Raw genomic sequence first — 53,613 nt, 5'->3', positions numbered from 1 at the left:
GTCGTCGGAGAACGGCACCTCGAACTCGTGGTTCTTGGGGCAGGAGTAGCGCACGGTACGGCGCGGAGCGAGATCGTGATTGCGGTCGGTCTCGTAGCTGACCGCTCCCAGCCGGCTTCCACGGAGAACACGGTCGGCCATAGTGGGATTCCTTTCAGTCAGCTCCGGGTGGAGCCAGGGTGATGCTCACCCTATGCAACGAACACAGTGCCCGAGAGATTCCCGGCACGCCATGTCACTGCTCACGATGAGCTGCGTCACCCGTGGTCTTCAGCTTCCTCCAGAGGGAGTCGTTTCGCCCTCTGACGTGACGCGGATACCGCCTTCTTAGTGCGGATATCCCCCAGTCGGGCTAGTTAGGTTAGCGTTAGGACAACCGTAACTGACCGTGCTGGGCGGCGGCGGGTCCCAGATCCCCCGAGCGGAAGTGGAGGCGGCACAGTACCTGATAACGGACCGTGACCGTTTCGGCATCAGACCGTGCTGAAGCTGAAGATTCAACTACAGAGTGTTCGGTATCAGCCACCACCACGGTGTCCCCCTCGCGGAGAATCACGTCGTCGCGGACCCGCGCGTTGAACCGGCCGGGCAGCCCGCACCAGCAGAGCACCTCGACCTGGACCGGCTGGAGATCGTCGGCGATTTCGAACAGCCGGGCCGCTCCGGGGAACAGCCGGCTGCGGAAGTCGGTCGCGATGCCGAAGCAGTACACGTCGATGCCGGCCTCGTCGGCGAGTTCGGCGAGCTGGTCGACCTGGTCGGGGGAGAGGAACTGCGCCTCGTCCACGATCACGTAGTCCACGTGCTGCCCGCGCGCCCACTGCTCGCGCACCAGATCCCGCAGGTCGGTGCCGGTCGCGACCTCGGTCGCCCGCCGCGCGATGCCGATCCGGCTGGTGATCTGCGGCGCGCCGGACCGGTCGTGGCGGACCAGCACCAGGCCGCGCCGCCCCTGGCGCGCGTGGTTGTGGTCGATCTGCAGCGCCAGCGTCGACTTCCCGCAGTCCATCGGGCCGTAGCAGAACTTCAGCCGTCCCCGCGCGGGACCGTTGCGCCGGGCCCCGGCGGGCGGGGCCGCGGAAAGCGCGTCGGTGGGGTCGTCGAGCACAACGTCGTCTGCAGCGGTCACGACGACCGACCCTATCGGGGCCTCACAGCACCTCCGGCGGACGGTTGCCGGCGGCCGCGATCGCGCGCCGCACCGGCACCAGCGCGACGAACACGAACCCGAGCACGAAGAACACCACGAGCGCGACGATCGCCAGCCGGAACGACCCGGTCGCCTGCCCGACGCCGGCGAACACCAGCGGCCCGAGCCACGACGTGCCCTTCTCGCCGACGACGTAGAGCGAGTAGTACTGCGCGTCCTTCCCCGCCGGGATCATCTGGCTGAACAGCGACCTGGCCAGCGCGTTCGTCCCGCCCAGCACCAGCCCGATGCCGATCGCCACGGCGAAGAACTGCAGCGGCTGCTTCGGCTGCACGAAGTACGCCCCGCCGAGGACCACGACCCAGAGCACGAGACTGACCAGGATCGTCCGTTTCGCGCCCAGGCGTCGCGCGAGCAGGCCGTGCAGGACGCCGCCCGCGTAGGCGAGGAACTGGATCACCAGCACCGTGATGATCAACACCTCGTCGGAGAACCGCAGCTCGTCCTTCCCGTACTGCGCCGAGACCGTGACGACGGTGTTGATCCCGTCCGCGAAAAGCAGGTAGCTGCCGAGGAAGGCGAGCGTGAGCGGATACGCCTTCGCCTCGCCGAGCGTCTGGCGCAGCTCGCCGAAACCGGCCCGCAGCACCGAGACACCGCGCGCGGTCGCGGTCGGCACGTGGACGCGGGGGAGCCGGCGCAGGGTCGGGACAGTGAACACGGCCCACCAGATGCCCGAGGTGAGAAAGCAGATCCGGACCGCGAGACCGGTGTCGATGCCGAGGGATTCGCGGCTGAGATAGAAGGCGAGCTGCAGCGCGAGCGCGAGCCCGCCCCCGAGGTAGCCGAATGCCCAGCCCGTGGCCGAAACGTCGTCGCGCTCGTCCGGCGTCGCGATGTCCACCAGGAACGAGTAGTAGACGACCAGCGAACCGCCGTACCCGATGTTCGCGAGGACGAACAGCGCCGCGCCCAGCTGCCAGTCCGAACCGGCCATGAAGAACATCAGCGCCGACGCCGCCGCGCCGAGCACGGCGAACCAGCCGAGGATCGTGCGCTTGTTGCGGCTGCGGTCGGCCACCGCGCCCGCGATCGGCAGCACCAGAACCTGCACCACGGTCGCCACCGACAGCAGGTAGCCCCACAGCGATCCGGCGGGGAAGTGGAGGCCGAACAGCGACACGTCGCAGTGGTTGAGCTTGTCGTCGGCTCCGGCCGCGTTGAGGCAAGCCCTGTCCCCGTTAAGGGTGATGTTCTGCTTCGCGTCCGCGGCCGCTACGGAGCTCATGTAGAGCGCCCCGAACACCGTCGTGACCGACGAGTAGAACGGCGAATTGGCCCAGTCGTAGAAGTACCAGCCCCACCGTTCCCGCTTGCTGTCCCTGGTCTCGGCCAGCGTCATCCACGGCTCCTCGTTCGGTGCGAATCTCCAGGTCGCGCCGGACATTACTGGCGCGGGCCCGGTCGGTACCGCCGAAGGGGGCAAACCGTGTCCGGTTCGTCGCTTCCGGTTCCGCCACGCCGCGCGGCGGACCGCGCGACACGCCGGGCCGGGCGTGTCGCTGCCGCGATATCCGGGCGTGTCATGTGAGACTGCTGTGCGTGGTGTGACTCTTGTGGTCCATGAGTCACGTGCTTAGTGTGCGTGGCATGACCACTCGCGTTCGCACTGCCAGACGGGCCGCAGCCAGAGCCTTGCTGCTCGTGGTCGCTGTCCTCGGCATGGAACTCGTCGTCACCGGCGCCGCCTCCGCGGACCCCGCCTCGGGCATCTGGGCCAAGCTCCGCATGTGCGAATCGAGCGGCCGCTACTCGATCAATACCGGCAACGGCTACTACGGCGCCTACCAGTTCGACATCCCCACCTGGCGCAGCGTCGGCGGCCAGGGCCGCCCCGACCAGGCCAGCCCCCGCGAGCAGGACTACCGCGCGCTCTACCTGTACCGGATGCGCGGCTGGCAGCCCTGGGAATGCGGCGGCATGCTCGGGCTGTCCAACGACGGCGACGCCCGCAGCAAGCGCGTCCCCGCCTGGGAAGAGGCCGCCTACATCGGCGGCGGCGGGCTTCCGACCCCGCCCGCGCCCCGGCCCCAGCCCACTCCGCCGCCGGGACCGCCCGGCGCGACTCCCGCCTGGCCCGGCCTCGTCTACGCCTACGGCGACTGCGCCCCCGCGCTGCGCACCTTCCAGCTGCGGATGAACGCCTTCGGCTACGGCTTCAACGGCACCGGCTGCTACTACGACAAGACCCGCACCGCGGTCCTCGACCTGCAGCGCGCCAACGGCATCAACGATTCGGGCCGGCTGGGCCCGAAGACGTGGAAGGCCGCGTGGGAAGGCAAGGCTCCTCGCTGACCCGCGCCGCCTCGGCGTAGCGCGCGGCGAGCTGCCGGAACGCCGTGTTCAGTTCGGCCGGGCCGACGACTTCGATGTCGGCGTCGACCCGGCCGAACGACGCGGCCAGCCCGCGCCACGACCAAGCCCCGAGACTCACCCGGCACCGCTCCGGCCCGAGCGCCTCGATGACGCCGTCGCTCAGGTAGCTCGCCGCTTCCGTCGCCGGCAGATGCAAGATCACCTCGCCGCGGCAGGGCCATTCGCCCGACAGATCCGTCCCGCGGAACCGGGCGGCGACGAACGCGGCGACGTCGGCCAGCCCGCGGTCCGCGAACTTCGGCCCGGTGGGCGTACGCGACGTGATCCGGTCCGCGCGGAAGATGCGCCAGTCCTCGCGATCGAGATCCCAAGCGACCAGATACCAGCGCTGGCCCCACGTGACGAGATGGTGCGGCTCCACGCGCCGAGGCGGCGTATCCGTTGGGGCGTAATCGAACCGGAGCACCTCTCGGGCACGCACTGCGGTGCTCAACGCGACGAGAGTCCGCGGATCCACGCTGGGTGCCGGGCGTTCGACGGCGGTGAAGCTCAAGGCGTCGACGCGATGCCGCAGCCGCGCGGGCATCACCTGCCGCACAGTCTGCAACGCCCGCTCGGCCGCCTCCTCGATCCCCGCCCCGGTCGCGGCCGGCAACGCGATCGCCAGCGCGACCGCCTGGTCGTCGTCGAACAACAGCGGCGGAAGCTGCGCCCCGGCGTCGAGCCGATAACCGCCGTCCGGCCCCTTAGTCGTGACGATCGGATAGCCGAGCTCCCGCAACCGGTCGACGTCCCGGCGCACCGTGCGCGGACTGACCTCCAGCCGCTCGGCCAGCAGCGCGCCCGGCCAATCCCGCCGCGACTGGAGCAACGAAAGCAGCGACAACAACCGCGCGGAGGTCTTCGGCACGCCGCCGATCCTGCCTCGAATAGCGGTCAGGTCCGGTCCGCTACTTCCACGCACCCCGCTCCCGCAGCACCTCGCGCAGCAGATCCGGCCGGTCGGTGACGATCCCGTGCACGCCGAGGTCCAGCAGCGTCCGCATCTGGTCCGCGTCGTCGATCGTCCACGTGTGCACCTCGAACCCGCGCCGCACCGCCGACTTGACGAACGCCTGGTTGACCACCGTCAACGGCCCCTGCCGCACCGGTACCTGCGCGAGCCAGCCCGCCGCGAAGCGGCTCGTCTGCAGCAGCGGAGCCCGGCCGCTCGCCCACAACAGGAACGCCGACCGCGGCCCCATCGCGGTCAGCAGCTTCGGCCCGGCCAGCCGCCGCAGCCGGGCGAGCCTGCCGTCCGAAAAGGACGCCGCGGCGACCCGCTCGATCGCCCCGGTCCGCTCCAGCGTCCGCACGAACGGAACCACCGCGCTGTCGGCCTTGACGTCGATGTTGAAAAACGCGTCCGGCAGCTCCTCGAGCAGATCCTCCAGCCGCGACAACGGCGCCCGGCCGTCGATCTTCACGTCCTTGAGCTGCGCCCAGATCTGAGTCGCGATCGCGCCTCGCCCGTCGGTGGTGCGATCGAGCGTCGCGTCGTGATGGACGACGACCACGCCGTCCGACGTGGCGTGCACATCGGTCTCCAGATAGCGGTACCCCTCGGCCACCGCGCGCTGGAACGCCGGCAACGAGTTCTCCAGCCCCTCCAGATCGCCGATGTGCCAGCCGCGGTGGGCGAAGGCGCGGGGGAGCGAGTCGGCGAGGTACGGAAACGGTGGACGCATGCTTCCAGTCTGCGCCATCGGTGTGGCCCCGTCGTGAGAACGTGATGGACAGCTAGAGTCCGGCGGGTGAGGGAACTGGCCGAACACGCTCTGACCGGCGACGAACGCGTCGTGCCCCGCCGCACGAACGCCCCGAAACACTGCGGCTGGTGCGGACGCCGCCTGCCCGAAGCGGGCAACGTCGGACGCCGCCGGCGCTACTGCGGACAGTCCTGCCGTCAGCGCGCCTACGAACGCCGGACCGCCCTGCAGCGCAGCGGCCTGCCCGAAGACGCGGTCGTGCTGTCGGACACCGAGATCGCCGCGCTCCAGGACCGGCTCTTCCAGCTGCGCTGCGCGGCGGAGGACATCGTGACCGCCGCCCAGGACGGCGCGTCGGCAGGGGAGCTGCGTCAGCTCGCGGAGGAGATCGCGGCGGCGGCGAAGGATCTCGAACAGCTTCGCTGAGGTCCCCGCGCGACCAGAGATTCGAGTTGACCTTCCACCAGGGTGACAGGTGCAGGGTGAGCCCATGGGCCAGGAGACCGACCGCTACCCGATAGGCGAGCTCGCGCGCCGCACGGGGTTGTCCGCGCGCACTATCCGGTTCTGGTCCGACAGCGGAGTAATACGGCCTTTCAACCGGGCGGTCCTGCGCAACGCCCTCGGCCGAAACAACCAGGCCGAAGGACCGGCCCTGATGTACGAGCTCGCCCGACTGCCCGCCCGCGAGCGGCAACGGCTCATCGACATCGCCGAGTTCATGCGAGAGATGCCGCCGCAGTTGCCCGACGATCCGACCTCAGAGCAAGTGGACGCGTAGGGAGAACTGGCCGAACTCGTCTCCGACGACGACTTCCGCCGCGCGATGCGGCAGATGGTGCTCCGTGGCGAAATCGACAACCGCATCGAATTTGGCCTCAACATCCGGCCATCGGTCCTCGAGCACGCCCGCCCCGCGGTCGAGCAGGGAATGGCACCGGGATCGGACGCCGGGCACGTGGTCCTCGACCGCATCGTGCCCGCTGATCTCAGCGACGCCGAAGCACTGCTCGACTGGCTCGACCTGGTCGCCGAACGGTACCGGGAGCTGGTGAGCCTGCTCAACAATCGCCCGCGGGAACCCCGCAGCGTGCCTGCTTTCGCATGGCTGGCCGCCGCCTTGCGCGCACACCGATAGCCCAGCGGGCAACAAACCCACGACAGCGTTGCTCCGCCGTCGACAGGATCATCGCGAAGTCAGCCTTTGCCCGCCGCATCGGCGCGCGGCACGCCACCGCGGACATCTGAGAACCGGGAAGGACAATGCCGAACCGCCCGGCGCAGGGGAGAGGCTGAACTGGTCCCTCCCCTTCCCAGGACGCGGCAACTCCACGGCGTCGGAGATAAGCCCGGGGGAGCATCTGCGCGATTCATTGTCGACGGGTCGCGGCGTCCAAGCCCAGCCCACCCGTGGTGCGAGCCAGCGCTCAGACGGCCCGCGCCCGGGCTACGACTGCGGACGCTCCGCCGCCTTGGCCAGATTCTCCAGCGACGACTCCAGCATCTCGACCGTCGTCGACCGGGCGCGGGAGTTCCGCCCCGTGTCGTCGGGATCCAGGTCGGACCAGTCGTAGGTGTGTGTCACCTCGGTCCGCGTCGCGCTGAGCGGCTTCAGTTCCCAGCGCCACAGATGCCCCGGCTCCTCCCGGCCCGGTTCCGACGGCCGCCAGGCCACCCGGCGACCCTCCTCGAACTCCACGATGCGGTTCCGCCGCACACCGCTGTACGTCAGCGTCATGGTGAACACATCGCCGACCGCATGGACCCGCTGGCCCGGCTCGGCCTCGGCCAAGTTGTCGTTGCCGTCCCAGCTCGGCTGCTGCGCCGGGTCGGCGATCAGCTCGAAAATCCGCTCCGCGGGGGCCTCGATCTCTCGGCTGGCGCGCACGATGCGCGAGGGTTCGTCAGTCACGCGCTCATGCAATCACATCGGCCTCCCGCGCGGTGTCTTCTTTCCGAGACAACCCGTTGAGCGCGCGATAGGTCCGATTGCTCGCCGCGGCCGCTCGCTGTTCCCGGCCGGTCGCCTCGATGTAGTTCTGACTCGTCGCCAAGCTCGCGTGCCCCAGCAAGGACATGATCTCCGACGCGGTAGCCCCGTCTTCGGCCAGCCGTGTGGCGAAGGTGTGCCGCAAGGCGTGAAGATTCGCGCCCGTCGGCACGCGGTCGTGCAGACCTGCCCATCGGTAGCACGACTTCACCAGGTACTCCAGCGCGCCGCGGCCGATCGGGTTGCCCGCCCGATCTCGCAGCAGCGGTTCGCTCGCCGGGAAACGCTGCCGGGGAAAGCGACGGCGGCACGAAGCCTGATAGTCCTCGATCAGCTTCGCCATTGCCGGCTGTACCGGGATCGAGCGGTCCCGGCTGCCCTTGCCGTGGACGTGCAGCCGCAGTTCACCGTCACGCCCGACCACCGACCGGGGCGTGAGCGCGCGCATTTCCGCTGCCCGCAGGCCCGCGACCAGCCCGAGCGCCAGAACCAGCACATCCCGCTCCGGCCAAGGATCCCGCGCGCGCCGGGCCCCGTCGGCCGCCGCGGTCAGCAGTTGCTCGGGAGTTTCCTCGCCCCGCAAGGGTTTCGGCGTGAGCGGGGGAGTCTTGGGCCGCGCGACTGCTCCCATCGGATTGCCCGGGAGCAGTCCGTCCGACACGCAGAAGGTGAGGAACTGGTTCCACGTCGACCACGCCCGCAACACCGAACTTTTCGCGTGGTTGTCGGCGAACGCGCCGAAGGCGGCCCGCAGCACCGGCGCGGTCAGCTCTTCGACGTCCACCTCGTCGCGACCCAGCTCCGCCTGCAGGAGAGCGGTGATCCCGGCGAGGTCCCGCCGGTAGGCGGCAGTGGTGTGCGGCGAGTCCTTGCGCGGCCGCCGTGCCGCGAAGAACGCTTGCTGTGCCTCGGAAACGAGCATAGTGATCTTGTACCGCACAGCACCGACAATTTCGACGCTAGCCGTCGTCTGATATATGATGCATAATAGCGATTATGCATGAAACATGGCTGCAGAAGGGGTTCGACCAGGCCTGAGAAGGGGTTGAATCCCCTTGGGGGACAGCACTTTCCGATCTGCTCGTTTGGCTCCGGAAGTTCCCCGTGCGGTGCACAATGTCCGTGTTCAGGACGGTGCAGGCACCGCGTCACAGATCCGGTGCTGGGCCGGATCTGTGACGCGGTGATCTGGTCGAGTGGATGTTCGGACTGCCTGAGCGCGTGTCGGCACGTCCGGCAAAGTTGTTGTGCTCCAACCTCAACGTCCAGCCAGTCGTGCTTAATTCGTCACGGTGACGAATTAAGCACGACTGGGACGGCAGTTCTCGTCGGGGACTCCTGGGTTGCACTCCGGCAGGACGACTCAGGACTCGACCAGAGGCCGCAGGAGCGCACGTGCCGCGAAGCGACGTCAGCTGACGCTGACTGACTCAGCCACCGGCAGCCCACGTCGAAGCGTGCGGAGACAAGTCTTGCGACGGCGTCAGAACCCTCAGGAAACCTCTCCTCAACTCGCTGATCAGCAGGTCAGCAAAACGCCGATAATGTACATTATGTCAAGTAAGCGGCTGGGCGGGATCCCAGACCCGCTCGCCCGCTGAACTGCCTCACCACGCGAGCGGGCCGTCGATGTCCGTGTACGTGCCGGTCGGTCCGTCGGTTCCGATCTGCGCCATCCGGACGATGATCTCCGCGCCCTGTTCGACCGGCTGTCCGCCGCGGCGTCCGTTGATGTCCGTCCGCGTGTAGCCCGGCTCGACGGCGTTGATCCGGATCCCCGGGAACGCCTTCGCGTACTGCACGGTCACCATGTTCACCGCAGCCTTCGACGCCGGGTACGCCACGCCGCGGTACGCGTACTGGTGCGTCGCCGGGTCCGTCACGCGGCCAAGCGATCCCAGCGCACTGCTCACGTTCACCACCACCGGCGCGGACGAGCGTTGCAGAAGCGGCAGGAACGCGTGCAGCACTCGCACGACGCCGAAGACGTTGGTCTCGAACGTTTCCCGCATCAGGTCGGCGGTGGTTTCCACTGCGCCGACCGATTCCCCATCGCTCTTCAGTTCGACAGCGATGCCTGCGTTGTTGACGAGCACGTCCAGTCCCCCGTCCGCCTCAACGGTTTTCGCCGCCGCGAGGACCGACGCCTCGTCGGTGACGTCGAGCTGGACGGTGCGTGCGCCGAGTTCCTCCGCGGCTCGCTGGCCGCGGGCGGCGTCGCGGGCGCCGAGGTAGACAGTGTGTCCGGCGGCGACCAGGCGGCGGGCGGTTTCGTAGCCGAGTCCTTTGGTGGCACCAGTGATGAGTGTTGTGGTCATGGCCGCGAAGGTAGGTGCTGGAGCGCGCGCCAGGTCAAGCGTCGGTGGCAGGATGGACGGATGCCGTTGCCTGAGCCGACGACGCACGACTGGTCTCGTGAGCACGATCCGGAGCATCTGCGGCTGATCCGCGAGAATCCGGCGCGGTACGCGCCGACCGGGACGCGTCACCTGATTCTCGAGGTGCTCGCCTACGCCGCCGACGAGGCTGAGGACCGGGGCGCGGGTCGTGCGGTCGTCGAATTTCACCCGGACGGTTCGGTTTCCGTTTCGGACGACGGGCGCGGGACGCAGATGGCGGTCGGCGACGACGGGCGGCCGGTGCGGAAGCCGGTGATGGCGACGAAAGACTTCCGGTACTTCGATTCTCCGCCCGCCACTCCCCTCCCTGACGGGCATCCGCGGTACGGGATGTCGGTGGTCGCGGCGTTGAGCGAGTGGTTGGTGCACACGAACCGCCGGGCCGAGGGCGCGTGGACGCAGCGGTATCGCCACGGCGTTCCGGCGGGCGAACTGGTCGCGGTGCCGTCGGACGGGACGACAGGGACGACGGTCCGTTTCCTTCCTGCTGCCGGGTTGGGCGGCGAGGTGTCCGCCGAGTCGGTGCGGCCGTTGGCGGAGCGGTTGAGCCGGGTGCTGGCGGTCGAGGTCTAGTCCGCTCCCCTGGGCGGGCCTTGGCTGATGCGGCGCAGGGTGGGTTCGAGGCGGTCGAGGTCGCTGGTGGTGATCAGCTGCCGTTCGTCCCACCAGGTCGCGCCGGCTTCGGCCAGCGGGGCGATCAGGTCGCGGGCCCGGGCCGGGTCGCCCGGTGTGCTGCCGCCGACCACGATCTCGAACTTCTCCCCCGCGCCGTGTTTCCGGGCGTAGGAAACGACGTCCCGGACGTCGTCGGCTCCCGGGACGACGCCGTGCGTGGCGTTCTTGAACAGCGGGGCGATTCCGTCCCAGCGCGCGGCGCGGCGGACCGGCCTGCGGTTGGGCCAGACGGCGGCCAGCCAGACCGGCGGGCGCGGCTGTTGGACGGTGGCGGGCAGGAGGGTGACGTCGCGGACCTGGTAGTGCTTGCCGTCGTGGTCGACCGGGTTGCCGGACCAGTATCGGTCGAGGAGGCCGAGGCTTTCGTCGAGGTGCTCGGCCAGGACGACCGGGTCGGTGGGTTCGCCGAAACTGCCGAACTCGTCCTTGATCGGCCCGCCGAGGCCGGTGCCGAAGATGACCCGTCCGCCGCTGAGGGCGTCGAGAGTGGCGACCTGGCGGGCGAGGTGCTCCGGACGGCGGCGAGGCACCGCGGTGACCAGCGTGCCAATCTTGAGCTTGGTGGTCGCCAGCGCGGCCGCGGTCAGCAGCATCCAGGGATCGCCGAACGGCGCGCCGCGGCGTTTTTCCTTGTCGTGGACCACGTGGTCCCAGAGGAACAGCGCGTCCCAGCCTTCTTGTTCGGCCGCTGCCGCCACTCTCGCCACGGTCCGGGCGTCGGCGAAGTCGCCGAAGTTCGGGATGTTGACCGAGAAGCGCATACGGGACATGGTCCTGGCGGAAGAGCTGGCGCGGCAAGCGAATAAGCGGCTGCACGTAGCCCGGCACCGCGCGTCCGGTAACCGGCAGGGGTGGGCAGCCGTTGACGCAAGTTGTGAATCGATGGTTCACTTCTTCCCGTGGCCTACCGCAGAACGCCCAAAGTCCAGGAGCGCCTCGACGCGCTCCGGGACAGCATCCTGGACGCCACCGTGCGGCAGTTGGCCGAGCACGGGTACTCCGGCTGTTCGGTAGCCGCCGTCGCGGAGCGGGCGGGCGTGGCGGTGGGCACGGTGTACCGGCACTTCCCTACCAAGGCCGACCTGGTCGTGCGGGTGTTCCGGCAGGTCGTGTCCCGCGAGGTCGAGGCCGTGCGGTCGGCCGCGGGCGGACCGGCCGATCCGGTGGCGCGGGTCGTGGCGGTGTTCGAGACGTTCGCGGTGCGGGCGTTGAAGGCGCCGCGGCTGGCGTATGCGCTGCTGGCCGAGCCGGTGGACGCGGTGATCGACGCGGAGCGGCTCGAGTTCCGGCGGGTGTTCCGGGACGTCGTGGCCGAGCATGTCGCCGAAGGAGTGCGGACCGGGGTGTTGCCCGCGCAGGACGCGGCGGTCAGTGCGGCGGCGTTGGTCGGTGCCGCCGCGGAGGTGTTGATCGGCCCGCTGACCAGCGGCGGGTCGGCGGAGGTCAGCGAGTTGAGCACGTTCGTCGTGCGGTCACTGGGAGGTTCGGATGCCCGCAACGCATGAGGTCGTCAATCAGGTTCCGCCGCTGGAGCACGACGTCGCGGCCGATCCGGCGCTGGCGGAGGCGGTCGGGCGCACCGACGCGTCGTGGGTCGTCGACGAGCTGCACGAGCTGGGGCGGCTGGCCGGCAGCGAGCAGGTGCAGGAGTGGAGCCGGCTGGTCAACGAGAACGAGCCGGTGCTGCGCACGCACGACCGCTACGGGCACCGGATCGACGAGGTCGAGTTCCATCCGCATTGGCACGAGCTGATGAACGTCGCGGTGTCGCACGGGCTGCAGGCCGCGCCGTGGCGGGACGAGCGGCCGGGCGCGCACGCGGCGCGGGCGGCGAAGTTCTATGTCTGGAGCCAGTCCGAGGCGGGGCACACCTGCCCGATTTCCATGACCTACGCGGCGGTTCCGGCGTTGCGCGCCAATCCCGAGCTGGCCGAGAAGTACGAGCCGCTGCTGGCCTCGACCGAGTACGACTTCGGGCTCCGCGAGCCGAGCACGAAACGCGGCCTGATCGCGGGCATGTCCATGACCGAGAAGCAGGGCGGTTCGGACGTCCGCGCGAACACCACCACAGCGCGGCCCGTGGGCGACGGCAGCTACCGGCTGGTCGGGCACAAGTGGTTCACCAGCGCGCCGATGTCGGACATGTTCCTCACGCTGGCGCAGGCTCCGGGCGGGCTGTCCTGCTTCCTGCTCCCCCGCGTGCTCCCGGACGGCAGCCTGAACCCGATCCGGTTGCAGCGTTTGAAGGACAAGCTCGGGAACCGGTCGAACGCGTCGTCGGAGATCGAGTACGACGACGCGGTGGGCTGGCTCGTCGGCGAGGAGGGCCGCGGGGTCCGCACGATCATCGAGATGGTCAACAACACGCGGCTCGACTGCGCGCTCGGCAGTGCGTCGGGCATGCGGCTGGGCGCGGTCCGCGCGGTGCACCACGCGACGCACCGGCACGCGTTCGGCAAGGCGCTGGTGGACCAGCCGCTGATGGCGAACGTGCTGGCGGACCTGGTGATCGAGGCGGAAGCGGCGGTGGCGGCGTCGATGCGGCTGGCGGCCGCGGGCGACCGGCGCGACGACGAGCAGGAGCAGGCGTTCCGCCGTCTCGGGCTCGCCGTGACGAAGTACTGGGTGTGCAAGCGGGCCCCGATGCACGCGGCCGAGGCGCTGGAATGCTTTGGCGGCAACGGGTATGTCGAGGAATCGGGCATGCCGCGGCTGTACCGGGAGGCGCCGCTGATGTCGATCTGGGAGGGTTCGGGCAACGTCGCGGCGCTCGACGCGCTGCGCGCGATGGGACGGCAGCCGGAGTCCGTGGCGGCGTTTTTCGCCGAGGTCGAACTGGCCGCGGGCGGGGACGCGCGCCTCGACGACGCGGTCGACCGGCTCAAGAAGGATCTGTCCGATGTGGACGATCTGGAGTTCAGGGCGCGGCGGGTCGTCGAGTCGATGGCGTTGGTGCTGCAGGGTTCGCTGCTGGTGCGGCACGCGCCTCGGGTGGTGGCGGACGCGTTCTGCGGCACGCGGTTCGGCGGCGACTGGGGCCTGGCTTTCGGTACTTTGCCCGCTGGAACCGACACTTCCGCGATCATCGCCCGCGCTCGCGTCTAGTCCGCGCGTTTCGCCGGACAGGGCGCGGCGGCGCGGGCTACTGTCCCTGCCCGTGACCGAACCTGTTTACGTAACCGAGACGCGGACCGCGTACGACACTGTCGCTGAGAATTACGCCGAGCTGCTGAAGGACTTCCTTCAGGACGCCACCTGGGACCGCGCGGTGCTCACCGCCTTCGCCGAACTCGTCGGCGAAGGGCCGGTCGGCGACCTGGGCTGCGGCCCCGGTCGGCTGACCGGGTATCTCAAGACGCTGGGACTGGACGTCTTCGGCGTCGACCTGTCCCCCGCGATGATCGAGGTCGCCCGCCGGACGCATCCGCACCTGCGGTTTGAGGTGGGCTCCCTCGCCGCGCTCGACCTCGAAGACGGCTCCCTCGCCGGGGCGCTCGCGTGGTACTCGCTGATCCACACGCCGCCCGAGGAGCTTCCGGTGGTGGCCAAGGAACTCGTGCGGGTGCTGCGTCCGGGCGGCTGGCTGCTGACCGCGTTCCAGGTGGGCGACAACGAGCACCGCCGCATCGAGAACGCCTACGGCCACGACATCGCGGCGGATGCCTACCGGCTTGACCCGGATTTCGTCGCGCAGCTGCTGACCGACGCCGGTTTCGTGGTGGACGCGCGGCTGGTGCGCGAGCCTGGCCCGAGCTTCGAAGCGACGCGGCAGGCGTACTTGACAGCCCGCAAGGAGGGCTGAGGAAAGTCCACTGGGGACAGAAGTGGGCGGGGAGTTCTCCCTGCCCACTTCAACATATAGCGCACCCCGGGGCTTGCGGCAAGGCCCGGGTGGTGCTCCACAATCGTCCGCCGGAGCCACTGCCTGCGGAAATACCGCGGGCGGGATCGGCTCCGGTACAGGGGACGAGAAGTTGATGGCGGACGTGATCGTGGTGGGGGCCGGGCCGGCGGGCGTGATGCTGGCCGCGGAGCTGCGGCTGCACGGGGTGCGCGTGGTCGTGCTGGAGAAGGAGGCGGAGCCGCCGAAGTTCGTGCGCGCGCTGGGGATGCACTCGCGCAGCATGGAGGTCTTGGACCAGCGGGGAATGCTGGAGCCGTTCCTCGCCGAGGGCACGACGCACCCGGTCGGGGGTTTCTTCGCGGGGATCCCGCGTCCCGCTCCGGAACGGCTGGACACCTCGCATCCGTACGTGCTGGGGCTTCCGCAGCCGATCACCGACCGGCTGCTGGCCGAGCACGCGGTCAAGGCGGGTGCGGAGATCCGGCGCGGATGCGAGGTCGTCGGGCTGAGCCAGGACGGCGACGGGGTGAGCGTCTCGCTGGCCGACGGCGGCGAACTGCGGGCGCGTTATCTCGTCGGCTGCGACGGCGGGCGGAGCACGGTGCGCAAGGCGCTCGGCGTGGCGTTCCCGGGCGAGCCCGCGCGCCGCGAGGTGTTGCTGGGCGAGATGGAGGCGACGGCGGATCCGGCCGAAATCGCCGCGGTAGTCGGGGAAATCCGCAAAACGCAGCTGTGGTTCGGGGTCGGTCCGCTCCGCGACGGGCTGTTCCGCGTGGTCGTGCCCGCGGCCGGAGTGATCGAAGACCGGGAGGCGCGGACGCCGACGCTGGAGGAGGTCAAACATCAGCTGCGCGAGTACGCCGGGACGGATTTCGGCGTCCACTCCCCTCGCTGGCTCTCGCGATTCGGGGACGCGACCCGGCAGGCCGAGCACTACCGCGTCGGCCGGGCACTGCTGGCCGGCGACGCGGCGCACGTCCATCCGCCGCTGGGCGGGCAGGGCCTCAACCTCGGCATCCAAGACGCGTTCAACCTCGGCTGGAAACTCGCCGCCGAGGTCAACGGCTGGGCTCCGGCGGGGTTGCTGGACACCTACGAGGCCGAGCGGCACCCTGTGGCGGACGCCGTGCTGGACAACGTCCGGGCGCAGGCCGTGGTGATGTCACCCGATCCGGACGGGCGCGCGATGCGGCGGCTGATGACGGAGCTGATGGCCTTCGAGGAGGTCAACCGGCTGCTGCTGGAGAAGGTGCTCGCGCTCGACATCCGCTACGACTTCGGCGACGGGCATCCGCTGCTCGGCCGGCGGATGCCGGATCTGCCGCTCAAGCGAGGGCGGCTGTACGAGCTGATGCACCAGGGCCGCGGGCTGTTGCTGGACCAGAGCGGGCAGCTGTCGGCGGAGGGCTGGGCGGACCGGGTCGACCACGTCGTCGACGTGAGCGAGGACCTCGACGTGCCGGCTGTCCTGCTGCGGCCGGACGGGCACGTGGTCTGGACCGGACAGGATCAGGACGAGCTGAACACGCGGTTGTTGCAATGGTTCGGCGCGAAGCGATGAGGACGTAGCGGGGTCGAGCGGGTTCCCGGCTTCCCTGGGGGTGCCGGGAACCCGCTCGGCCGCGGTCAGGGGTGCACCGGACCGCCCCAGCAGTCCTGTTTGCCCAGCCGTACGGACGTGTTGGTGTACACGCCGTCGGCGATGGTGTCCTGCATGATCGACCGCTGGTCCGTCGGGCGCGGCCACTGGTAGCACCAGTGCTGGGCGAAGTAGCCGCCCGCCGCCTGGATCGGGTCGAAATCGCAGATGCCGTCGGTCTGGATGCAGTAGCGGATGGACCGGACGCCGGCGAAGTCCGGGCGGCCCGCGCCGAACGACACGTAGCCGCCGAACGGCGAGGGCAGGCCGGTCCCCGGCGGCAGCGTCGCGCTGATCCCGGTCCCGGCCGGGCCGGGCGGCTGCATCGGGTCGGCGAACAGTTTGGCGCTGAACTTGGCCTTGTCCACGCCCAGCTGTCCGTCGGCGATGTCGTTGAGCACCATGTTCGCCACGATCGCGCCCTGGGAGTAGCCGACGACGGTGAACTCGGCGTCCGGGTTCTCGCGGTAGGCGTCCTGGACGACCTGGCGGCCCCGGTCGTGTCCGATCGCGACGCTCCGGTCCATCGGGGTCTGGTCGCAGTTGGGCGCGCCGGCGGCTCCGGCGGGGTAGTCCACGACCCGCGCGATGCCGCCCCGCAGCCACTCCGGACGGTAGACCGACGCCTTCCCGTCGCAGGTGCCGCCGATCAGGATGTAGTAGTGCGCGTCGTCGGCGTGCGCCGGCGCGGCGCTGGCGAATCCCGCGCCGAGCGTGGCGACGACCGCGCCGATCAGCGCGATCCTCCTGGCTTTCTTTGCCATCGGGTCCCCTCCGCATCGAATGGTCAAGGTGTTGCTGAACGCATTCGGAAAGCTAGGGAAAACCCATGAAATCCTGCTGAAAGCATGATCGCCGCCGGACCGTGGCGTCGGCCGATGCCGCTGGTCAGGCCGCACCGGCACCCGATCCGAGTCCACTGGATCGGGTGATCCGCGGCGGACGCCGCCTCCCGGTCAACCCGGACTGCTCCCCCGGCGTGCGCCGCGAGCAGGAGGAACGTCGCGCAGGGGCGGGCCGGCGACCACGGTGTTGTGGACGGTGCCGATCCCTTGCACGGTCATGCGGACGGAGTCGCCGACGCGCAAGGGCGGCGGTTGCCGGTCGCCGTGCCATCCCCACAGTTCGGCGAGGCAGCCGCTCCCGCAGGTTCCGGAGCCGAGCACGTCGCCGGGCCGGACCCAGGTGCCGCGGCTGGCGTAGGCGATCAGTTCGGCGAAGGCCCAGGCCATGTTCGCGAGCGTGTCGCCGCCGATGCGGGTGTCGTTGACGAAAACCTCCATGGCCAGGTCGTACCGGCCGCCGCTTTCGCAGTCGGCCAGTTCGTCCGGGGTGACGAGCACGGGGCCGAGGGTGGTGGCGGTGTCCTTGCCCTTGGCCGGTCCGAGTCCGACGCGCATTTCCCGGCTCTGCAGGTCGCGGGCGGACCAGTCGTTGAGGATGGTGAACCCGGCGATGTGGTCCGCGGCCTCGGCGACGGACAGGTTGAAGCCCGCTTTGCCGATGACCACCGCGACTTCGAGTTCGAAGTCCAGCACTTCGCATCCGGGCGGCATCGGGACCGGTGCGCCGGAACCGATCGCGGCGTGCGGGTTGGTGAAGTAGAAGGCGGGCGCTTCGTACCAGGCGTCCGGGATCTCGCTGCTCCCGGTGATCGCGCGGAGCGAGCCGGCCGTGTGCTGTTCGAAGGTGATGAAGTCGCGGATGCTGGCGACCGGCACCGGGACAGCGATCGATGCGGTTTCGTCCCAGTCCTCCCCCTGGCCGACCGTCGCGGGGTCGCCGGCGGCGAGCACCTCGAAGACGTCCGCGGTCGCGGGGAGCAGGTCGATGCGATCGCCGTCGACGACGCCGTAGCGCTGCACACCGTCGACAAGTACGGAACCGATTCTCATGCAGTCTCCTCGTCGAAGATCGCCACCGCGCGGGTCCAACCGGCCGACGCCGCGTGGATCTTGACCGGGAAGCAGGCGATCTGGAATCCGGTGGCCGGGAGGCTTTCCAGGTTGTGCAGCTTCTCGATGTGGCAGTAGCCGATCTCGCGACCGGCTCGGTGGCCCTCCCAGATGACGGAGGGGTCGTGGTCGCGGGCGTAGCGTTCGGCGGTGTACCGGAACGGGGCGTCCCAGCTCCAGGCGTCGGTTCCGGTCACCCGCACCCCTTGCTCGAGCAGGTGCAGGGTGGCGGCGCGGCCGATTCCGCAGCCGGAGTCGACGTAGTCGTCCTGGCCGTAGCGGGCGCCGGCCCGGGTGTTGACCACCACGATGTCGAGCGGGCGCAGCCGATGGCCGATCCGGTCGAGTTCGGTGTCGATGTCGGCGGGCGTGACGACGTGGCCGTCGGGCAGGTGGCGGAAGTCCAGCTTGACTCCCGCCTGGAAGCACCAGTGCAGGGGCACCTCGTCGATCGTCATGGCCCGGCGGCCTCCGTCCATAGTGGACGCGTAGTGGTAGGGGGCGTCGAGATGAGTGCCGGTGTGAGTGGTGGCCTCGATGCGCTCGATCGCCCAGCCTTCGCCGTCGGGCAGGTCCGCGGCCGTCGCGCCCGGGAAGAAACGGAGCAGATCCGGGACGGACTGCCGGTGGTCGACGTAGCTGATCGAGGGCCGGTGGCCGGGCGGGTCGGAGGCGATCCCGCCCCGCAGCGGGACCGAGATGTCCACGAGCTGTCGCATGGCTGCTCCTTATCGCGGGATGACCGGGACGAGCAGATGGGAGGCGTGGTCGCCGCCGACGTGGATGGCGGCGGTCGTCGCCGGGCGGTGGAGATCGGGGTGGTCGTGGGTCATGAAGCCGAGGTCGCTGTCCCCGGGGACCAGCTCCAGGCGGAGCCGCTCGCCCGGGGCGAGGGTGATGCTGGTCGGCCAGATCTCGACCTCGAGCAGGGCCGGCTCGTCGGGCGCGAGGGGGATCTCGCGGGTGTGGGGGTGCCACGGCCGGTACGGCAGTGACTTCTCGGCATCGGTCTCGCGGTGGGAAGCCTTGAGCCAGCCCAGGGTCATCGGGACCGGGCCGCCCTGGGGGCCGACCGCCGGGATCGGCTCGCCGTCCGCGCCGATGTGCTGCACTCGCGCGAAGACGTCGAGGTCGTCCTGGTCGGCGCTGAGCCACAGGCGCAACGCGACCGGACCGGTCAGCTCGAGCGGCTCGGACACCGGGGCGGTGTCGAAGCTGGCGGGATACGCCACCGTCGCAGCGTCTGCGGGCGGCTCCCAGTCGAGGACACCGTCGCCGAGATGGAGCTCGCGCCACTGCGTCTGCGGAAGCGGGAAGTCCGTGGCGTCTCGCCATTCGACCTCCCGCCCGTGCCGGATCGCCAGCCGCACCGGAGCCACGCCGTCCATGCGGTCGGGCTGGTCTTTGAGGAAACGGTCGAGGAAGCGCAGTTGCAGATCCAGTGCCCACTCGGCGTAGTAGGGATCGATGTGGGTGCCGGTGTGCACCACGAGCCACTTGTCCCGCGAGGCCGCACGGGCCCAGCCCTCGATGTTGCCGCGCAGGTGGACGTGCAGGGCGCCCCAGTTGCCGGCCGACAGCACCGGCGCGGTGACGCGGTCGAGATCGACGATGTGCGCTTGGTGGTAGTCGTCGAGCACGGGATGGCGTGGGAGCACTTCGCGCCAGTCGTCGCCGTCGTCGCTGTTGCGCTGGGGGGTGATCTGGCGGTTCCACCAGAACTCGATGAACCCGTGGGCGTACAGGCCGCCCTGGTAGACGAAGTCGCGGTAGAAGTCGGTCGCGCCTTCCCAAGCCACGATCGCGGCGAGATGCGGCGGCTGGAGCTCCGCGACCCGCCAGCCCATCATCGCGAGCCACGAGATGCCGCTGGACGCCACCTTGCCGTTGGCCCACGGCTGCTGCGCCGCCCACTCGACGACGTCGTAGAAGTCCTCGGAATCGCCCGGGCTCATCAGGTCCATCCGGCCGGGCGACTTGCCGGTGCCCCGGGTGTCGGCGCGCAGCACCGCGTAACCGCGGGCCGTCCACCACTCGGGATCCGGGGTCTCCCAGACCATGTGCCCGTGCTGCGGCACCAGTTCGTAGAGCGGATAGCGGTCCGGCCAGTGCACGTCCTTGCCGTACGGGCTGATCGACGCCAGCACGGGAAACGCGCCGTCGTCGTCCGGCAGGAACACGTCGGCCAGGATCGGCGAGCCGGTGCGGGTGGGGACCTCGATGTCCCGTTCGATGCGCATCTCAGAACTCCTGTGGGGTGGGCAGCCGCTGTTAAAGCCAGTCGACTTGCGTCAGGAGTATGCGGCGCTCCTCCACTAAAAGCAAGCGGACTTGTATTAGAGTGCATGCCGTGAGCGATGCGGAGGTCCGGAGACGGCCGGGCGGACGGACGGCCCGCGTGCGCGCCGCGGTCCTCGAGACCACCAGCCTGCTCCTGCAGGAGCAGGGCCTGGCGGACCTGAAAGTGTCCGAGGTGGCCCGGCGCGCGCAGGTGAACGAGACGACGATTTTCCGGCGGTGGGGCACTCGCGAGAACCTCATCATCGACGCCTTGCTCGCCGACGCCGCCGAACAACTCCCGGTGCCCGACACCGGGAACCTGCGGGACGATCTGGTCGCCTACGCCACAGCGCTCGCGAAATACCTGACCTCGCCCGCCGGCAACGCCCTGGAGCGAACGCTGGCCTCGGCCGGCGACGACCCGGCCACCCAGCAGCTGCGCGACCAGTACTGGAACTCCCGCTACGCCCAGTCCGGCCAGATCGCCGCACGGGCGATCAAACGCGGAGAGCTGCCCGACGGCACCGATCCCCGCTTTGTGCTCCAGATGCTCGTCGCGCCATTGCACTTCAGAATCGTGCTCACCCGCGAGCCGCTCGAACCGGACCTGCCCACCCGCATTGTCGACGCCCTCCTCCGAGGGCTCGGCGCGGCCGCTGGACCTCCGCAGCCGAGGCCGGAACTCTCCTGAGACGCGGAGGGCGAGAACGTGACTCTCGCCCTCCGCTGCGACCTGTCCCGAATTGGCGACCGTGTTTCCTGCGACCCGCAGGAGGTGAGCGGGCCGTGTCCGACAGACTCATTCGCTCGCCGGGCACGGCTGAATGACGCACCGTAGCCCGCAGAATGGCCACCACTGCTGGAAAGGGTGACTCGCGAAGCCGCCAGTCACACCATCCCGCCGCGCAGTCCGGAGCCTCCGACTGCGCGAGGCTCGCGAGCGGGTTCAGCGGACGCGGGGCGTGAACTCCGCGAGATCCGGCAGCGGCGGCACCGCCCGGGCATACGCGTCCGCGGCCAGCACTCCGGTGGTGACCCGGGTGGCGGTGCGGCGGCCGAGTTCGTCGAGGATTTCCTGTTCAGTCCGGCCCCGGGCGAGCAGCAGCAGGAAGGGGTCGGCGTCGAGCAGCCACGCGACCTGGAACGACAGCGCGGCGGCGTGCCGGCACGGGAGTTCCCAGCCGGGGCAGTCGCAGTCCGGGTCGAGGTCGCCGATGCCGGGCAGCAGCGGGACGACCTCGGCCAGCTCCGGCGGCAGGTGCCGGTCGAGCAGCGCGGCGAGGTGCCCGGAGTGGTCGGCGGCGCGGTCGAGCAGCAGCTCCCAGTCCGTCGCGGACAGTTCGGCCAGGTGCACGCCGGTGTGGTACGGGCCGTCGTCGGCGTCGTCGGCGTCCTCGGTGGTCGCGGTGATCAGGCCCGGGCTGACCGTGATCGGGCCGACCAGGCCCGCCGCGGCGTAGCTGCGGCCCTTCTTCAGCTGCCGCAGGTCGAGCGCGGTGTCCTCCATCGCCTGCAGCCACGCGCGGCCCCACCAGGTGCGGGCGAACGGGCCGCGGCCGGCGCGGGCGGGGAACGCAGGGAATCCGCGGACCCGGTCGGTCATCGCGGCCTCCGGAGGGTGACGAGCTCGGCCAGTTCGGCGTCGGTGAGTTCGGTGAGCGCGGCCTCGCCGGAGGCGAGCACCGCGTCGGCGAGCGCGCGTTTCTCCCGCAGCATCACCGCGATCCGGTCCTCGACCGTGCCTTCCGCGACCAGCCGGTGGACCTGCACCGGCCGGGTCTGCCCGATCCGGTACGCGCGGTCGGTCGCCTGGTCCTCGACCGCCGGGTTCCACCACCGGTCGTAGTGCACGACGTGGTCGGCGCGGGTGAGGGTGAGCCCGGTGCCCGCGGCCTTGAGCGACAACAGGAACACCGGCACGTCGCCGTTCTGGAAGCCGCGGACCAGCTCCTCGCGCCGGGCGACCGGGGTTCCGCCGTGCAGCAGCTGCGCCGGGACGCCGCGCGCGGCGAGGTGCCGTTCGAGCAGCCGCGCCATCACCACGTACTGGGTGAACACCAGCACGGCGCCGTCCTCGGCGAGGATCGTGTCGAGCAACTCGTCGAGCAGTTCGAGCTTGCCGGACCGGCCGGCGAGCGTGCTGTCCTCAGGCTCGCCGAGGAATTGCGCGGGGTGGTTGCAGATCTGCTTGAGCGCGGTGAGCAGCTTGACCACGCGGCCGCGGCGAGCCATGCCGTCGCTCCCGGAAATGTCGGCCATCAGCTCCCGCACCGTTGCCTCGTACAGCGCGGCCTGCTCGGCGGTGAGCGACACCGGCCGGTCGGTCTCGGTCTTCGCCGGAAGCTCGGGCGCGATGCCCGGGTCGGATTTGCGGCGGCGCAACAGGAACGGCCTGAGCAGCCGGGATAGCTGTTCGGCGACGGCCGGGTCGGCCCCGGATTCGACCGGCTTTCCCCAGCGCCGGCGGAAGTCGGCGAGCGGACCGAGCAGGCCGGGCGTGGTCCAGTCGAGGATCGCCCACAGCTCGGTGAGCGTGTTTTCCACCGGCGTGCCGGTGAGCGCGACTTTCGCCGCGGAAGGCAACAGCCGCAACGCTTTCGCGGTGTCGGAACGATGGTTCTTCACGTGCTGCGCCTCGTCGGCGACCAGCAGATCCCAGCTCACCTCCGCCAGCGGCGCGGGGTCCGTGCGCAGCGTGCCGTAGGTGGTCAGGACGAAGCCGCCGCCGAGATCGTCCAGCGACCGCGCGGTGCCGTGGAACCGGCGCACCGGCGTCCCGGGCGCGAACCGGCGGATTTCCGTTTCCCAGGTGCCCAGCAGCGAAGCCGGGCACACGACCAGCGTCGGGCCGGCATCGCGGTGCAGGTGCAGGGCGATGAGCGTGACGGTTTTGCCGAGCCCCATGTCGTCGGCGAGGCAGCCGCCCAGGCCCAGCCCGGTGACGGGTGTCGAGCCAGTGCAGGCCGCGCAGCTGGTAGTCGCGCAAGGTCGCCGCCAGCCCGGCCGGCTGCGCCACCGGCAAGGGATCGGCCGACAGCCGCGCGCGCAGCTCCTCCAGCCAGCCGTCGGTGCGGACTTCCACCTGGTCGCCGTCGACCTCGGTGCGGCCGGTGAGCGCGACGCCGAGCGCCTCGATCGCGGTCAGCGGCTTGAGCGTGCGATCCCGGGCGCGGTCGGCGGTGGTGCGGTCCAGCAGCACCCACCGGTCCCGCAGCCGGACGACCGGACGCTGGGCTTCGGCGAGCGCGTCGAGCTCCGCGACGCTCAGCTCGCTGTCGCCGAGCGCGAGCTGCCAGTCGAACTGCAGCACCCGGTCGCCGCCGAAGAACGACCGCGCGTCGGACGGCGCGTCGCCCGGCCGGACCACCGCGCGGGCGGCCAGCCCGGTCAGCTCCGCGGGCCAGTGCACCGCCAGTTCCGCGGCGTCGAGCGCGCCGGCGAGCAGTTCGGCGATCTCGCGGTCTCCCAGCGCGACCGACGACGGAACCGCCGCCGACAGCAGCGGAGCCAGTGCGGGCCACACTTCGGCCCCGTGCCGCAGCGTCAGCAGGACCTCGTGCCGCGCCTCCTGGCTTCCGGTGCGCCACAGCTCTTCCGCGTCGACCAGCGGTTCGCTCCCGCCGTGCACCTGGACGACCGCGCGGAACCGGCCGCCCGCCAGGTCGTCGGATTCGATCCGCAGCGACACCCGCAGCGCCGGCCGCACCCCGGCGACGTCGCCGAGGAACCGCAGCAGCAGCGGGTACGGCTCCGGCAACCGCGCCGGATCTCCCGGGATCGGCGCCGCGTGGGCGTGCGGCGGCATCGCGTCGGCGAGGCGGCGCAGCCACGCTTCTTCGTCGGGGTCGAGCGGTCCGGTCCATCCGGCCGAGGCGCGCCGTTCCGCGGCTTCGGCGGCCAGCGCCCAGAACCGAGCCGACGGATCTGTCAGCGACCGCAGGACCGGCACCGCCTCCGCAGTCGGCAACCGCAGCGCGGGCACGGTGCGCACCCCGTCCGGCAGCACGACCTCGACCGTGCCGGGAGTCCCGGGACCGTCCGGCTCCGCGCCGTCCGGTCTCCAGAACACGATCCGGCCCGGCTCCACCACTGCTGAATTCAGTGCTCCGCCCTCCCCTGGCTGGCCGCTCCACGCTAGCCTACCGGAAAACTCCGTACTGCGTACAAGGAGCGAAATGGACACCGAGGAGGCGGGCGATCCGCGGCGGACCATCGAACTGCTCTGGGGCGTGCCCGGTCCCCCGCGCCGCGGCCCGAAACCGAAGCTCTCGGTCGAGCACGTGGTGTTCGCCGGGATCCGGATCGCGGACGCAGACGGGCTGGAGGCGGTCACCATGCGGCGGATCGCCGACGAACTGGGCGTCGCGACGATGTCGCTCTACACCTACGTGCCCGGCCGCGCCGAGTTGCTGGCGCTGATGCTCGACCACGCACACGGCGAACTCCCCGGCGAGCTGCCGGAGGGCTGGCGGGCCGGGCTCGCCGCGGTCGCCGAAGACCTGTGGCGGCTCTACCACCGGCACCCGTGGCTGCTGGAGATCCGCGTCGGCCGCCCGACGCTGGGCCCGCACACTTTCGCCAAATACGAGCGCGAGCTGGCCGCGATGGACGAGCTCGACCTCGACGACGTCCAGCTCGACGCGATCGTCAGCCTGCTCAACGGACTGGTCGCGGGCGCGGCACGCGGTTCGGTGGACGCGACCCGCGCCGCGCGCCGCAGCGGGATGAGCGACCTCGACTGGTGGAACCGCTCCGCGCCGGTGCTGGCCGAGATCCCGGCGGCGGACCCGGCGCACTTCCCGCGCGCGAGCCGGGTCGGCACCACCGCGGGGCTGGCTTACGGCGGATCCTCGGATCCCGAGCACCATTTCCGGTTCGGGCTCGAGCGCATCCTCGACGGGATCGGCCAGCTCGCCGGCGCCTGACCGCGCGAAATTGTCGGGGCCTCGGTTTACCGTTCGGAGGGTGTCGGCGGAAACGTCCGCCGGCGCGTACGAGGAGGGAGCACGTGGTGACCGGGCAGCCCGACGCGGCCGAAACCGCGCTCGCGCAGGCGTTCCGCGACGAGTGGGGCTCCGTCGTGGCCACGCTCATCCGCGTCGCCGGCGACTGGGACCTGGCCGAGGAGTGCGCCCAGGACGCGTTCGCGCTCGCCGTGCGCACCTGGCCGCGCGACGGCGTTCCCGACCGCCCCGGAGCGTGGCTCACCACCGCCGCCCGCAACCGTGCCGTCGACCGGCTCCGGCGCGCGGCCGTGGGAACGGGCAAACTCCGGGAGGCCGCGCTTCTGGCGGTCCCGGACGAACCGGCCACTGTCCACAGTGGAGCCGGCGACGCCGTCGGTTTCGAGGACGACCGGCTCCGGCTCATTTTCACCTGCTGCCATCCCGCGCTCGCCTTCGAAGCGCAGGTCGCGCTCGCGCTGCGTACGCTCGTCGGGCTCAGCACCGCGGAGATCGCCCGCGCGTTCCTGGTGTCCGAATCGACGATGTCGCAGCGGCTCGTCCGGGTGAAACGCAAAATCCGCGCCGCCGGGATCCCGTACCGCGTGCCGCCCGCCCATCTTCTGCCCGAGCGCACCGCGGCGGTGCTCGGCGTGCTGTACCTGTTGTTCAACGAGGGCTACGCGGCCAGCGAAGGCGACGACCTCCAGCGCCCCGACCTGGCCGGCGAAGCCATCCGGCTGGCCCGTCTGGTCCGCACCCTGCTGCCGGACGAACCCGAGGCCACCGGCCTGCTCGCGCTGCTCCTGCTGCAACACGCCCGGCGCAGTACGCGGAACGGCCCCGACGGCGAGTTGATCCCGCTCGACGAACAGGACCGGAGCCAGTGGGACGCCGCGGCGATCTCCGAAGGCACCGCGCTGCTGGAGGGAGCGCTGCGGCGGCGCACGCCCGGGCCCTACCAGGTCCAGGCCGCGATCGCTGCCTGCCACGCAACCGCCGCCCGCGCCGAAGACACCGACTGGGCGCAGATCGCCGGGCTCTACGTCCAACTCCTCCGTTTCCGGCGGGATCCCGTGGTCGAACTGAACCGCGCGGTCGCGGTCGGGATGGCCGTCGGGCCCGAAGCCGGGCTCGCCCTCGCCGACCGGCTGACCAACGATCTGGCGGGCTACCACCTTCTGCCCGCCACCCGCGCGGACTTCCTCCGCCGGCTCGACCGCACCGAAGAAGCCCAGGTCGCGTACGCCGAAGCGCTCGCGTCGGCTCGCACCGGAGCCGAACGCCGCTACCTCCGGAGACGACTTTCGGAAATTTCTTCGCCGGAGGTGTCTGTCTCCGCGTCTTCCGTTCGTCGGGAAGGCAAACCGACCCCGGAAGGACAGCCATGATCACCAAAACCCTTCGCGTGCCTGGCGCGGAGATCCACTACGACGTCGCCGGCTCCGGACCGCTGCTGCTCCTGGTGCCCGGCGGACCGGCGGACGCCACCGGGTTCACCGCGCTGCGCCCGTGCCTCGCCGACCGCTACACCGTCGTCACCTTCGACCCGCGCGGCATCTCCCGCAGCCGGACCACCGAGCTCGACGACGACCTGGTCGGCCAGCACGCCGAGGACGTCCAGCGGCTGCTCGCCGAACTGGACGCCGGACCGGTTTCGGTGCTGGCCAGCAGCGGAGGCGCGATCACCATGCTCGAGCACACCGTCCGCTACCCGGGAGCGGTGCGGACGCTCGTCGCGCACGAACCGCCGGTCAGCCGGTATCTCGGCGACCTCCTGGCCGATTTCCCGGACATCCCGGCGATTTACCGCGAGCACGGCACCGACGCGGCGGTCGGGGCGTTCATGGCCGCCAGCGGGTTCGAGATCCCGCCGCAGCCCGAACAGCCCACCGCCGAGGAAATCGAACAAGGCAAGCAGATGCGCGGCAACTTCGAGGTGTTCTTCGGCAAGCTGTTGGGCGCCATCGGAGCCTGGGAACCCGATCTCGAAGCGCTCGCCGCCGCGGACACCCGGATCGTCGTCGCGGTGGGCGACGCCGTCGGAACCCCGGCGTACGAGGCCGGCGTCGGGCTGGCCCGCGCGCTCGGCGGCGAGCCCGTCCAGTTCCCGGGCGACCACGCCGGGTTCGCCGCCCAGCCCGAGGCGTTCGCCGCCCGCCTCGCCGAAACGCTCACCGAGGAGAACTGATGCGCTACCTGCTGATGATCGCCGGATCCGAGGAGCCGACCCCCGAGCAGCTCGCCGTCGGCTGCGGCGGCTGGTCCGAGGACCTGCAAGAACGCGGCATCCTCGTCGGCGGCGGAGGCCTGCACCCGCCCGCTACGGCCACCACGGTGCGCGTGCGCGGCGGCGACGTCCTGCTCACCGACGGGCCGTTCGCCGAGACCAAAGACCAGATCGGCGGCTACGCCGTGCTCGAATGCGCCAACCTCGACGAGGCCGTCGAACACGCGTCCCGGCACCCGGCCGCCGCCTACGGCACCATTGAAGTCCGCCCGCTGCTCGGCTGACTCCCGCGTCCCCGAAAGGAACCACGTTGCCCTCCATTGTGGACAGAGACGAACAGCGCTACGTCGGCTACCGCGCGACGGTCGGCTTCGACGGCATGGCGGACGTCGCGCACCAGATCGCCGCGATCGTCGGCAAACTCGCCGAACGCGGCGTCGAACCCGCCGACGCCCCGTTCTTCCGCTACCTGCTGCTCGGCACGGATATGCGGACGGTCACCGTCGAAGCCGGAGTGCCCGTCGCGGACCCGGTCGACCTCGGCGACGAGTACTTCACCGACGTGGTGCCCGCCGGGAAATACGCCCAGGCCACCCACCACGGCCCGCCCTCCGGCCTCTTCGCCGCCACCGCCGACCTGCTCGCCTGGAGCGAAAAAGAGGACGTGCGCTGGGACCGCATCGTCGAGGCCGACGGCGAGCACTGGGGCGCGCGGCTCGAGATCTACCGCACCGACCCGCAGGTGGAGCCGGACGCGAACAACTGGGACACCGACCTCTGCTTCCGGCTCGCCGACTGACCCGCCGGTGGTCCCGGGGTCACACGCCCCGGGCCACCAAAGCGGCGACGAGACAACCGAATCCGGCCGCGGACAGCGCCGTGCGCGCCCGGTTCCAGCGCACCCACGGCTTCTCGAACCGGGCGCGCAGCGTGGCGACGTCAGCAGTGTCCTTCTCGAGGGCGTTGTTCATCGGCACGTTGATCGCGCCGGTCACCACGAGCATCGCCGCCAGCAGCACGCTGCCCGCGACAAGCCAGGGCAGCCCGCCCCGCGCGTCGCCCGTGAGGTGCAGGACCACCGCCGCGATCGCGAGCAATGGCGCGCCCAGGAACGACAGCATGAACCAGCCGTTGAGGATGGCGACGTTGATCCCGCGCATCGCGGTCACGAACGTGTGGTCGTCGGCCTGGGCGAGACCCGGCATCACCGACACCGTGTACGCGTAGAACAACCCCGCGATCAGCCCCGCCCCGACCACCGCCGCCACGAGCACCGCTTCGGAAACGACCGCCATCGCACTGCCCTCCTCTGTCCCGAACACACCCCAGTCAACCCGCGGACCGCGAGACGATCCATCGGTTATCCGCTCGGAACCATGCGTCATCGTCTCGCCAGGAGACCTCCATGCAGCACACGCTCCCCAACGGCGTCGCACTCGGCGCCGAACACTTCGGCGACCCGGCCGCGCCGCTCGTCCTGCTGGTCGGCGGCACCACGATGCTGTCGTGGCCGCACACCCTGTGCGAAGCCCTCGCCCGGGGCGGACGGCACGTCGTGCGCTACGACCTCCGCGACGCAGGCACCTCCACCACGCTCGCCCCGGCCTACACCCTGCGCGACCTCGCCGCCGACGCAGCCGCGCTGGCCCGCGAACTCGACGACCGGCCCGCGCACCTGGCTGGGATCGGGGTCAGCGGGTTCGTCGCCCAGGTCGCCGCGCTCGACCACCCCCAGGCGTTCTCCGCCCTGACCCTGTACGGAACCCGCCCCGTCGCGCCCGGACCAGTCGACCCCGACCTGCCCGACCACGACGCGAAGGCCATGCGCCAACTGTTCGCGCTGCCGATGCCGGACTGGTCGGACCGTGCCGCCGCCAGTGCCGTGATCCTCGGCAACGACCCGGACGCCGCCCGCACCGTCGCAGTCCGGATCTTCGACCGCGCGGCCAGCACCGAGCCGGTCGTGCAGATGGCCAACCAGCTGGGCATGGTGTTCTCCCAACTCGACTGCACGCCGCGGTGGCGCGAACGCCTGCCGGAACTCGCGATCCCGACGGTGGTGCTGCACGGCCGCCGGGACGTGTTTTTCCCGGTCGGCAACGGAGAAGCGCTCGCCCGCGACATCCCCGGCGCCCGGCTGGTCGTCCTGGACGACGCTGCCAGCGCGATCCCGGACGCTGCCGCCGACGAGATCGCCGCGGCGATGCTCGCTGCCTGAACCGCGCGGTGGGAGGCCGCCTGAAACACGAGGTGCCAGGCCGCCTGAAACGGGCACCTCGCGCGACCCAGAGCGGTGCCGGTTTTGGACCTGTCGCGAGCGGCCACCACGCCCGGCTCGACAGGCGCGCTCGACCGATGCCCGGCACTGGCGGCACCACGACGCACGCCCGGCCAAAGAACAGTCACTCCTCCCCGGACATCGTCGCGAACAGGTGCCGCACCTTCTCCGCCGCGCCGTCCGACAGGAACAGTTCCAGGTTGTCGGCCGACATCTGCGCCGCCGGTTCAGCACGCTCGAACATCGCCTGCTCGAACTTCCGCACGTCGCCGCCTTCAGCGAGGACCAGGGCGAGGTCCGCGCCGTCGCGCATCGCGAGGTTCGCGCCCTGTCCCGCGAACGGCGACATCAGATGCGCCGCGTCCCCGATCAACGTCACGCCCGGCGTCGGGTCCCAGCGCAACCCGATCGGCAACGCGGTCAACGGGTACACCGAGATCGGCCCGGACGAGGCGTCCAGCAACGCCAGGAACTCCGCCGGCCACCCGGCGTACAGCTCCTTCAGCGCGGCACGGGCACGGTCCGGGTCGTCGAACGGAATCCCCGACGTCTCCAGCCAGTCTTCGCCGCACCGCAGTGCCAGGTGGACCCGGATCGTGCCGTCTCCGTTGCGCTGCGCGGAAAGCGTGCGCTGCTCCCCGAGCGCGGAGAAGCTGCCTCGGCCGACGAGCGCCGACGCCGCCGGGTGCGCCCGGTCCGCGTCGTGGATGACCAGGCCCATTCCGTGCACGCCGCAGTACGCCGGTTCCGCGTCGGTGAGCAACGGGCGGATCCTCGACCGGGCACCGTCCGCGCCGATCAGGAAATCGCACTCCAGGGTGTCGCCGCCGGACAGGTGCACGCGGTGGCGTCCGTCGCCGAGCGGCTCCGCGCGAGTCACCGTGCGTCCCCAATGGACAGTGTCCTCGGGGAGCGCGTCGAGCAGCAGTTTCCGCAGCGCCGGCCGGTCCGCCTCGGGACGGCCCCAGCGTGCTTCGCCCTCCTCCGGAGCGATTTCCCGCCGCAGCAGGGTTCCCGCGGAGTCGTAGAGGACCATGTCCTGGCCTTCGGGACGGGCGATCGCGCGGTAACCGGCCTCCAGACCGGCCTCGCGCAGCGCCCACTGCCCCTCGTCGACCGTCAGGTCCAGCGTGCCGCCCTGGACTCGCGCGTCCTGGCTGGCGTCGCGTTCGCAGACCACGGCGTCGATGCCGTGCGCCTTCAGCACCCGCGCACAGGTCAGCCCGCCGAGCCCGCCCCCGGCGATCACGATTCGCATGATGACATCCCCTCGATACACTGTATTGGCAATATACACCGTATCGGAGGCGTCCCGGTACTGTCACTCGAAAAAGGAGCGAGCATGGACGAAGTGGTGTGGGAGCGGCCCGAACCGCTGGCGCGCGCGGCGCCGACGCCGTTGAGCCGCGCCCGCATCGTGGAGACCGCCTGCGCGCTCGCCGACGAAGGCGGTCTCGAAGCGGTGTCGCTGCGCAAAGTCGCGGCCGCCCTCGGCGCCGGGCCGATGCGGCTGTACGGCTACCTCGACACCAAAGAAGAACTGCTCGACCTGATGACCGACGCCGTCTACGGCGAGATCCCGCTGCCGGATCCGGACACCGAAGGCGTGGCCGCCCTCCGCGCGCTCGCCCACGGCTGCCGCGCGGCCGTCCAACGGCACGAATGGTTCGCGGACCTGATCGGCGGACGCCCCGGGCTCGGCCCGAACGCGCTCGCGTACCTGGAGGCGTCGCTGGCCGCCGCGGCCGGCCCGGGCCCGATCGAGGACGCCATGATCACGGTGTTCACCGTGCACTCCTACGTGACCGGTGCCGTGCGCAGCGAAATCCGCGAACGCCGGCTCATCAGCGACACCGGCCTCGACGAGGAAGGCTGGCAGCGCGCCGCCGGACCCTACCTGCAACGGATGTTCGACACCGGCCGCTACCCCACCCTCCTGCGCACCGCCCGCGACGCCGTGCACCCCGACGGCGACGCCGTCTTCGCCGCCGGCCTCGAACGAGTGCTCTCCGGACTCTCCCTCAGCTAGTTACCGCTTAAGCGGCAAGATGGGCCCATGGAGACCGCCGCGCTGGGTCCGACCACCCGCGTCATGCACGCGATGGAACAGCTCTGGGCCGAAATCCGGCGGCGGCACGCGGACGTCCCCGACGCGATCCTCGTGCTCGCCTCCGGAACGATGGGCACCACCACCGAGATCCACGGCCACTTCGCGCGGTCCCGCTGGCACGTCGGCGAAGGCGTCGAACCGCGCGCCGAGTTCTTCCTCGGCGCCGAAGGCCTGCGGCGCAGTGCGGCCGAGATCCTCTCCACCACCCTGCACGAGGCCGCGCACGGACTCGCCGCCACCCGCGACATCGTCGACGTCAGCGACGGCCGCTACCACAACAAACGCTTCGCCGCGCTCGCCGCCGAACTCGGCCTGCGCGCCGAACAGGCGGACCGGATCGGCTGGTCCTCGACCACCGCGCTCCCCGCGACCATTGAGGCGTACCAAGAAGAACTCACCCGGCTCGAAGCCGCGCTGACCGTGTGGCGGCACACCGAACAGGAGGTCGCCCGACGCGCCGTCGCGGCCCCGCCGGACGACCCGGAAACGCCGGGCGAGGTGGCCGAACCGCTCGCCCCGCCGGTGGTGATCGCGCCGGTCGACGGCCGAGGCGCGCACCGCGGCGGGCCGAACTACGTCGCGGCGATCTGCCGGTGCGAACCCCCGCGCCGGATCCGCGCGGCCCGGTCGATCCTGGAGTTGGGGCCGATTACCTGCACGTTGTGCACGGAGCCGTTCATCGAGGCTTGACCGCTGTTGCGGCAATCAGCGTGCCGAGCCAGCAAGCAGGTGCAGAATCCTGGCGATCGCTCATTCGGCCGCTGCCGTCGCCTGCCATGCGCCCGGGGGCATGCCTGTCGCCTTGCGGAAGAACACCGAGAAGTTGGACGCGTCGGGGAAACCGAGCGCGGTGGCGCAGGCGGCCGCGGTGAGGCGGTCGTGGGCGAGGAGCCGTTTGGCCTCCAGGACGATCCGATCGACGAGGTACGCCTTTGCGGTGCGGCCGGTGGCCCGCTGCACCGCTCGGGTGAGGGTGCGGGGCGCGTATCCCAGTGTCCGGGCGTAGTAGCCGGCGTCGTGATGTTCCCGGAAGTGCGCGTCGACGCTGGCCTGGAACAGCGGGAACACCGGATTGACCGACGGCGCTTCGGCGTGGCGGGGGCGAAGCCGCGCGATGAGCGCGGAGAGCAGGATCTCGGGCAGCTCCGCCGAGACATCTCCGGGCGGAGCGGATGCTTCGAGGAGGAGATGGTTGCGCGCGGCGTCGACGAACGGCCAGTCGGCGTCGGGAATCGTCCAGCGCACTTCCCGGGCCGGGGACGCGACGAGCTCCCGGGTGGCGGTGGTGACCGGCGCGGTCGGCACGAACAACACGACCTGTCCGGCCACGTCGGCGATGTCATCCCATCGGTGCACCGCTCCCGGAGCGATCCACACCGCGGACCGCTTCTGGAGCGGGTGTCGGAGGAAGTCCACGGTGACGGATCCGTGCCCGGCATCGACGACGGCGAGGACGTGGAAGTCGGCACGCTGCGTCCCGCCGTCGTTCAGCTCGCGAAGGCGGTCGAACGTCATGGTTTCGACAGCGGCGGCACCGTGCCCGACGGGCTCGTAAGTCATCTGCCGGATCACGGTCATCTGTCCATTTTTCACCATCGGCCGACCAGTCCTGCCGATGCCTCGGGATAGCGGAAGACATTGAATCAACACACAGAACAACATCCCTCAGAACATTGATCGAGAGAGTCATGATGACGACGACGCAGCAGTCGCCTCTGCCCGTTTACGACCACCGGCCGGGAACCGGGCCGACCCTGGTGTTCCTGCACTACTGGGGCGGATCCGCCCGCACCTGGGATCTCGTCGTCGGCCGCCTCGCGGGACGCGACACGCTCACTGTCGACTTCCGCGGGTGGAGCCGTTCGAGCACCCTGGCGGGCCCCTACGCCCTCCGCCAATTCGCCGACGACACGCTCGCCATCATCGCCGACGCGGGCGTCGCCGACTACGTCCTCGTCGGACATTCCATGGGCGGCAAGGTCGCGCAGCTCGTCGCGGCGACCCGACCCGCTGGCCTCCGCGGGATCGTCCTCGTCGGTTCCGCTCCGGCGAAGCCCGCCTCAGGGATCACGCCCGAGTACCGGGAGGGCCTTTCCCACGCCTACGACTCCGACGAGTCCGTCGCTGGCGCACGGGATCACATCCTCACCGCGACCGAACTGCCCGAGCAGATCAAGTCGCGGATCGCGACTGATTCCCGGGCCAGCACCGACGCCGCCCGCACGGAATGGCCGCTGCGCGGCATCGCGGAGGACATCCGCGAGCACACCCGGATGATCAGCGTTCCCGCGCTCGTCGTCGCCGGAGAGAACGACCAGGTCGAGACCGTCGACGTACTCGTCGACCACCTGATGCCCTACCTCGCCGACGCCGAGTACACGGTGATTCCGAAGACAGGTCACCTGATCCCGCTGGAAGCTGCGGCCGCCCTCGCCGACGCGATCACGGCCTTCGCACCCGCTGCCTGAACGCGCTCGGCCGCCTCGTCGCCAGAGGACGACATCGCGGAATGGCCACGTGACCTCTGCCCTGGTCGTCGCGGACACCAGCCACGACCAGGGCGAGCAGTTCTCCTGTTCCTCGCAGCAGAGCCGTGACCAGCGACTGTCAGCCGAGCCAGCCGCGATGCAACGCCGGTGCCAGTTCGTGCGCGGCCGAGTCCCGGATGGCGTTCTCGTCGTGGAGATAGCCCTCGGTGGTCGACAGCGCGGCGTGCCCGAGGTCGCGCTGCACCTGCCGCGGCGGGACCCCTCGCTCGATCGCGTGCGTCGCGTAGGAGTGGCGCGCCGAGTGCGGGTGGATGGTGTCGCACAGCGGCTGCAGATGCGTCGCGACGAACCGGGCCTCGGCGGTGTCCAGCAATTCCCGCAGCCGCGCGGTTTTGGGTGGCTGGCAGAACGTCGCGCACAACCTGCGCAGCAACGCGGTCACGTGCGAAACGTGCACGCGCGCGCCGGTGCTGGTGACGAACAACGGCTCGGCCCGATTCGCGCCGACCTGCCCGCGCAGTGCCGGGACCTGCGGCGTGACCCGGTCCGCGAGGTAAGCGTCGAGCGCGTCCGCCACCGGGGCGGCCAGCGCGACCTCCCGGTCCTTGGACCCCTTGCCGTGCACCCGAAGCACGCCGAAGCCGCCCGCGGTCGGCCGCCGGTAATCGCCCAGGTCCACGCCCACGAGTTCCTCCGCGCGCACGCCGGTGCCGATCAGGATCTCGACCATCGCCCGGTCGCGCAGGCCGTTCCGGCTGTGGTCGACCAGCAGCCACGCGGCGACCAGCAACGCCCGGCACGCGTCGAACGACCAGCGCGCGGTCTGCGACGGGACGCCGGAAGGCCGGTTGAGATGCTGCGCGCGCCGGTCCACCAGCGCCGCGGGATTGTGGCCGGCCAAACCTTCCCGCAGCAGGTACTTGCGGTAGAACGCGGACACCGCCGACAGCATCCGGCCGCGCGTCGCGTCGCGATACCCGGCCTGCGCCAGTTCGTCCAGCCACTGTTCGACGTGCTCCACCCGGACGTCGGCAAACGACGTGAACCCGTTGCGCAGACACCAAGGCAGCCACGCCAGCGCGTCCGGATCGGTCCGCCGCGCACGGCCGCGGCGGCGTCCCGGATCGGGCGGCTGATAGCCGGGCACCCAGTCGAGCGGGATGCCGAGATCGGTCGCGTACGCGATGCGGGTGTTGAGCGACGCGTACACGCGCAGGAATTCTCCGAACCGTTCCCGCGCGTCCTTGCCCGCTCCCCCGGCATCGGTGAGCGCGAGGGTCATGCGCGCCCGCCCGGATACAGCGCGGCGACGCCGGCGAGCACGAGATCGATCCCGGCGAGGAACTGCTCGCGGTCGTTGTGCTCGCGCATCTGGCTCGCCATCAAGCGGGTCGTCTCGTACTCCTCGGGATCGAGCGCTTCCCACGCTTGCGCCGTGGCGGCGAGGAATTCGGCCCGGTCCGCGTCCGGTTCGGCGACCTGGCTGTTCGCCGCGTTCTGCCCGGCCGCGCCCAGCACGTAGTGCATCAGCACCGACGTCGCGGTGAACCAGTGCTCCTCGGGCACGCCCAGCGCGCGGACCCGGCGGCCGAGGCTTTCGAGGATCCGCGGCGTCACCGGTCCGCCCGGGCTGCGGGACAGCTGGAGCAGCAGCTGCGCGGCGAGCCACGGATGCGCGTCGATCGCGGAGAACAGCCCGAGCGCCACCGCGTGCACTTCCTCTCGCGGCGAGCCGGTCGACCTCGCCGCCAGGGCGTCCGCCACCACCGCGTCGGTCGCGGCGACCAGCAGCTCGCGCTTGTTCGCGACATGCCAGTAGATCGCCCCGGGCCCCGTCGCGAGCCGCTCGGTGAGCACCCGGAACGTCAGGCCGCTCTCGCCGGCCGCGTCCAGCAGTTCCACCGCCGCCTCGACGATGCGCTCCCGGGAGAGTGCCTCCGTGCGCCGCTGTGCCCGGCGCGTCCCCGTAGCCATGCGCCCATCTTGACATATCTGGAGCGCCGTTCCAACATGGAATGACGTACCAGAACTTTTCGAAGGAGCCTTGTCATGACCACCTCCGTCACGATCGTCGGCGCCGGGCTCGGCGGCCTCACGCTCGCCCGCGTCCTGCACGTCCACGGAATCCCGGCCGCCGTCTACGAGGCCGAGCCGTCCCCGGCCTCGCGCGCCCAGGGCGGCCTGCTCGACATCCACGACTACAACGGCCAGCTCGCCGTCGAAGCCGCCGGGCTGACAGCCGAATTCCGCAGCCTGGTCCTGGAAGGGAGACAAGAACTGCGGCTGCTGGCCCGGGACGGCACAGTGCTGTTCAAACAACCGGACGACGGCACCGGCGGCCGTCCCGAAGTCCACCGCGGCGAGTTGCGGCAGATGCTGATCGACTCACTGCCGGAGGGCACCGTCCACTGGGGACACAAGGTCAGCGGCGTGCGCGCCCTGGGCGAGGGCTACGAGGTCGCCTTCGCCAACGGAAGCAAGGTCCCCGCGGACCTGCTGGTCGGCGCGGACGGTGCCTGGTCGAAGGTCCGGCCGCTGCTGTCCTCGGCGAAGCCGGAGTACACCGGCGCCGGGTTTGTCGAGACCTTCCTTTACGACTCGGATCGCCGGTTCCCCGCCGCCGCCGAAGCAGTCGGCGGCGGAATGCTGCTGGCGCTCGCGCCCGGCCACGGCATCACGGCCCATCGCGAGCGAAACGGAACCCTGCACGCCTACGTCGGGCTGGTCCGGCCGCTGGAGTGGTTCGACAGCATCGATTTCGGCGATCCGGCCGCCGCGACCGCCCGGATCGCCGCGGAGTACGAGGGCTGGTCGACCGCGTTGACCGCGCTGATCACCGAAAGCGACACCGCGCCGGTCTTCCGGCCGCACTACGGCTTGCCGATCGGACATCAGTGGGAGCGGGTGCCCGGCGTGACGCTGGTCGGCGACGCCGCGCACCTCGCCCCGCCGAACGGCGAAGGCGCGAACCTGGCCATGCTCGACGGGGCCGAACTCGGGAACGCGCTCGCCGCCCATCCGGACGACGTGGAGGCCGCGCTCGCCGAGTACGAGCAGGCGATGTTCCCGCGCGGCGCGGAAACCGCGGCCGAGGGCGCGCACCTGCAACAGCAGATGTTCGGCCCCGACGCACCGCAGGGCCTGGTCGCCGAGTTCGTCGCCGGGACGTAGGAACGCCCCGGGTGCGGGCGGGTCCCGCACCCGGGCCCCAGGTCAGGCCACCGCCTCCCGCAGCGACGCGGACAGCGCGCGGGCCTCGTGCTCGGTCATCCGGCCGGTCTCGTACGGCACGCCGTTGACCCACCGCTGCGTCAGCCGGGCGATCCGCTCTCCGTAGCGCTGAGCGGTGACCCGGTCGCCGTGCGATCCGGCGTCTTCTGGGCCGAGGTCGGCGTGGCTCTGGCTCATCAGCCCGAGCCACGAGCCGAGCCGGTTGACGTCGTCGCGGGTCCCGCCGCTCCAGTTGTTGCCCGGCATGTCGCCCACGCCGATCCACTGCATGCCCAGCTGCGCCGCGAACACCGACAGTTGCTGCAGCACCGCGAGCTTGTCGCCGCTCTGCGACGCGGACATGGTGAACCCGCCCGCCAGTTTGTCCTTCCACGCCTGTGTCGTGAACGGCGTGAACGCGGCCTCCATGAACGCCTTGAACACCGCGGAGACGCTGCCCATCAGCGTCGGGCAGCCGAGAACGATCGCGTCGGAACGGTCCAGCAGCGCCATGACGTCGCTGTCGTGCCAGCGGCCCGCGGTGACGTCCTCGGCCCGGATGTCGACGAGGTGCACCTGCACGCCCGGCACCTGCCGCGCCCCTTCGGCGAGATGCTCGGCCAGCAGGCGGGTGTGCCCGTGCACCGAATGGCAGACCACGGTCACGGTGGCTTCGGGGGCGCGGTCAACGGCATTGGCTGTCATGCGAAAACTTCTTCCGGTCGTGGGGAAATCCCCTGCTTGCTCCCCTATCCCATCCCGATCGCCGGACGTCATCAACGCCGTTCTCGCGCACCCAGCGATCGGTGACGCCGATCGATCCGGCTAGCCTGATCCGGTGGACAGGATCGAGCTGGAAGCGTTCGTCACGGTCGCGGAGGAACTGCACTTCGGCCGCGCCGCCGAACGCCTGCACCGCGGACAGCCGACCGTCAGCGACGCCGTCCGCCGCCTCGAGAAAACCTTGGGCGGCAAGCTTTTCCACCGCACCAGCCGCCGGGTCTCGCTGACCGATCTCGGCGAAGCCCTCCTGCCCGACGCCCACGCCGCCCTCGCCCAGCTGCGCCGCTTCCAGCACCGCGGCCGCGCCCTGGCCGGCGGAGACCGGACGCGCACCACGCTCGTCGTCGCCCACGCCGAGTACACCGCGCACCAGGTGCTGCTGCGCTGCCTGCCGCAGCTGCGCGAGCGGTTCCCGGACGTCACGATCGTGCCGGAGCCGATGCCGACCACCGCGCAGCTCGCCGCCCTGCGCGCGGAAACCGTCGGGCTCGGCATCGGATGGGCGACCGGCGGGATCAACGGCGTGCGGGCGCGAGTGCTGTCCGCCGAACGGTTCGTCGCCCTCGTGCCCGCGGCGCATTCCCTTGCCGGGCATACCGAACTGAGCGCGGCCGAACTGTCCTCGACCGCGTTGCTGACCTGGCCGCACCAGATCAACAGCGGGCTCTGCGACCGGCTGCTGTCCGCGTTCCAGATCAGCGGGGCGGACCTGCGGATCATCCGGACCGCCGACAGCGTGCAGGCCATCGCCGCCCACGTCGCCGCCGGAACGGGAATCGGGATCACCGTCGAGTCGGCGCTGGACCACCAGCCGCCCGGGCTCCGGATCATCCCGCTGACTGGTCCTTCGACGACCGCTGACCAGGTGGTTCTCTTGCCGGAGAATCCGTCGGAGGTCGCGCTCGCGCTGCGGGATTTGCTGCTGAAGGCGGCTGTGCCGAGTTAAGAGAGGATGCGGCAGCGCGGTTCCACCTGCCGTGCTCCAGTTCGCTGCCCAGTTCGTTGCGGAGACGACAGCTCAGCTCGTGCTGTGCCGACTGCGGTAGGCCGCGACGCTGGCCCGGTGCGCGCAGGTTCGGGTGCAGTACTGCTTCGAGCCGTTGCGCGAGAGGTCCACGTAGGTGGCCCGGCACCGGGGTCCGGCGCATACGCCGAGACGAGTCGGACCGAGCGTGGCGATCACGCGTGCCAGTGCGCTGAGCGTGGTCGCGGCCAGGTGCGCCGCGCAGCGGTCGGTGTCGGCGGCGACCACGGTCCACCAGCGGCCGTCCTCGTGGCGCAGCACCGGAGTGGCATGGCTGCGGCGCAGACCGTCGTTGATCAGGGCAGCAGCCGCGACCGCGTCGGTGCTGGATTGTTCGAGCACGCGGCGCACGGTCTCGCGCAGTGCGCGGACCTCCGTCAGGTCGGCGCGGGTGAGACGCCGCGAGGCACCGGTCCCCGAGCCCCATCCGACAGACGGATGGTCGGCGAGGAACTCCTGGAGCTGTTCCGCGGTCTCCAGCGTGTCCTCGCCCTTGACGGGTTTCCAGGTGTTGGCGAGATCGACGGCCGCCTCCATCCCGGATGAGATGTGACACGCTTCCAGCATTTGACGTATCTCCTCACGGGTTCGTACGGTGACATCCGTACAGCCTTTTACGTGTCACAGCTTAGCTGGGTGCTCCGGCGGCGCAGCCGGAAGCTCACGCCACCTTTCACCGGCACGTCCTGCCAGAACGGGAGCCAGCTATGGCCGCCGAGCCCTTCAAGGTCAGCGTCAGCGAAGCCGAGATCGCGGATCTGCGCGACCGGTTGCGCCGGACGCGGTGGCCCGAGCCCGAGCCGGTGCCGGACTGGTCGCAGGGAGTGCCGCTCGCCTACGCGCAGGAGCTGTGCCGCAGCTGGGCCGAGGACTACGACTTCGGGTTCGCCGACCGCGTCAACGCCTTCCCCCAGTACCGCGACACGATCGACGGCCTCGGCATCCACTTCCTGCACATCCGCTCGCCCGAGCCGGACGCGTTCCCGCTCGTGCTCACCCACGGCTGGCCGGGCTCGGTACTCGAGTTCCTGCAGATCCTCGGTCCGCTCACCGACCCCCGCGCCCACGGCGGCGACCCCGCGGATGCCTTCCACGTGGTCGCGCCGTCGCTGCCCGGCTACGGCTGGAGCGACAAGCCGACGACCACCGGATGGGGCGTCACCCGCACTGCCCGCGCCTGGGACACCCTCATGACCTCCCTCGGATACCAGCGATACGGCGCCCAAGGCGGAGACTGGGGCTCCGCGGTCTCCGGCGCACTCGGCGAAGTCGCACCCGAACGGGTCGCCGGCGTGCACCTCAACCTCGGATCCGTGGCAGCGGGCGCCTTCGACGACCCCACACCCGGCGAACTGGCCAACCTCGAGGCCGAGAAAGAGATGCAGCGCACCGGCCGGGGATACTCGGCCATCCAGGCGACCCGGCCGCAGACCCTCGGCTACGGCCTCACCGACTCCCCGGCCGGGCAGGCCGCCTGGATCGCCGAGAAATTCTGGGCCTGGACCGACAACCACGGCCACCCCGAAGACGCCGTGCCACGCCAGGCGATCCTCGACGAGATCTCGGTCTACTGGTTCACCGCCTCGGCCACCTCGTCGGCACGCCTGTACTGGGAAAGCTTCGCGCACTTCCGGGACAAGGTGACGGCACCGTCCGGACTGTCGGTCTACCCCCGCGACATCACCCGCCCCTCGCGACGCGAAGCCGAACTGCGCTTCACCGACCTGCGCTGGTACCAGCAACTGCCACGAGGCGGCCACTTCGCCGCACTGGAACAGCCCGAGTCGCTGGTCGAACAAGTGCGTGGGTTCTTCCGCCTCGTCCGCTGACCAGGCATCGACCACGCGGCGGCCGGTACCCCCGGGCGTGCCAGCTCGCCCTCGATCGCGCCGAAGAGGCTGATGCTCGCGCGGTGCGCGCGAGGGGCATGTCCTCCAGGCCCCTCGGAGCCGTCTGCAGCATGACTATATCAATAATCTCAGTTATCCATATAGTCAATTACCGGCAGATCTGGTCGACTGTTCGAGTTTTCTATCTGATACCTCGGGTTTAAGTATTGAAACTCTAACTGTAGAGTGTGCTCCACCAGCGGAAAGGGGTGCTGATGGAGACGGTGGGGCCGCCGATCCGGCGCGGGAGCCGGGAGGAGCGCCGGGAAGCGACCGTGCGCGCGTTGGCCGCCGGGGACGAGGCGGGGTGTGCGTACTGCGGCCAGCCGCTGCCGCCCATCCCCCGGCAGGGCGGGCGGCCGACTCCCTACTGCCCGGCCGATCCGGAGCGGTACGGGAGGTGGGGCGCGAAGGTCATCACGTGCGCGATGCTCGACGAGCAGCGCGAGATCTGGGTGACCGTCTACGGCCCCGACCAGCCGATGACCCAGCTCGACACCCGGGCGCTCGACGAGCAGCTCGGCTCGGCGCTGTCGGCGTTGGAACCGCTGCACGCGGAGCTGTCCGCGCTGCGCACGCACGTCGCCGACCAGACCGCAGCTGCCCTGAAAGCGCGGGAAGAGGCCGAGGCTGCTCGCGACGAGGCGCTGGAGCAGGCCCGGGCGGCGAATGCGGAACGCGCGCACGCCGTAGCCGCCGCGGAGGAGGCTCGCGCGGCCGAGGAGGCGGCCAAGCACCAGTCCGAAGTGGACCGAGCCGAGCGTGACGCTGCGCTCGAGAACGCTTCTGCGGCAAGGAAAGCGCAGGAAGCCGCATTGGCGGTCCGTGATGAAGCCGAGAACAACCGGCAGCGTGCGCTTGAGCAGGCGGCGTCCGCGCACGACCGGGTCACGGCGTTGCAGCGCGAGATTTCCGCATTGCGCGCGACGGCGGTCGAGGACCTCGAACAGGCCCGCCGCACGGCAGCGGAAGCCCAGCAGGAACTTCGCGCGTCGTTGACCGCCGAGCACGAAAGCCGGATGCGCGAGCAACAACAGCGGTTGCGTGAGCAGGCGGCGGAGGCGGACGACCGGGTGCGCAGCGTCCAGGTGGCGGCCGATCAGCGGGTCGCGGAGGCCGCAGCGCAGTTGAGCCAGGCGACCAAGACGTATGCCGAAACGCTGGCTCCGTTGCACGCTGAGCTGGGAGAACTGCGTGCTCGCGTCAGTGCACAGGAGGCGGAGCTTGAGGAGTTGCACCGGCTTCGCGAGGCTGAGAAGGCGGAGAAGGCGGAACAACCGGAAGAAGCCGAGTGACCGGGCGTGGTGGCTGCAGATGCGAGCAGCCACCACGCCCGGCAGGGTTGTGGTTCAATACCTTCAGTCGCCGGGTTTCCCGGCGGACAGTCATCGCCCGCGGTGCTTTTCCTGGCCCGCGTAGGCGCGCTCCCCACGGTGAGCACTTCAGAGATCCCGGCCTCGTCAGGCCCTCCCCGTCGTGCGGACGACCCGTCCGCGAACCAGTCCTGCCCGAGAACGGAGTGGAACCATGCCCACCGAACGCCTCACCAACGGCACCGAACGAGAGCTTCTCGAGAACACGCTCGACCGCAACCGCGAAGCCCTGGCCGAGACCCTCCGCGGCCTGTCCGAGGCTGACGCCCGACGGCGGCTCGTCGCGTCGCTGTCGACGCCGATTTCCGTGGTCAAGCACGCCGCCGCCGCGGAACGGATCTGGTTCCAACGGTTCTGGGCGGGTCTCGACGAGTCCGAATGCGACGGATACTCGAAGCGGGACGTCGGCACCTTCGCCGTCTCCGACGACGAGACCGTGGCCGACGTGATCGCCGAGTACGAGCGCGCCAGTCAGCGGTCGCGGGAGATCGCGGCGCGCTTCGAACTCGACGACACCAAGGAGTTCCCCGGCGAGGGAACCGTCAGCATGCGCTGGACTTTGCTCGCGATGATCCAGGAATTCGCCCGGCACGCGGGCCACGGCGACATCCTGCGCGAGCAGATCGACCAGCCCCTGTCCTGACCCCCTGGCCTCGGCGGCCTACTGGTGCTTGGCGAGGAACGGCAGGACCGCGTCGGCCATTTCGTCGGGCACTTCCTCGGCGAGGTCGTGCCCGGCGTCGAAAACGAGTCCGGTGACGTCGTGGGCCATGATCCGCATCTGGGATTCGGCGCGTTCGCCGATGAACGCCGACCCGCCGAGCGCCAGGACAGGCAGGTCCAGTTTCCGTTGCGCCGCTTGCCGATTCTGTTCGGCGTCGACGAGCATCGCCCGGTAGATCGCGAGCATCGCGCGGATGCCGCCGGGCATCGAGTAGCAGCGCACGTACTCCTCGATCGCGTCCGGCGTCGCGCTGTCCGGGCGGCTGCGCTCGAACTTGATCAGGTACGTGATGAGCTCGCGTTCGTGGCCGGCGATCAGCATCTCGGGAACGTCCGGCTGGAAGTAGAAGCCCAGATGCCACAGATGCATGCCGCTGGCGACGTTCTCGGCGGTGAGCGCGGTGTGGTCCTCGAAGCCGAAGCCGGGGAACAACGCCTCGGCGAACACCAAGGACGTCACTCGGTCGCGATGCCGGGCGGCGAGCTGGTAGCCGATCACCGCTCCCCAGTCCTCGCCCACGACGGCGTAAGTCTCGTGGCCGAGGCCGGCCATCAGTTCGGCGACGTCCTCGCTCATCGTCGCGGAGTCGTAGCCGTCCGTGGGGCGGGCGGAATCGCCGAGACCGCGCAGGTCCGGGACGACGACCGTGTACTGCGGTGTGAGCTTCGGGACGAGGTGCCGCCAGTGGTAACCGGTCTTCGGCACACCGTGGAGCAGCACCACGGCGGGGCCGGATCCGGCGGTCCGGTAGTGCAGGCTCGTTCCGTTGACCGCGGCACGGCCGGTGCGGACTGGAGTTTCGTCGTGGTCGAACATCGTTCCCTTTCTTGATCGGACGTTCCAGTTTGAGGGCACCACGAATCAGTCGAGGGCAGCCAGGGCTACCTCCACGAGGGGTTCGAGGGCGCGGGCGTCCGGGGTGATCTTCGCGGAGACCAGCAGCCCGTTGAGGAAGGTGACCAGGAAGGCGGCCAGCGTAGGCGGATCGTGCCGCGCCGCGATCTCGCCGCGCTCCGCCGCGACGCACAGCACCTCGGCGATCGCTTCCTGGCTGGCGTCTTGCATGTCCCGCACCGTGCGCCGGGTCGCGGCGTCCCCCGGCAGGCGTTCGCAGACGGCGTTGACCGCCAGGCAGCCTCGGCCGTCGTCGGCCGCGGCGATCCGGACCCGCTCGACCAGGAGCGTCCGGATCGCCGAGCGGGCGTCGGCGCCGTTTTTCAGGCTCTCGAGCGCGGTCGCCGCGAGCGTCGCGCGGTAGTGCTCGAGCGCGGCGCGGTACAGGCCGTCCTTGTCGCCGAAGGCGGCATACAGCGAGCCCTGCCCGAGACCCAGGTGCTGGGTCAGATCGCGCACCGAGGTCGCCTCGTAGCCGCGCGACCAGAACAGTTCCATCGCACGGCTCACGGCCGCTTCGGTGTCGAACTCGCGGGTGCGGACCATGGCCGCCACCCTACGCCATTATGGATCGTTCGATAAAGAAAGGGAGCTGCAGCCATCCAGGCTGACGGGTCGGTGCTCGATCGGCACCGTCCCCGTTGGTACCGCTGACTTCCCGGGCGTCGTGGTCGTCGCGGGCAGGTGAGCGGCGACTACGCTGGACCGGTTCGCCCGCCTTCGCTGGAGAGACCTTGCCCGACCGCCGCACCCTGACCGCCGACTGCACGAGCTGTTTCGCGCTTTGCTGCGTGGCGCTCACCTTCACCAAGTCAGCCGACTTCGCCATCGACAAGCGGGCCGGCGACCCGTGCCCGAATCTGCGGCCCGATTACCGCTGCGGCATCCACGATCGGTTGCGCCCCAAGGGTTTCGCGGGCTGCACCGCGTACGACTGCTTCGGTGCCGGACAGCAAGTGTCGCAGGTGACCTTCGGTGGCCGGAGCTGGCGCGAGGCTCCGGAAACCCGCGACCGTATGTTCGCCGCGCTCCCGGTGATGCGGCACCTGCACGAACTGCTCTGGTATCTCACCGAGGCGCGCTCGCTCGCCGTGACCCACGAGATCCATGCGGATCTGGACGCCGAGATCGCCGACATCGAACAGGCGACTGCCGGAGACGCGGACGCAGTGCTGGCGATCGACGTCGACGCTCGTCGCGCCCAGGTCAACCCGTTGCTGGTGCGCACCAGCGAGCTGGTCCGTGCCGGGGCCGGGCGCAAGAAGGACCGTCGCGGTGCCGACCTGATCGGCGCGAAACTCGCCGGCGCGGACCTGCGCAGCACGAACCTCCGCGGCGCCTACCTGATCGCGGCGAACCTTCGAGGCGCGGACCTGCGCCGCGCTGACCTGATCGGCGCGGATCTGCGCGACGCCGACATCCGCGGCGCCGACTTCACCGACAGCATTTTCCTTACCCAGTCCCAGGTGAACGCCGCCCGCGGCGACGCGGAGACCAAGCTGCCTCCTCGGCTGGCCCGCCCCGAACAGTGGTAGTCAGCGCGGCCGGGTGGACCCCACTACGACCCCGCCGAGCCGGGCGATCCAGCTGCCGCACACACAGCGCACGTACTCGGTCCGACTGCTCGCCGACGCGGGAACGACGGCGGAGGCAGGCAGTTCGGCCAGAGGCCAGCCACAGCGGGGGCAACGGTTTTCTTCCATGACCGCCATCGTGGAGTAATGGTTCAGTGCAGTTCAACCCTTACTGATTTCTGCACAGCGGAGCGTCGCGGAGACCCGCCCGGGAGTCGAACCCGGAAGCCCACGGCTTTGCGGGCCGTGCCACGACCGTCGTGAAACGGGCCAGTCGCGCGCCGTGGTGCCGATCCACGTTGGCGGGGCTTATGAGGCTCCGCTGGTTGCCGAACCGCGCGCGGGTGCTGCTGACGCAGCGGGACCGTCCGATGAGGACGGAAGTCAGGTCGTGCTGAGTTCGTCCGGGGGTCTGCCTCTCGCATAGCAGCGCGACACGAGTCGCTGGCCAGTTGTTCGACCAGCGATGATCGAGCTGCCCGGCGGCAGCTGACGACGATCGTGCCCCCGGCAGGAGTCGAACCTGCGTTCCCGGCTTCGGAGGCCGGCGTCGTGTCCGCTGGACCACGGGGGCGGAGTGGGCCGCCAGGGACTCGAACCCTGAACCCGCCGGGTAAAAGCCGGCTGCTCTGCGCGATTGAGCTAACGGCCCGCGTCAGTGCGGGATGGTGCTGCCCGTCGAGGGTTCGAACCTCGGTTTCCGCGTCCGGAGCGCGACGTCCTGCCAGGTGGACGAACGAGCATCGGCCTCGGATTCGGACCTGGGCCAGCGGATCCAAAATCCGCGCTGCTGCCGGTTACCCCAACCGGGAACGCGAGACGGGAAGTCGGATGCCCGCGGGTCGAACGCGGTGTCTCCTGGTCCCGAACCAGGCGGGGTCGCCAATGCCCCTCGCATCCGGACAAGGCGCCGGCGCCCCCTCGGCGCCGGGCCCCGTACCCCTGCCAGGACTCGAACCTGGCACCTCCGCATTCGTAGTGCGGCGCTCTTTCCCGCTGAGCTACAGGGGTGTGCGTCCGGCTCCCCGACGGCGCCGGACCGCGAACGGCCGGAGGGCATCGAACCCTCTTCTTCGGTTTGGAAGACCGACGTGTCCGCCGAGTTCACCACGACCGCAGGACGCGCCCTGACCAGGGCGCAGTGGTGAAGGAGGGAGTCGAACCCTCACTGCCCTCGAACGGGCTCCCGGTTTACCGCCGGGTGGGACCGCCGCCGTCCCGTCTCCACCGTGCGGGTCCGGCGGCGCGTGGCTGCCGGACCCCGCGCTCGTCCTGGCCGCGGGTGAGGCGACGGGGACGAGTCTCGGAAATGTCTTTTTGCTCCGCTGTGCAGTTGTCAAAGAACCGCGCTCATCGCGAAAATGGGCAGCAGGGAAATACCGTCGCGAAGAAAACGCGGCGGCGGGAATGAATTGCGTTCGGACGCCCTGACGAGAGAAGCCGCCCGGATCGGTTTCCCGACGGGCGGCTCCCTGTGCGCAACTGCTGCTGCGTCAGGTCAGGGAGCGGATACCGCCCGGGAGACCGCCTTTTCGGCCCATGCGGCACTGGTAGGCAAGCGAACGCCGGGCAGCGCGGAGGGCGGCCGGATACCGGCCTCGCATCTCCCGCTTCCGCATGTTCGTCATGACCGCTCCTTCATCCGCTGTAGTGCATTCATCTTCACCTACGGCGAAGCGATGCGTCAATCTTATTTTCCGGAGAACTGTTTTCGGCCGGGCTTTCGCCGGAAGACGGATCGTGTTGTAATGGTCGAGTGCACTTCAATCCTTACGGTGGCGCGGGCGCGCAAGTAGCCGCCGACCTGGCGACCCTTGCCCAGCGCGACGACGTCACGGCCGCCGAGGTGCGGGCCGTGGGGCAAGCGCACGACATGGTGCTGCCGCGCATCGCTGCGGACGAGGCGGCGCGGATCCTGGCGTGGGGGCGGCGGCTGCACCGGGTGTTCGTCGCGGAAACGACGGCGGAGCGGGTCGATCTCGTCAACGAGCTGCTCGCCGTTGCCGCGTGCCGGCCGAACATCGCCAGCCACGACGGGAAAGCGCCGCATCTGCACTACTCCAGCGAAGGCGCGGACGTAGTCGAGCGGTTCCACGCCTACACCGCCGGCGGGCTCGCGCATCTGGTGTGCGAGGAGCCGCACCGTCTCGGCGTCTGTGCGCGCGAGGGGTGCGGCGTCGCGTTCGTGGACACGTCGCGCAACGGACGGCGGCGGTTCTGTTCCACTCGCTGCGGCACGCGGGTCAATGTCGCCGACCATCGCGCGCGGCAGCTCGCGGGCTAGGCCGTCAGTCGAGAGCTTTGACGGCTTCGGCGAACGACTCCAGCTCCGGATACTTCGGGGCGATCGTGTCGCCGGAGGATTCGCCGCGCAGGCGCCGGCCGATCCACGGCAGCGCGTGTTCCCGTCCCCAGCGGAGGTTCGCCGTGCGCTGTTCCCGCGCGGACAGGCGGGGCCGCGGTCCCAGCGCGACGTGCGTGAGGCTGTGCTGCACGCCCAGCGCGTCGAGGACGGCGATGGCGATTTCGGTGTGCCCGGCGGCGTTGAGGTGCAGCCGGTCCGGGGACCACATTCGACGGTCGCGCAGCTGGCGCATCGACCACATGTCCACCAGCAGCGTCTCGTGCCGCGCCGCGATGCCGCGCACGTGCTCGTTGTAGATCGCGACCCGGCCGCGGATCTGCCGGAACAGCGCGTCTTCCACGCCGTCGACGCCGGTGAACAGCAGCACCTGCGCACCGGCCGCGCGGAACCGGGCCACGGCGCGCTCGTAGGAGTCGGCGAGGCTGTCGATGTCGACGCGCGGCCGCATCAGGTCGTTGCCGCCCGCGTAGAGCGTGACGAGGTCCGGCTTCATCGCCAATGCCGGTTCGACCTGTTCGTTCAGCACCTGGGGAAGGAGCTTCCCGCGCACCGCCAGATTGGCGTACCGGAACCCCGGCTCCCCGGCCGCGAGGACCTCGGCGACCCGGTCGGCCCAGCCGCGCACCCCGTTGCGCGCGGACGGATCGTCGTCCCCGACGCCTTCGGTGAACGAATCGCCAATACAGACTAAGCGGTTGGTCATTGCCTCAGTTTAGGCCCGGCTCCCCCGCGCTGGTCACGGCGCCCGGCCGCGGATGCTTCGCCGGTTCAGGGGCGGAGGCCGTCGAACAGGATCGCGATCGTGCGGTCCCGCAGTGCGCGATCGGAGCCGACGTGCTCGGCTGCCTTCGCGGTGCCGATGATCACCGGGATCAGCTCGGTCGTGGTGACGTCGCGCCGCACCGCGCCGCTGTCCTGGGCGCGGCGCAGCAGCACGCCGAGGGATTCGCGCAGCCGCTCCCCGATCACCGAACCCGTGCTGGGCACGCACACGCCGGCGGAGGTGAGCGCTTCGAAGTAGGCGTTTTTGGCGCTGGACATCTCGATCCAGCTGGTGAGGAAGGTGAAGAACGCGGCCCCGGCGTCCTCGGCGTTCTGCGCGACGACGGCGTCCGCCTCGTCGACGAACCGGTGCAGCCGCGCGTAGAGAACGGCTTCCAGCAACGCTTCTTTCGTGGGGAAGTGCCGGAACACCGTGCCGATGCCGACGCCGGCCTCGCGCGCGACCTCCTCGGTCGGCGCACCGGTGCCCTTGGCCGCGAACACCGTCTCGGCGGCATCGAGCACCTTCGCGCGGTTTCGCCGCGCGTCGGCGCGCAGCGGTTTGTCCTCCGTCACGGCTGCGATGGTAGTCGCGCGCCCTGGTCGCGCGGCGCCCGATCCAGGTCCGTGCGGCGTGCCGAAAGGGCGGAAACAACCCGTCCGGAGCAAGCGCCAGGAATCGTCAAACCTGGTCCGCTCGTCCACACTATAGTGTGACGACCGTCACGAGAGGTGCACGACCATGACTCTAGGCGACAACGAGGTCACCCAGTCAGTCCAAGCTTCCTCCGGCGACCGCCGGGTGCAGGTACGCCGGGCGGCTCTGGCCGGTTCGATCGGCACCACCATCGAGTGGTACGACTTCTTCCTTTACAACACCGCCGCGGCGTTGGTCTTTCCCCATCTGTTCTTCCCCGCGTCGTCCTCCTACGCCGGGGTCATGCAGTCGTTCGCCACCTACGCGGTCGGGTTCGCGGCCCGCCCGATCGGCGCGGCGATCTTCGGCCATTGGGGCGACCGGCTCGGGCGCAAGGCGACGCTGATCGTCACGCTCCTGCTGATGGGCTTGTCCTCGGCAGTGGTCGGCCTGCTGCCCGGTGCGGCGACCATCGGCGTCGCCGCACCGCTGATCCTCGTCCTGCTGCGCCTGGTGCAAGGCATCGCGATCGGCGGCGAGTGGAGCGGATCGGTGCTGCTGGCCATGGAATGGGGCGACCAGCGGCGGCGCGGCCTGCTGGCGAGTTTCGCGCAGGTCGGCGTCCCGGTCGGGCTCGTCCTCGGCACCGGCGGCATGACCTTGCTGTCCGCGACGCTGTCTCCGGACGCCTTTGCCTCGTGGGGCTGGCGAATCCCGTTCCTGCTGAGCCTGGTCCTGGTGGCGATCGGCCTCGTGATCCGGCTGCGGATCCTGGAAACTCCGATGTTCGCCGCCGCGGTGGCGGCCAAGCGCACCTCGAAAGCGCCGGTGAAAGACGTGGTCCGGCACCACTGGCGGGAGATCCTGCTGTCGGCCGGGTTGCGGTTCAGCGAGCAGATGCCGTTCTACCTGTTCACCAGCTACGTCCTGGTCTATGTCGTGCACCGGCCGGAATTCAGCAAGACGTTCGTGCTCAACGCGGTCCTCGTCGGGGCGGCCGCGGAACTGCTGCTGATTCCGCTGTTTTCCCAGCTGTCCGACCGGATCGGCCGCAAGCAGGTGTACCTGACCGGCGCGGTGCTGACCGGGATCATCGCGTTCCCGTACTTCACCGTGCTCACCCACAGCGGCCACGCGATGATCTTCCTCGCCGTCATCGTGTCGCTGGTCGCGCACTCGATGCAGTACGGCCCGCAGGCGGCGCTGATCGGCGAGAGTTTCCCGACGCATCTGCGCTACGGCGGCGCGGGCTTGGGATATCAACTGGCTTCGGTGTTCGCGGGCGGCCCCGCTCCCCTGCTGGCGACCTGGCTGCTGCACATCACCGGAACGCCGTACTCGATTTCGATCTACATCGTCGCCTCGGTCGTCGTGACCGTGCTGTGCGTGATCGCGCTGCCTGATCGCTCGAAAGCCAACATCGACGACGTCGGCGTATACGCCCGCTGACCGCACGAAAAAGGGGGCTGCCGCACCGAAAACCGGTGCGGCAGCCCCTGTCGGGAACGAATCAGCGCTGCGGCGGAGGCCCGCCCTGCGGCCCGCCGAACGGACCCTGCTGCGGGAACGGCCCGCTGCCCGGACCCTGCGGTCCGCCGAACTGCTGCGGCGGCGGCCCCTGGTACGGCCCGCCCTGCGGTCCGGCCGGAGGCTGCGGCTGCGGTAACGACTGCTGCTGCTGTGCGGGCGGCGGAGCGCTGGGCTGCGGCGGCTCCGGCGGCGCGGGCGGTTCCTCTTCCCGGACCGGCTCGGGGGCCTTCGGCTTGGCCGGGACCCCGCCGATCGCCCGCCGGGCGCCCTCGCTCGAAGCCCCCAGCGGGCCTTCGACCTCCTTGCGCGCCACGGCTTCCGCGGCCGCGACCGCTTCGGCGACCTTCGGGTCGCTGCTCGTGTCGAACCACCCGGCGACCTCTTCGTCGTCGAGGTCCGGCTTGGCCGGGGTGTCGTCCTTCGGCGGCTCGTACCGGAACACGCCGTCGTCGCCGGGAGCGCCCAGCGCGCGGGCGAAGCCTTCGAGGGCCTTGCCGTAGTCGCTCGGGATCATCCAGACCTTGTTCGCGTCGCCCTGCGCCATCTGCGGCAGCGTCTGCAGGTACTGGTAGGCGAGGACTTCCGGCGTCGGGCGGCCGGCCTTGATCGCCGCGAACACCTTCTCGATCGCCTTCGCCTGGCCCTGCGCCTGCAGGTAGCGGGCGGCTCGTTCACCCTGTGCGCGCAGGATCCGCGACTGCCGTTCCGCCTCCGCGGCGAGGATCGCGGCCTGCTTCTGGCCTTCGGCCGCGAGGATCTGGCTCTGCTTCTGGCCTTCCGCCGTCTTGATCGACGATTCCCGCTGGCCTTCGGCGGTGAGGATCATCGCGCGCTTCTCCCGGTCGGCGCGCATCTGCTTCTCCATCGAGTCCTGGATGGAGGCCGGCGGCTCGATCGCCTTCAGCTCGACGCGGGCGACGCGGATGCCCCAGCGGCCGGTCGCTTCGTCGAGCACGCCGCGCAGCTGGGTGTTGATCGAGTCGCGCGAGGTCAGCGTCTCCTCCAGGCTCATGCCGCCGACCACGTTGCGGAGCGTGGTGGTGGTGAGCTGCTCGACGCCGATGATGTAGTTCGAGATCTCGTAGACCGCCGCGCGCGAGTCGGTGACCTGGAAGTACACGACGGTGTCGATGTTCACCGTCAGGTTGTCCTCGGTGATCACCGGCTGCGGCGGGAACGAGACGACCTGCTCGCGCAGGTCGATCCGCGCGCGCACCTTGTCCAGGAACGGGACGAGGAAGGTCAGGCCGGGCGAAGCGACCGTGCGGAACCGGCCGAGCCGCTCGATCACCGCCGACTGGGCCTGTGGCACCACCATGATCGCCTTGACCACTGTGATGATGACGAACAGAGCCAGCAGTGCGACCACGACGATCGCTATTGTCGACAAGAGCGTTTCCCCTTACCTAGTACCGTTTTTCTCGGACGGCGCCTCACGCGACGATGTCCACCACGGCCGTGGCGCCGGAGATCTCGACGACCGTGACGCTGGTGCCCGGGGCGATCGGCGGCTGCGATTCGTGCACGGCGCGCGCCGACCACACCTCGCCGCCGATTTTCACCTGGCCGGCATCGTAGTCCACAGTGGACACCACGACGGCCCGGGCTCCGACCAGCGCGTCGATGCCCGTGGGGATGGCCGAACCGGACAGGAAACGGCGCTTGAGCGCCGGACGCGCCAGCGCGAGCAGCCCGACCGAGCTGAGCGCGAACACGGCGACGTCGATGTAGATGTTGCCGGTGAGCGCTTCCGAGCCGGCTCCGAGCAGCGCGCCGATGCCGAGCATGATCAGCACGAAGTCCCCGGAGATCACCTCCGCGATCATCAGGACGATGCCGATGATCAGCCAGATCAGAGCCGCTGCCATGCCTTCATGCTCTCAGATCGCGTCGTTTCGCACCGGGCAAGCTACCCGACGTGACCGACGCGTGACCTTGGATCTTCCCGGCATATCGGGCATCACGGAGCGTCGTCGCCCGGTTCGGTCACGAAGTCGATGAGCCGCTCGACCGCGCCGATCAGCGGCGTTTCGAGATCGCGGAAGCTGCGCACCCCGGCGAGCACGCGCTGCCACCCCTCGTACGGTTCGCCCCAGCCGAGCGCGTCGCAGACGCCGGTCTTCCATTCGATGCCGCGCGGGATCTCCGGCCAGGCGCGGATGCCGACCGACGCGGGTTTCACCGCCTGCCAGACGTCGATGTACGGGTGGCCGGTGACCAGCACCTGCTCGTCGCGGATCTGCCCGACCAGCCGGGATTCCTTGCTGCCCGCCACGAGGTGGTCGACGAGGACGCCGAGCCTGCGGCCCGGGCCGGTGCCGAACTCGGCGATCCGGTCGGCCAGGACGTCGACGCCGTCGAGCGGTTCCACGACGACGCCTTCGACGCGCAGGTCGTGTCCCCAGACGCGTTCGACCAGTTCGGCGTCGTGCTTGCCCTCGACCCAGATCCGGGAGTCGCGCGCGACGCGGGCCTGCAGGCCCTGCACGCGGACCGAACCGGACGCCGACACCTGCCGCGCGGGGGCGGCGGCCTTCTTCGCCGGCACGAGCGTGACCGGCTTGCCTTCCAGCAGGAACGCGGCGGGCGCGAGCGGGAACACCCGGTGGCGGCCCTTGGCGTCCTCGAGGACGACGTTGCCGTACTCGATTTTCACCACCGCGCCGCAATAGCCGCTGGCCGGGTCTTCGACCACGAGCCCTGGTTCGGCGGGGACCTCCGGCACCTTCCGCTTGCGGGGCC

Annotated in this window: 56 protein-coding genes, 6 tRNA genes and 1 pseudogene (1 of these 63 only partly in view); 27 read left to right on the top strand and 36 right to left on the bottom strand. The window is 70.4% G+C overall.

The annotated features are described in order from the left end of the window. The 3 genes from H5411_RS22120 to H5411_RS22110 all read right to left on the bottom strand — a co-directional run. A protein-coding gene (locus tag H5411_RS22120; protein WP_009078445.1) for an RNA polymerase-binding protein RbpA crosses the window boundary here: on the bottom strand, window positions 1–141 show its start. 207 nt of this gene lie to the left of the window's left edge; the window shows 141 of its 348 coding nt (coding positions 1–141); the start codon lies at window positions 139–141; its stop codon lies off the left edge, out of view. A gap of 226 nt (window positions 142–367) precedes the next feature. Then, window positions 368–1,129 carry a thymidine kinase gene (locus tag H5411_RS22115; protein ID WP_183124896.1) on the bottom strand — a complete coding sequence of 254 codons (762 nt, stop codon included), beginning with the start codon at window positions 1,127–1,129 and terminating at the stop codon, window positions 368–370. Between the two features lie 22 nt (window positions 1,130–1,151). Continuing rightward, window positions 1,152–2,552 carry an MFS transporter gene (locus tag H5411_RS22110; protein ID WP_183124895.1) on the bottom strand — a complete coding sequence of 467 codons (1,401 nt, stop codon included), beginning with the start codon at window positions 2,550–2,552 and terminating at the stop codon, window positions 1,152–1,154. Window positions 2,553–2,800: 248 nt separating this feature from the next. Between H5411_RS22110 and H5411_RS22105 the strand changes: the two genes are divergently transcribed. After that, window positions 2,801–3,505: a transglycosylase family protein gene (locus H5411_RS22105; protein ID WP_101440046.1), complete on the top strand. Its 705-nt coding sequence runs from the start codon at window positions 2,801–2,803 to the stop codon at window positions 3,503–3,505. Here the strand turns inward: H5411_RS22105 and H5411_RS22100 are convergent. Further along, window positions 3,438–4,436 carry a helix-turn-helix transcriptional regulator gene (locus tag H5411_RS22100; RefSeq protein WP_183124894.1) on the bottom strand — a complete coding sequence of 333 codons (999 nt, stop codon included), beginning with the start codon at window positions 4,434–4,436 and terminating at the stop codon, window positions 3,438–3,440. The two genes, H5411_RS22105 and H5411_RS22100, sit on opposite strands and share 68 nt — an antisense overlap. 40 nt (window positions 4,437–4,476) lie before the next feature. Next, window positions 4,477–5,253, bottom strand: a complete 777-nt coding sequence (locus tag H5411_RS22095) for a glycerophosphodiester phosphodiesterase (protein ID WP_183124893.1) — start codon at window positions 5,251–5,253, stop codon at window positions 4,477–4,479. Window positions 5,254–5,319: 66 nt separating this feature from the next. On the opposite strand from H5411_RS22095, the gene H5411_RS22090 reads away from it, so the two are divergent. From H5411_RS22090 to H5411_RS47075, 3 genes are all read left to right on the top strand, one after another. Then, the gene (locus H5411_RS22090; RefSeq protein WP_101440048.1) at window positions 5,320–5,700 is read left to right on the top strand and encodes a hypothetical protein; all 381 of its coding nucleotides are present in this window, start codon (window positions 5,320–5,322) and stop codon (window positions 5,698–5,700) included. A 64-nt stretch (window positions 5,701–5,764) separates the two neighbouring features. Then, a complete protein-coding gene (locus H5411_RS47080) occupies window positions 5,765–6,055 on the top strand; it encodes a MerR family DNA-binding transcriptional regulator (protein ID WP_220817292.1) in 291 nt (96 codons plus the stop codon). Between the two features lie 54 nt (window positions 6,056–6,109). Further along, on the top strand, window positions 6,110–6,412 hold the full coding sequence (locus H5411_RS47075; RefSeq protein ID WP_220817291.1) for a hypothetical protein: 303 nt from the start codon (window positions 6,110–6,112) through the stop codon (window positions 6,410–6,412). Window positions 6,413–6,721: 309 nt separating this feature from the next. Here the strand turns inward: H5411_RS47075 and H5411_RS22080 are convergent, their stop codons facing one another. From H5411_RS22080 to H5411_RS22070, 3 genes are all read right to left on the bottom strand, one after another. Next, complete coding sequence (locus tag H5411_RS22080) at window positions 6,722–7,186, bottom strand: SRPBCC family protein (RefSeq protein ID WP_312878531.1); 465 nt, start codon at window positions 7,184–7,186, stop codon at window positions 6,722–6,724. A gap of 4 nt (window positions 7,187–7,190) precedes the next feature. Then, window positions 7,191–8,204 (bottom strand): tyrosine-type recombinase/integrase, encoded by a 1,014-nt coding sequence (locus H5411_RS22075; RefSeq protein WP_183124891.1) that lies wholly within the window; start codon window positions 8,202–8,204, stop codon window positions 7,191–7,193. Between the two features lie 667 nt (window positions 8,205–8,871). Continuing rightward, window positions 8,872–9,582, bottom strand: coding sequence for an SDR family NAD(P)-dependent oxidoreductase (locus H5411_RS22070; RefSeq protein ID WP_183124890.1), 711 nt, complete (start codon window positions 9,580–9,582; stop codon window positions 8,872–8,874). A gap of 60 nt (window positions 9,583–9,642) precedes the next feature. Between H5411_RS22070 and H5411_RS22065 the strand changes: the two genes are divergently transcribed. Beyond that, the gene (locus H5411_RS22065) at window positions 9,643–10,236 is read left to right on the top strand and encodes a hypothetical protein (RefSeq protein ID WP_208637557.1); all 594 of its coding nucleotides are present in this window, start codon (window positions 9,643–9,645) and stop codon (window positions 10,234–10,236) included. Here the strand turns inward: H5411_RS22065 and H5411_RS22060 are convergent. Then, window positions 10,233–11,099, bottom strand: a complete 867-nt coding sequence (locus H5411_RS22060) for an LLM class flavin-dependent oxidoreductase (protein WP_101440051.1) — start codon at window positions 11,097–11,099, stop codon at window positions 10,233–10,235. The two genes, H5411_RS22065 and H5411_RS22060, sit on opposite strands and share 4 nt — an antisense overlap. A 138-nt stretch (window positions 11,100–11,237) precedes the next feature. Between H5411_RS22060 and H5411_RS22055 the strand changes: the two genes are divergently transcribed. From H5411_RS22055 to rox, 4 genes are all read left to right on the top strand, one after another. Next, window positions 11,238–11,843, top strand: coding sequence for a TetR/AcrR family transcriptional regulator (locus H5411_RS22055; protein WP_101440052.1), 606 nt, complete (start codon window positions 11,238–11,240; stop codon window positions 11,841–11,843). Beyond that, on the top strand, window positions 11,827–13,443 hold the full coding sequence (locus tag H5411_RS22050) for an acyl-CoA dehydrogenase family protein (RefSeq protein ID WP_183124888.1): 1,617 nt from the start codon (window positions 11,827–11,829) through the stop codon (window positions 13,441–13,443). The genes H5411_RS22055 and H5411_RS22050 overlap by 17 nt, the downstream gene beginning before the upstream one ends. A gap of 52 nt (window positions 13,444–13,495) precedes the next feature. Next, on the top strand, window positions 13,496–14,140 hold the full coding sequence (locus H5411_RS22045) for a class I SAM-dependent DNA methyltransferase (RefSeq protein WP_101440054.1): 645 nt from the start codon (window positions 13,496–13,498) through the stop codon (window positions 14,138–14,140). 175 nt (window positions 14,141–14,315) lie between these two features. After that, the gene (gene rox / locus H5411_RS22040) at window positions 14,316–15,743 is read left to right on the top strand and encodes a rifampin monooxygenase (RefSeq protein WP_101440055.1); all 1,428 of its coding nucleotides are present in this window, start codon (window positions 14,316–14,318) and stop codon (window positions 15,741–15,743) included. Between the two features lie 65 nt (window positions 15,744–15,808). On the opposite strand, the gene H5411_RS22035 is transcribed toward rox, so the two are convergent. From H5411_RS22035 to H5411_RS22020, 4 genes are all read right to left on the bottom strand, one after another. Continuing rightward, window positions 15,809–16,585 (bottom strand): PE-PPE domain-containing protein, encoded by a 777-nt coding sequence (locus tag H5411_RS22035; RefSeq protein ID WP_208637558.1) that lies wholly within the window; start codon window positions 16,583–16,585, stop codon window positions 15,809–15,811. A 192-nt stretch (window positions 16,586–16,777) separates the two neighbouring features. Further along, on the bottom strand, window positions 16,778–17,716 hold the full coding sequence (locus H5411_RS22030) for a fumarylacetoacetate hydrolase family protein (RefSeq protein ID WP_101440057.1): 939 nt from the start codon (window positions 17,714–17,716) through the stop codon (window positions 16,778–16,780). Continuing rightward, a complete protein-coding gene (locus H5411_RS22025; RefSeq protein ID WP_101440058.1) occupies window positions 17,713–18,495 on the bottom strand; it encodes a cyclase family protein in 783 nt (260 codons plus the stop codon). Before H5411_RS22025 ends, H5411_RS22030 begins: the two co-directional genes overlap by 4 nt. Window positions 18,496–18,504: 9 nt before the next feature. Continuing rightward, complete coding sequence (locus H5411_RS22020) at window positions 18,505–20,016, bottom strand: CocE/NonD family hydrolase (RefSeq protein ID WP_101440059.1); 1,512 nt, start codon at window positions 20,014–20,016, stop codon at window positions 18,505–18,507. Window positions 20,017–20,126: 110 nt separating this feature from the next. Between H5411_RS22020 and H5411_RS22015 the strand changes: the two genes are divergently transcribed. Continuing rightward, window positions 20,127–20,747 (top strand): TetR/AcrR family transcriptional regulator, encoded by a 621-nt coding sequence (locus tag H5411_RS22015; RefSeq protein WP_101440060.1) that lies wholly within the window; start codon window positions 20,127–20,129, stop codon window positions 20,745–20,747. A gap of 255 nt (window positions 20,748–21,002) precedes the next feature. Here the strand turns inward: H5411_RS22015 and H5411_RS22010 are convergent, their stop codons facing one another. Continuing rightward, entirely contained in the window at window positions 21,003–21,659 is a 657-nt protein-coding gene (locus H5411_RS22010; RefSeq protein ID WP_183124887.1) for an SWIM zinc finger family protein, read from the bottom strand. Then, a pseudogene (locus H5411_RS49810) lies at window positions 21,656–24,023 on the bottom strand (DEAD/DEAH box helicase). Before H5411_RS49810 ends, H5411_RS22010 begins: the two are co-directional and overlap by 4 nt. A gap of 208 nt (window positions 24,024–24,231) precedes the next feature. On the opposite strand from H5411_RS49810, the gene H5411_RS22000 reads away from it, so the two are divergent. The 5 genes from H5411_RS22000 (at window position 24,232) to H5411_RS21980 (ending at window position 28,028) form a co-directional block, all read left to right on the top strand. Continuing rightward, complete coding sequence (locus H5411_RS22000; protein ID WP_101441339.1) at window positions 24,232–24,981, top strand: TetR/AcrR family transcriptional regulator C-terminal domain-containing protein; 750 nt, start codon at window positions 24,232–24,234, stop codon at window positions 24,979–24,981. An 86-nt stretch (window positions 24,982–25,067) separates the two neighbouring features. After that, window positions 25,068–26,390, top strand: a complete 1,323-nt coding sequence (locus tag H5411_RS21995; protein WP_101441340.1) for an RNA polymerase sigma factor — start codon at window positions 25,068–25,070, stop codon at window positions 26,388–26,390. Beyond that, a complete protein-coding gene (locus tag H5411_RS21990; protein ID WP_101440062.1) occupies window positions 26,387–27,190 on the top strand; it encodes an alpha/beta fold hydrolase in 804 nt (267 codons plus the stop codon). Before H5411_RS21995 ends, H5411_RS21990 begins: the two co-directional genes overlap by 4 nt. Then, window positions 27,190–27,513, top strand: coding sequence for a YciI family protein (locus H5411_RS21985; protein ID WP_101440063.1), 324 nt, complete (start codon window positions 27,190–27,192; stop codon window positions 27,511–27,513). The genes H5411_RS21990 and H5411_RS21985 overlap by 1 nt, the downstream gene beginning before the upstream one ends. A gap of 26 nt (window positions 27,514–27,539) precedes the next feature. Continuing rightward, on the top strand, window positions 27,540–28,028 hold the full coding sequence (locus H5411_RS21980) for a GyrI-like domain-containing protein (protein ID WP_183124886.1): 489 nt from the start codon (window positions 27,540–27,542) through the stop codon (window positions 28,026–28,028). Between the two features lie 19 nt (window positions 28,029–28,047). Here H5411_RS21980 and H5411_RS21975 read toward each other — a convergent pair whose 3' ends face one another. Next, complete coding sequence (locus tag H5411_RS21975) at window positions 28,048–28,524, bottom strand: anthrone oxygenase family protein (RefSeq protein WP_183124885.1); 477 nt, start codon at window positions 28,522–28,524, stop codon at window positions 28,048–28,050. A 110-nt stretch (window positions 28,525–28,634) separates the two neighbouring features. Here H5411_RS21975 and H5411_RS21970 point away from each other — a divergent pair, with 110 nt between their 5' ends. Beyond that, entirely contained in the window at window positions 28,635–29,447 is an 813-nt protein-coding gene (locus tag H5411_RS21970; protein WP_183124884.1) for an alpha/beta fold hydrolase, read from the top strand. A gap of 184 nt (window positions 29,448–29,631) precedes the next feature. On the opposite strand, the gene H5411_RS21965 is transcribed toward H5411_RS21970, so the two are convergent. Next, window positions 29,632–30,765 carry an FAD-dependent oxidoreductase gene (locus tag H5411_RS21965; protein ID WP_183124883.1) on the bottom strand — a complete coding sequence of 378 codons (1,134 nt, stop codon included), beginning with the start codon at window positions 30,763–30,765 and terminating at the stop codon, window positions 29,632–29,634. A gap of 84 nt (window positions 30,766–30,849) precedes the next feature. Between H5411_RS21965 and H5411_RS21960 the strand changes: the two genes are divergently transcribed. Both H5411_RS21960 and H5411_RS21955 read left to right on the top strand, forming a co-directional pair. Next, window positions 30,850–31,536: a TetR/AcrR family transcriptional regulator gene (locus H5411_RS21960; protein ID WP_101440067.1), complete on the top strand. Its 687-nt coding sequence runs from the start codon at window positions 30,850–30,852 to the stop codon at window positions 31,534–31,536. A 27-nt stretch (window positions 31,537–31,563) separates the two neighbouring features. Continuing rightward, window positions 31,564–32,307 carry a hypothetical protein gene (locus tag H5411_RS21955; protein ID WP_183124882.1) on the top strand — a complete coding sequence of 248 codons (744 nt, stop codon included), beginning with the start codon at window positions 31,564–31,566 and terminating at the stop codon, window positions 32,305–32,307. Between the two features lie 60 nt (window positions 32,308–32,367). Here the strand turns inward: H5411_RS21955 and H5411_RS21950 are convergent, their stop codons facing one another. Then, a complete protein-coding gene (locus tag H5411_RS21950; RefSeq protein ID WP_220817288.1) occupies window positions 32,368–33,195 on the bottom strand; it encodes a helix-turn-helix domain-containing protein in 828 nt (275 codons plus the stop codon). 110 nt (window positions 33,196–33,305) lie between these two features. Here H5411_RS21950 and H5411_RS21945 point away from each other — a divergent pair, with 110 nt between their 5' ends. Beyond that, window positions 33,306–34,085: an alpha/beta fold hydrolase gene (locus tag H5411_RS21945; protein WP_246369123.1), complete on the top strand. Its 780-nt coding sequence runs from the start codon at window positions 33,306–33,308 to the stop codon at window positions 34,083–34,085. Between the two features lie 139 nt (window positions 34,086–34,224). Here the strand turns inward: H5411_RS21945 and H5411_RS21940 are convergent, their stop codons facing one another. Beyond that, window positions 34,225–35,388 carry a tyrosine-type recombinase/integrase gene (locus H5411_RS21940; RefSeq protein ID WP_183124880.1) on the bottom strand — a complete coding sequence of 388 codons (1,164 nt, stop codon included), beginning with the start codon at window positions 35,386–35,388 and terminating at the stop codon, window positions 34,225–34,227. Then, a complete protein-coding gene (locus tag H5411_RS21935; RefSeq protein ID WP_101440072.1) occupies window positions 35,385–36,080 on the bottom strand; it encodes a TetR/AcrR family transcriptional regulator in 696 nt (231 codons plus the stop codon). Before H5411_RS21935 ends, H5411_RS21940 begins: the two co-directional genes overlap by 4 nt. 75 nt (window positions 36,081–36,155) lie before the next feature. Here H5411_RS21935 and H5411_RS21930 point away from each other — a divergent pair, with 75 nt between their 5' ends. Then, window positions 36,156–37,277 (top strand): FAD-dependent oxidoreductase, encoded by a 1,122-nt coding sequence (locus H5411_RS21930; protein WP_183124879.1) that lies wholly within the window; start codon window positions 36,156–36,158, stop codon window positions 37,275–37,277. Between the two features lie 42 nt (window positions 37,278–37,319). Here the strand turns inward: H5411_RS21930 and H5411_RS21925 are convergent, their stop codons facing one another. Beyond that, a complete protein-coding gene (locus H5411_RS21925; protein WP_183124878.1) occupies window positions 37,320–38,021 on the bottom strand; it encodes a flavodoxin family protein in 702 nt (233 codons plus the stop codon). Window positions 38,022–38,154: 133 nt separating this feature from the next. Here H5411_RS21925 and H5411_RS21915 point away from each other — a divergent pair, with 133 nt between their 5' ends. After that, window positions 38,155–39,045 (top strand): LysR family transcriptional regulator, encoded by an 891-nt coding sequence (locus H5411_RS21915; RefSeq protein WP_220817287.1) that lies wholly within the window; start codon window positions 38,155–38,157, stop codon window positions 39,043–39,045. Window positions 39,046–39,117: 72 nt separating this feature from the next. On the opposite strand, the gene H5411_RS21910 is transcribed toward H5411_RS21915, so the two are convergent. Then, on the bottom strand, window positions 39,118–39,690 hold the full coding sequence (locus tag H5411_RS21910; RefSeq protein ID WP_183124877.1) for a CGNR zinc finger domain-containing protein: 573 nt from the start codon (window positions 39,688–39,690) through the stop codon (window positions 39,118–39,120). Between the two features lie 140 nt (window positions 39,691–39,830). On the opposite strand from H5411_RS21910, the gene H5411_RS21905 reads away from it, so the two are divergent. The 3 genes from H5411_RS21905 (at window position 39,831) to H5411_RS21895 (ending at window position 43,028) form a co-directional block, all read left to right on the top strand. After that, window positions 39,831–40,952 (top strand): epoxide hydrolase family protein, encoded by a 1,122-nt coding sequence (locus H5411_RS21905; RefSeq protein WP_183124876.1) that lies wholly within the window; start codon window positions 39,831–39,833, stop codon window positions 40,950–40,952. A 275-nt stretch (window positions 40,953–41,227) separates the two neighbouring features. Then, window positions 41,228–42,307, top strand: coding sequence for a coiled-coil domain-containing protein (locus tag H5411_RS21900; protein ID WP_220817286.1), 1,080 nt, complete (start codon window positions 41,228–41,230; stop codon window positions 42,305–42,307). Window positions 42,308–42,539: 232 nt separating this feature from the next. Then, complete coding sequence (locus tag H5411_RS21895) at window positions 42,540–43,028, top strand: DinB family protein (protein ID WP_101440079.1); 489 nt, start codon at window positions 42,540–42,542, stop codon at window positions 43,026–43,028. Window positions 43,029–43,046: 18 nt separating this feature from the next. Here H5411_RS21895 and H5411_RS21890 read toward each other — a convergent pair whose 3' ends face one another. Continuing rightward, a complete protein-coding gene (locus H5411_RS21890; RefSeq protein WP_101440080.1) occupies window positions 43,047–43,925 on the bottom strand; it encodes an alpha/beta fold hydrolase in 879 nt (292 codons plus the stop codon). Window positions 43,926–43,970: 45 nt separating this feature from the next. Beyond that, window positions 43,971–44,549 carry a TetR/AcrR family transcriptional regulator gene (locus H5411_RS21885; protein ID WP_101440081.1) on the bottom strand — a complete coding sequence of 193 codons (579 nt, stop codon included), beginning with the start codon at window positions 44,547–44,549 and terminating at the stop codon, window positions 43,971–43,973. 188 nt (window positions 44,550–44,737) lie between these two features. On the opposite strand from H5411_RS21885, the gene H5411_RS21880 reads away from it, so the two are divergent. Next, window positions 44,738–45,538: a pentapeptide repeat-containing protein gene (locus tag H5411_RS21880; RefSeq protein ID WP_183124875.1), complete on the top strand. Its 801-nt coding sequence runs from the start codon at window positions 44,738–44,740 to the stop codon at window positions 45,536–45,538. Window positions 45,539–46,079: 541 nt separating this feature from the next. On the opposite strand, the gene H5411_RS21875 is transcribed toward H5411_RS21880, so the two are convergent. The 7 genes from H5411_RS21875 to H5411_RS48505 all read right to left on the bottom strand — a co-directional run bounded on the left by H5411_RS21875 (window position 46,080) and on the right by H5411_RS48505 (window position 47,205). Further along, a tRNA-Arg gene (locus tag H5411_RS21875) sits at window positions 46,080–46,151 on the bottom strand. Window positions 46,152–46,155: 4 nt separating this feature from the next. Beyond that, window positions 46,156–46,229 (bottom strand) — tRNA-Lys (locus H5411_RS21870). Between the two features lie 19 nt (window positions 46,230–46,248). After that, window positions 46,249–46,320: transfer RNA gene (locus H5411_RS21865), tRNA-Arg, on the bottom strand. A gap of 194 nt (window positions 46,321–46,514) precedes the next feature. After that, window positions 46,515–46,588: transfer RNA gene (locus H5411_RS21860), tRNA-Arg, on the bottom strand. A gap of 33 nt (window positions 46,589–46,621) precedes the next feature. After that, window positions 46,622–46,694: transfer RNA gene (locus tag H5411_RS21855), tRNA-Gly, on the bottom strand. Window positions 46,695–46,719: 25 nt separating this feature from the next. Further along, window positions 46,720–46,806 (bottom strand) — tRNA-Tyr (locus H5411_RS21850). A 264-nt stretch (window positions 46,807–47,070) separates the two neighbouring features. Continuing rightward, a complete protein-coding gene (locus H5411_RS48505) occupies window positions 47,071–47,205 on the bottom strand; it encodes a hypothetical protein (RefSeq protein WP_281377282.1) in 135 nt (44 codons plus the stop codon). A gap of 128 nt (window positions 47,206–47,333) precedes the next feature. Here H5411_RS48505 and H5411_RS21845 point away from each other — a divergent pair, with 128 nt between their 5' ends. Then, the gene (locus H5411_RS21845; protein ID WP_101440083.1) at window positions 47,334–47,861 is read left to right on the top strand and encodes a CGNR zinc finger domain-containing protein; all 528 of its coding nucleotides are present in this window, start codon (window positions 47,334–47,336) and stop codon (window positions 47,859–47,861) included. Between the two features lie 4 nt (window positions 47,862–47,865). Here H5411_RS21845 and H5411_RS21840 read toward each other — a convergent pair whose 3' ends face one another. Together H5411_RS21840 and H5411_RS21835 are read right to left on the bottom strand one after the other, a co-directional pair. Continuing rightward, window positions 47,866–48,645 (bottom strand): SGNH/GDSL hydrolase family protein, encoded by a 780-nt coding sequence (locus tag H5411_RS21840; RefSeq protein WP_101440084.1) that lies wholly within the window; start codon window positions 48,643–48,645, stop codon window positions 47,866–47,868. Between the two features lie 65 nt (window positions 48,646–48,710). Further along, entirely contained in the window at window positions 48,711–49,280 is a 570-nt protein-coding gene (locus H5411_RS21835) for a TetR/AcrR family transcriptional regulator (protein WP_101440085.1), read from the bottom strand. 166 nt (window positions 49,281–49,446) lie between these two features. Here H5411_RS21835 and H5411_RS21830 point away from each other — a divergent pair, with 166 nt between their 5' ends. Further along, window positions 49,447–50,790, top strand: coding sequence for an MFS transporter (locus H5411_RS21830; protein WP_183124874.1), 1,344 nt, complete (start codon window positions 49,447–49,449; stop codon window positions 50,788–50,790). Between the two features lie 61 nt (window positions 50,791–50,851). On the opposite strand, the gene H5411_RS21825 is transcribed toward H5411_RS21830, so the two are convergent. From H5411_RS21825 to H5411_RS21815, 3 genes are all read right to left on the bottom strand, one after another. Beyond that, complete coding sequence (locus tag H5411_RS21825; RefSeq protein WP_246369125.1) at window positions 50,852–52,189, bottom strand: SPFH domain-containing protein; 1,338 nt, start codon at window positions 52,187–52,189, stop codon at window positions 50,852–50,854. 115 nt (window positions 52,190–52,304) lie between these two features. Next, on the bottom strand, window positions 52,305–52,739 hold the full coding sequence (locus H5411_RS21820; RefSeq protein WP_101440087.1) for an NfeD family protein: 435 nt from the start codon (window positions 52,737–52,739) through the stop codon (window positions 52,305–52,307). A gap of 92 nt (window positions 52,740–52,831) precedes the next feature. Continuing rightward, on the bottom strand, window positions 52,832–53,613 hold a 782-nt coding region (locus tag H5411_RS21815; RefSeq protein ID WP_183124873.1), incomplete at its 5' end, for a DUF3097 domain-containing protein.

The sequence above is a fragment of the Amycolatopsis echigonensis genome (assembly GCF_014174495.1).
Lineage (GTDB): Bacteria > Actinomycetota > Actinomycetes > Mycobacteriales > Pseudonocardiaceae > Amycolatopsis > Amycolatopsis echigonensis.
Note: the sequence above shows the minus strand (reverse complement) of the source record. Positions and strands in the feature narration are given on the sequence as shown.

Excerpts from the sequence above, each read along its gene's own strand:
- H5411_RS22110 (WP_183124895.1), bottom strand. The coding sequence starts at position 2,552 with ATGACGCTGGCCGAGACCAGGGACAGCAAGCGGGAACGGTGGGGCTGG.
- H5411_RS22105 (WP_101440046.1), top strand. The coding sequence starts at position 2,801 with ATGACCACTCGCGTTCGCACTGCCAGACGGGCCGCAGCCAGAGCCTTG.
- H5411_RS22095 (WP_183124893.1), bottom strand. The coding sequence starts at position 5,253 with ATGCGTCCACCGTTTCCGTACCTCGCCGACTCGCTCCCCCGCGCCTTC.
- H5411_RS47080 (WP_220817292.1), top strand. The coding sequence starts at position 5,765 with ATGGGCCAGGAGACCGACCGCTACCCGATAGGCGAGCTCGCGCGCCGC.
- H5411_RS47075 (WP_220817291.1), top strand. The coding sequence starts at position 6,110 with ATGGTGCTCCGTGGCGAAATCGACAACCGCATCGAATTTGGCCTCAAC.
- H5411_RS22070 (WP_183124890.1), bottom strand. The coding sequence starts at position 9,582 with ATGACCACAACACTCATCACTGGTGCCACCAAAGGACTCGGCTACGAA.
- H5411_RS22065 (WP_208637557.1), top strand. The coding sequence starts at position 9,643 with ATGCCGTTGCCTGAGCCGACGACGCACGACTGGTCTCGTGAGCACGAT.
- H5411_RS22060 (WP_101440051.1), bottom strand. The coding sequence starts at position 11,099 with ATGCGCTTCTCGGTCAACATCCCGAACTTCGGCGACTTCGCCGACGCC.
- H5411_RS22050 (WP_183124888.1), top strand. The coding sequence starts at position 11,827 with ATGCCCGCAACGCATGAGGTCGTCAATCAGGTTCCGCCGCTGGAGCAC.
- rox (WP_101440055.1), top strand. The coding sequence starts at position 14,316 with ATGGCGGACGTGATCGTGGTGGGGGCCGGGCCGGCGGGCGTGATGCTG.
- H5411_RS22035 (WP_208637558.1), bottom strand. The coding sequence starts at position 16,585 with ATGGCAAAGAAAGCCAGGAGGATCGCGCTGATCGGCGCGGTCGTCGCC.
- H5411_RS22030 (WP_101440057.1), bottom strand. The coding sequence starts at position 17,716 with ATGAGAATCGGTTCCGTACTTGTCGACGGTGTGCAGCGCTACGGCGTC.
- H5411_RS22025 (WP_101440058.1), bottom strand. The coding sequence starts at position 18,495 with ATGCGACAGCTCGTGGACATCTCGGTCCCGCTGCGGGGCGGGATCGCC.
- H5411_RS22020 (WP_101440059.1), bottom strand. The coding sequence starts at position 20,016 with ATGCGCATCGAACGGGACATCGAGGTCCCCACCCGCACCGGCTCGCCG.
- H5411_RS22010 (WP_183124887.1), bottom strand. The coding sequence starts at position 21,659 with ATGACCGACCGGGTCCGCGGATTCCCTGCGTTCCCCGCCCGCGCCGGC.
- H5411_RS22000 (WP_101441339.1), top strand. The coding sequence starts at position 24,232 with ATGGACACCGAGGAGGCGGGCGATCCGCGGCGGACCATCGAACTGCTC.
- H5411_RS21990 (WP_101440062.1), top strand. The coding sequence starts at position 26,387 with ATGATCACCAAAACCCTTCGCGTGCCTGGCGCGGAGATCCACTACGAC.
- H5411_RS21985 (WP_101440063.1), top strand. The coding sequence starts at position 27,190 with ATGCGCTACCTGCTGATGATCGCCGGATCCGAGGAGCCGACCCCCGAG.
- H5411_RS21975 (WP_183124885.1), bottom strand. The coding sequence starts at position 28,524 with ATGGCGGTCGTTTCCGAAGCGGTGCTCGTGGCGGCGGTGGTCGGGGCG.
- H5411_RS21970 (WP_183124884.1), top strand. The coding sequence starts at position 28,635 with ATGCAGCACACGCTCCCCAACGGCGTCGCACTCGGCGCCGAACACTTC.
- H5411_RS21965 (WP_183124883.1), bottom strand. The coding sequence starts at position 30,765 with ATGCGAATCGTGATCGCCGGGGGCGGGCTCGGCGGGCTGACCTGTGCG.
- H5411_RS21960 (WP_101440067.1), top strand. The coding sequence starts at position 30,850 with ATGGACGAAGTGGTGTGGGAGCGGCCCGAACCGCTGGCGCGCGCGGCG.
- H5411_RS21955 (WP_183124882.1), top strand. The coding sequence starts at position 31,564 with ATGGAGACCGCCGCGCTGGGTCCGACCACCCGCGTCATGCACGCGATG.
- H5411_RS21950 (WP_220817288.1), bottom strand. The coding sequence starts at position 33,195 with ATGACCGTGATCCGGCAGATGACTTACGAGCCCGTCGGGCACGGTGCC.
- H5411_RS21945 (WP_246369123.1), top strand. The coding sequence starts at position 33,306 with ATGATGACGACGACGCAGCAGTCGCCTCTGCCCGTTTACGACCACCGG.
- H5411_RS21940 (WP_183124880.1), bottom strand. The coding sequence starts at position 35,388 with ATGACCCTCGCGCTCACCGATGCCGGGGGAGCGGGCAAGGACGCGCGG.
- H5411_RS21935 (WP_101440072.1), bottom strand. The coding sequence starts at position 36,080 with ATGGCTACGGGGACGCGCCGGGCACAGCGGCGCACGGAGGCACTCTCC.
- H5411_RS21930 (WP_183124879.1), top strand. The coding sequence starts at position 36,156 with ATGACCACCTCCGTCACGATCGTCGGCGCCGGGCTCGGCGGCCTCACG.
- H5411_RS21925 (WP_183124878.1), bottom strand. The coding sequence starts at position 38,021 with ATGACAGCCAATGCCGTTGACCGCGCCCCCGAAGCCACCGTGACCGTG.
- H5411_RS21910 (WP_183124877.1), bottom strand. The coding sequence starts at position 39,690 with ATGCTGGAAGCGTGTCACATCTCATCCGGGATGGAGGCGGCCGTCGAT.
- H5411_RS21905 (WP_183124876.1), top strand. The coding sequence starts at position 39,831 with ATGGCCGCCGAGCCCTTCAAGGTCAGCGTCAGCGAAGCCGAGATCGCG.
- H5411_RS21900 (WP_220817286.1), top strand. The coding sequence starts at position 41,228 with ATGGAGACGGTGGGGCCGCCGATCCGGCGCGGGAGCCGGGAGGAGCGC.
- H5411_RS21895 (WP_101440079.1), top strand. The coding sequence starts at position 42,540 with ATGCCCACCGAACGCCTCACCAACGGCACCGAACGAGAGCTTCTCGAG.
- H5411_RS21890 (WP_101440080.1), bottom strand. The coding sequence starts at position 43,925 with ATGTTCGACCACGACGAAACTCCAGTCCGCACCGGCCGTGCCGCGGTC.
- H5411_RS21885 (WP_101440081.1), bottom strand. The coding sequence starts at position 44,549 with ATGGTCCGCACCCGCGAGTTCGACACCGAAGCGGCCGTGAGCCGTGCG.
- H5411_RS48505 (WP_281377282.1), bottom strand. The coding sequence starts at position 47,205 with ATGACGAACATGCGGAAGCGGGAGATGCGAGGCCGGTATCCGGCCGCC.
- H5411_RS21840 (WP_101440084.1), bottom strand. The coding sequence starts at position 48,645 with ATGACCAACCGCTTAGTCTGTATTGGCGATTCGTTCACCGAAGGCGTC.
- H5411_RS21830 (WP_183124874.1), top strand. The coding sequence starts at position 49,447 with ATGACTCTAGGCGACAACGAGGTCACCCAGTCAGTCCAAGCTTCCTCC.
- H5411_RS21825 (WP_246369125.1), bottom strand. The coding sequence starts at position 52,189 with ATGGTGGTGCCACAGGCCCAGTCGGCGGTGATCGAGCGGCTCGGCCGG.
- H5411_RS21820 (WP_101440087.1), bottom strand. The coding sequence starts at position 52,739 with ATGGCAGCGGCTCTGATCTGGCTGATCATCGGCATCGTCCTGATGATC.